A 56,557-nucleotide genomic window follows, 5' to 3' on the forward strand; every position below is an offset into this window, starting at 1 on the left:
ATCACCCGGTTCCATTCGCCCCGGCGGGTACTGGCATCGGCGCGGGGAATGTCGCGCAACAGCGCCAGCAGCAGGGCGAGGGTGTGGTCGGCGACCGCTTCGGCATTGGCCCCGGCGCCGTTGGTGACAGTGATGCCGCGCGCAGCGGCCGCGGCCAGGTCAACCTGTTCGTAGCCAGCACCGATCACGCAGATGATCTGCAGTTTGGACAGCGTGTCGATTTCGCTGGCAGTCAGGCCCAGCGGGCCGCGGGTGAGCACAGCATCTACTTCATGGGCATGGCGCTGGATGGCCTCGGCCCGCAGTTGCGGCGAAGGGGCACGGATCAAACGGTAGCCGGCCTGCTCCAGCATGGGCAGGTAATCATCGACGGTTTCCACCAGCACCAGGACTGTCTTGTGCATGCCACCTCCGGGTCAGTTCGAGGCGACATTATGCGGAGTCACCGGCCAGTACAGTCAACCGAAATAAAGAGGTGAAACTGCACTGTTCTGCTTAGCTCTGCTCTGCTCTGCTCTGCTCTGCTCTGCTCTTGCTCTTGATCTTGATCTTGATCTTGATCTTCGCGACTTCAGGAGGCCGAGCAGAGGTCTTGCGGAGGGAGGTGACGGGCATGGATGCCCGTCAAGCGCTGAGGCCCCATGGATGGGGCCTGCAGCGCGTACTCCCGGGAGCAAGACCGGCGCGAGGGAACCCCGGAGCGCAGCGGAGGGGCCGGATGATGGGAGCGCAGCGTTTTTTGGTTACTTTTTGCCGCGTTTGGCAAAAAGTGACTCGCCGTAAGGGCGAAAAGGTGAGTATGCGTCGCCATCGTAAATGGACTATGCGCGAGATCAAGACCAGTACTTTTCCGCTCTTCGCTCTTCGCTCGCCGCTTTCAAGCGTGGGCATCAACAACAAGGTTAACATTCATTTTCGAAGGTGGCGCTTATTCACCTTTCCGCCCTTACGGCGGGTCACTTTTTGTCAAACGCGACAAAAAGTAACCAAAAAACGCTGGCTCCTATCATCCGGCCCCTACGCTGCGCTCCGGGGTTCCCTCGCTACGGGCCTGCTCCCGGGAGTACGCGCTGCAGGCCCCATCCATGGGGCCTCAGCGCTTGACGGGCATCCATGCCCGTCACCTCCCTCCGCAGTCCCTTCGCTCGGCCTCCTGAAGTCGCAATCGGTGGCGCCTGGACTACCGCGCGCTTAAAAGCAAAAGCAAAAGCAACGGCAACGGCAACGGCAACGGCAACGGCAACCTTGCAATTATTGGGCGAACGCACGCCCCAGACCACCCGGCACACCGCTGCTGTCAGTCTCCTGCCACGGCCCATCCGGGCTCAGCGACCAGCTCCAGCCGTTGTTGAAGCGGTAGTAGGTCCGCTGGCGGTAGAAGGTATTGGGCTTCTTCTCCAGCACATACACACCCAGCTTCGGGTCCCAATGGCTCGCCCCGCCAGGCGGCGGCGCGAAGCTGGCCGAGGTGCGAGGCATCGGCTTGGGCGTGGCCGCAGGCTTGCTCGGCGCGGGGGCCGGCTGCCTGTCCGGCAAGGGCTTGACCGCCGGCCCCGGCGGCGGCAGGCGCTCGATCGGTGGTTCGGGCTGCTCGTACGGCTCATGCACCGTACACGCAGACAAACCCAGGGCCAGGGTGATCAGGGTCAGGCGGACGATGCTGTGCATGGCATTGCTCTCTTACGGGTCGGGGCTGTCGATGGTCAGGTGCTGGATGGCCTGGGTGGCGCTGGGCAATGGCGTGCCCTGGCCAATCCACTCGCCATGGGTTGGCTGGCCAGCGCGTGATACACGTGCAACGAGTTGGACTTCGGCAAAGTCCGACAGTTTCATCTGCGGCATCATGGCGTCAGCATCGGACAGTTCCACCTCGATCGGCAACTGCGCCACAGTCACCCGCTTGGCCGCCAGCGGCATGGGTGGGCCATTGCTGGCGCGGGCGAAGATGAATACCGTGTCGTCCGGCTTGACCTTGTCCTTCAACGCCGCAGCCAGTTCCACGCGCACCTTCAAGCGAGCCGCCACGGGCGCCGCAGCCTGCCCCGGCGAACCGCCCAGGCGCTCGGCAGCGCGGTCGATACCGCCCTGTAGCGCCGCACGCGAGGTATCACCTTCCGGCAGTTGCGCCAGCAGGCGCTTCCAGTAATCGATGGCTTCCTGGTAACGCTCGCCCTCGAAGGCAGCGATACCACGCAGGCCCAGGCTGGTCACTTCGTTGGGGTCGGCTTTCAGCGCCTCGTCAGTCAGCGCCTGCAGCTGCGGGCTCCATTTCTTGTCGGCAGCGAAGTACAGCGCCTGTGCCCATTGCCCGAGCAATTCGGGCTGGCGACCGGCCAGGGCCACGGCGCGCTCGAATGTACGCGCGGCATCGGCGGGGCGCTGCTCGGCCATGTAGGCTCGGCCCAGGAAGTACACGGCCTCGGCCGAATCCGGCTGGGCCTGCACCACCCGCTCCAGGCGGGCAGTCATTTCTTCCATCGATTTGGGCGCTTCGGCAAACTCCTGGGTCAGCTCAACCTTGTCGGCCGCGCCGAAATGCAGGTACAGCCCCAATGCCAGCAGCGGCACCAGCAGCGCCGCCAGCAACGGCAGGGCCTTGCCCAAGTGGCCCTGACGCGGGGCCTCGGCACCTTCGGTATCCGCCAGCAGCTCACGGGCGGCCTCGTCACGGCCTTTGGCCATTTGCGCCTCATCGAGCACGCCGGCGGCCTGCTGGGCAGCCAGTTCGGCGACGCGTTCCTGGTACAGGGCCACGTTCAGGGCGGTGCGGTCTTCTTCCTGCTGGCGGCCACGGCCACGCAGGATCGGGATCAGCAGGAAGCTGAGGGCAGCGAGCAGCAGCAGGCCCGCGCTAAGCCAGAATTCAATCATGGGTCTGTTCTTTTTCCAGCAATTTGGCGAGACGCTCGCGTTCTTCGGCGGACAACTCGTTGGCGCCCTGCACGGCCGCACTGCGGCGCCGGCGCACGATCAGCGCCAGCACCACGAAACCACCAGCCAGCAAAATCCCCGGGCCGAACCACAGCAGCCAGGTACGCCCGCTGAGCGCCGGCTTGTAGCGCACGAAGTCGCCATAGCGGTCGACCATGAAGTCGACGATCTGCTGGTTGCTCTTGCCCTCGCCGAGCATGCGGAAGATTTCCCGACGCAGGTCGGCGGCAATCGGCGCGTTGGAGTCGGCGATGTCCTGGTTCTGGCACTTGGGGCAGCGCAGCTCTTTGGTCAGCTGCTGGTAGCGCTCACGCTCGGCATCGTCGCGGAACTGGTAGGTGTCGATGGCCGCCTTGGCCACGCCTGCCAGGCTCAACCCCATGAAGAGCCCCAGCACGGCAGCTGCCAGCCCCCTCTTCATGGCCTGGCCTCGTCGACCAGGCCCTGGTACAGCGGCGCCAGCTGCTCACGCCAGACCGTGGCATCGACCACGCCCACGTGCTTGTAGCGGATGATGCCCTTGGCATCGATCAGGAAGGTTTCCGGCGCGCCATACACGCCCAGGTCCAGGCCCAGGCTGCCCTGCTCGTCACGAATGTCCAACTGGTACGGGTTGTGGAACTCGGCCAGCCACTTCAGGGCCGCCGCATTGTCGTCCTTGTAGTTGACGCCGTGGATCACCACGCCCTGCTGGGCCAGCTGGTTCAGGTACGGGTGCTCGACCTTGCACGACGGGCACCAGGTGGCCCACACGTTGACCAGTGCCGGGCGGCCACGCAAGTCGGCCTCGGTCAGGGTACGGTCGCCCTGGGTCGAGGCCAGGGAAAACGCCGGGAACGGCTTGCCGATCATTGCCGAGGGCAGCTCGTCGGGCTTGAGGAACAGCCCTTTGTAGAGGAACACCGCCACCAGCAGGAATACCGCCAGGGGGACTACCATGATCCAACGCTTCATGCAGCTGCTCCAGACACGCCCAGGGCATCACGCACCCGGGTCTTGACCTTGACGCGATAGCGCCGGTCGAGGGCCGCCAGCAACCCGCCCAGGCCGGTCAGCAGACCGCCCAGCCAGATCCAGCGGACGTAAGGCTTGATATGCACGCGTACTGCCCAGGCGCCGTTCTCCAGCGGCTCGCCGAGGGCGACGTACAGGTCGCGGGTAAAGCCGGCGTCGATGCCGGCTTCGGTCATCATCGACTGCTGCACGGTGTACAGGCGCTTCTCCGGGTGCAGGGTGGTCACTTCACGGCCATCGCGGCTGACCACCACGGTGCCCTTGTCGGAGATGAAGTTCGGCCCTTCGAAGTGCCGGGCCCCCTGGAACAGGAAGTGGTAACCGCCCAGCTCCACGCTCTCGCCCGGTGCCATGCGCAGGTCGCGTTCAGCGCTGTTGTTGCTCGACAGCACCACGCCCAGCGCGCACACCGCCAGGCCCAGGTGCGCCAGCTGCATGCCCCAGTAGCTGCGACCCAGGCCAGGCAGGCCCTTGAGCAGGCCTTTGTGACGGGTCTTGTCGAGAATGTCGCGCAGCCCGCCAAGCACCACCCAGGCGGCCAGGGCGAAGGCGGTCAGGGTCGGCCAGTCGAAGTCGTCGACGATAAAGCCTGCCACCGGCGCGAGGATGGCGCTGCCGAGCAGCACCGGGGTCATCATGCTGGCCAGCCATTTACCGGGGGTGTCTTTCCAGCGCACCACCACGCCCACGCCCAGCACCACCATCAGCAGTGCCATCAGCGGCAGGAACAAGGCGTCGAAATACGGTGGGCCGACCGACAGCTTGGCACCGGTCAACGCATCGAGCACCAGCGGGTAGAGGGTGCCGAGCAGAATCATCGAGGCCGCCACTACCAGCACCAGGTTGTTGGCCAGCAGCAGCGTCTCGCGCGACCACAGGGCAAAGCCGACCTGGCTCTTGACCACCGGTGCGCGCAGGGCGAACAGAGTGAGCGAACCACCGACCACGAACAGCAGGAAGATCAGGATGAAAATGCCCCGCGACGGGTCGGCGGCAAACGCATGCACCGAGGTCAGGACACCGGAGCGCACCAGGAAGGTACCCAGCAGGCTCAGCGAGAACGCGGCAATCGCCAGCAGCACGGTCCAGCTCTTGAATACCCCGCGCTTTTCGGTCACCGCCAGCGAGTGGATCAGCGCCGTACCCACCAGCCAAGGCATGAACGAGGCGTTTTCCACCGGGTCCCAGAACCACCAGCCACCCCAGCCAAGTTCATAGTAGGCCCACCACGAACCCAGGGTAATGCCGACACCGAGGAAGGCCCAGGCAACGATGGTCCAGGGCCGCGACCAGCGCGCCCAGGCGGCGTCCAGGCGGCCACCGAGCAAGGCGGCGATGGCGAAGGCGAAGGCCACCGAGAACCCGACGTAGCCCATGTACAGCATCGGCGGGTGGACGATCAGGCCAAAGTCCTGCAACAGCGGGTTGAGGTCGCGGCCATCGGTCGGCACCTGCGGCAGCAGGCGCTGGAAGGGGTTGGAAGTGATGATCAGGAAGCTCAGGAAGCCCACGCTGATCATGCCCATTACCGCAAGCACGCGGGCCAGCATCACCTGCGGCAACTGCCGCGAGAACACCGACACGGCGAAGGTCCAGCCGCCGAGGATCAGCGCCCACAGCAGCAGCGAACCTTCGTGCGCCCCCCACACGGCACTGAACTTGTAGTACCAGGGCAAGGCGCTGTTGGAGTTGCTGGCCACATAGGCGACCGAGAAGTTGTCGGTCATGAAGGCATGGGTCAGGCAGGCGAAGGCAAAGGCCAGAAAGGCGAACTGCCCCCAGGCAGCCGGTCGCGCCAGGCTCATCCACAGGCTGTCGCCACGCCAGGCGCCGAGCAGCGGCACGCTGGCCTGCACGGCAGCAAAGCAGATGGCCAGGATCATCGCCAGCTGGCCGAGTTCGGGGATCACCAGCGCCGCGTTCATGGCCTGGCCTCCCCGCCGGTGGCGGCCTGGCCGCTTTCCTTCAGGGCCTTGGTAACCTCGGGCGGCATGTACTTCTCGTCGTGCTTGGCCAGTACTTCATCGGCCACCACCACGCCATCGGCGTTGAGCTTGCCGAGGGCGACGATGCCCTGCCCTTCGCGGAACAGGTCGGGGAGGATGCCACGGTAGGTGATCGGCACCGACTTGTTGAAGTCGGTGACCACGAAGCGCACGTCCAGCGAATCGGACGAACGCTGTACCGAACCTTTCTCGACCATGCCGCCGGCGCGGATGCGGGTGTCCAGCGGCGCTTCGCCGTTGGCGATCTGGGTCGGTGTGTAGAACAGGTTGATGTTCTGCTGCAATGCGCTCAAGGCAAAGCCGACGGCAACCCCGACGCCGACCAGCAGGCCGACGATGAGCAACAGGCGTTTCTTGCGCTGCGGATTCACTGGTTGTTCTCCCGGCGCAAACGGCGCGCCTCATCTTGCAGGTAGCGACGGCGGGCCAGCACGGGCGTGGCGACATTCAGCGCCAGCACCGCCAGGCAGATGCCATAGGCCGTCCACACGTACAGGCCATGGTGGCCCATGGCGAGAAAGTCACCGAAGGTGGCAAAACTCATTGTGCGGCCCTCCGCCCCAGGCTGTTCAATACTTCATCCTTGACCCAACTGGCGCGCGCTTCGCGCTTGAGTACTTCAAGGCGCATGCGCAGCAACAGCACCGCGCCGAAGAAGCAGTAGAAGCCCAGCGCCGTGCACAGCAGCGGCAACCACATTTCTGCGGGCATCGCCGGCTTTTCGGTGAGGGTGAAGGTGGCGCCCTGGTGCAGGGTGTTCCACCACTCCACCGAGTACTTGATGATCGGGATGTTCACCACGCCGACGATCGCCAGTACCGCACAGGCCTTGGCTGCACTGTCACGATTACTGATTGCCTGGCCCAGCGCAATAATGCCGAAGTACAGGAACAACAGGATGAGCATGGACGTCAGCCGGGCATCCCAGACCCACCAGCTTCCCCAGGTGGGCTTGCCCCAGATGGCCCCGGTGACCAGCGCCACGGCGGTCATCCAGGCGCCAATGGGGGCGGCGCATTGCAAGGCGACGTCGGCCAGTTTCATCTTCCACACCAGCCCCACCACCCCGGCCACTGCCAGCAGCACGTAGCAGGACTGCGCCAGCATCGCCGCCGGTACGTGGATGTAGATGATGCGGAAGCTGTTGCCTTGCTGGTAGTCCTGGGGGGCGAAGGCCAGGCCCCAGGTGATGCCGACCAGCAGCAGGAGCACGGCAGCGCCGGCAAGCCACGGCAGCATGCGGCCGCTGATGGCATAGAACCATTTGGGGGAGCCCAGCTTGTGGAACCACGTCCAGCTTATTTTCATCAGGGTACATCCAGGGTATTGGCCGGGCTTGAAAGCCCGGGACTCGTTATTCGCCGACGCTGATCTTCAGGCCGGCCGCTATCGCAAAGGGTGCCAGGGTCACGGCCAGGGCCGTCAGGCTGGCGAGCCAGAGCAGGTGGCCGGTTGCCGGCATATTCTGCAACGCCGCTTGCAACGCACCACTGCCCAGGATCAATACAGGGATATACAACGGCAGAATCAGCAATGCCAGCAGCAAACCGCCGCGTTTCAGACCGACTGTCAGCGCCGCGCCCACCGCGCCCAAAAGGCTCAGCACCGGCGTACCCAGCAGCAGCGAGCCGAGCAGCACCGGCAGGCAATGGCTAGGCAGCCCCAGCATCAGCGCCAGCAGCGGCGCCAACAATACCAGCGCCAGCCCGGAAAAGATCCAGTGTGCCAGCACCTTGGCCAGCACCAGCAGCGCCAACGGGTGCGGCGACAGCACCCACTGTTCCAGCGAGCCGTCCTCGAAATCGCTGCGGAACAGGCCGTCCAGCGACAACAGCACCGCCAGCAGTGCCGCCACCCAGACCAAGCCTGGCGACAAGGTTTGCAACAATTGGCTTTCCGGGCCGACTGCCAGCGGGAACAGCGCAACCACGATGGCGAAGAATACCAACGGGTTGGCCAGCTCGGCCGGGCGGCGGAACAGCAGGCGCGCTTCGCGGCGCAACAACAGGATGAATACGCTCATGCCGCCCATTGCCCCAGGTTCAGTTCACGGTAACCGGAGGGCTTGCGTTCCAGCGTGTGGTGGGTGGTCAGCACTACCGTGCCGCCCTGCTCGCAGTGGGCCGCCAGGTGCGCCTCGAGCTGCGCCACGCCCTGCTTGTCGAGGGCGGTGAAGGGTTCGTCGAGGATCCACAGCGGCGGGCTGGCCAGGTACAGCCGGGCCAGGGCCACGCGGCGCTGCTGGCCGGCAGACAGGGTGTGGCAGGGCACGTCTTCGAAACCACGCAGGCCGACGGCCGCCAGTGCCGCCCAGATCGCCTCGCGGCTGGCCGGCTGGTGCAGGGCGCACAGCCAGGTGAGGTTCTCCTCGGCGGTGAGCAGGTCCTTGATGCCCGCTGCATGGCCGATCCACAACAGGATGCTGGCCAGGGCGTGGCGCTGCTCGGCCAGTGGCTTGCCACCCAGCAGGATCTGCCCGGCCGTCGGCTGCATCAGGCCGGCCAGCAAGCGCAGCAGGCTGGTCTTGCCGCTGCCGTTGGGGCCGCTGATCTGCAACATGTCGCCGGGCCGCAGCTCGAAAGCGAGGTGCTCGAACAGCAGGCGCCAGTCGCGCTCGCAGGCCAGGCCCGCGGCTTGGAGGTGAAGGGTCACGGTTTCGCCTTATCTTTGTAGGGCTCCGGAGCGGTGTCGCCTGCTTCGCGGGCACGCCCGCTCCCACAAGGTTTCACGCAAGGCTTGAAAGCTGCGCAACCCCTTGTAGGAGCGGGTTCACCCGCGAAGCAGGCGACACGGCCCTGGAGCCCTGTATCTCAAGTCGCCCCCCTCGCTGCCGTTATACTGGCAACGACGGACGGCCGGCATTATTACACGCGCCGCCACGCTGCCAAGAGGGCGGGTTCGACAGGTTGTATACAATCATGACTGAAATCAATAGTCTCGGCGCACAAACCGCAATCAGCCCCCAGGCCATCAAGGCGGGCATGACCGGCGAACTGCTGCGCCTGACACAACCGCAACCCGGCTTGATGGCCCCCGGCGAGACCGCCCAGGCCGAAGTCATGTCGTTGCGCCAGGTGGGCCAGGATTTTCAGCTGGTGCTGCGGCTGATGCAGGCCAACGGCACCCAGACCCAGCTGCAAGCCAGCGCCAGCGAGCCCCTGCCCCAGGGCAGCCAGGTCACGGTCAGCCAGACCGAAAGCAACCGCCTGGCGATCATGTTGCAGCAGGCCAGCGCCAGCCAGGTCGCCACCCTCACCCGCCTGGACACCAGCAAAGTGTCGGTCGGCACCCTGCTGCAGGGCAAGGTCCTGACCAACCAGGCGCTGGCCCAGGCGCCCGGCCAGCCAGCCGTCTACCGGGCGCTGGTCAGCCTGCTCAACAGCGCCCAGGCCGGCGCTACCCTGAGCGTGGACAGCCCGCGCCCGCTGGCCGTTGGCAGCCTGCTCAGCGCGCTGGTGCAAGGCGACCAGTCGCTGCGTTTCGTACCGCTCAGCGGCCGCCAGGACCAGCTCAGCATTGCCCAGCAGCTGCTGACCCAACAAAACCGCCAGGCTTCGCTGCCCGGCCTGCTCAATGCCCTGCAACAGGTGGCCCGCGCCCCGGGCGCCGATGGCGAATTGCGAGCCAGCGCCGAACGCCTGCTGGCGAGCCTGCCAGAAGCCCGGCAACTGGGTGATGCCAAGGCAGTGGCGCAGGCCCTGAACAACAGCGGTGCCTTTCTCGAAGCCAAACTGCTGGGCGGTTTCCCGGCCAGCGTCGCCACCGACCTCAAGGCCCACTTGCTGCGGCTGATCACCATCACGCCGGCAAGCGTACCCGGGGCGCCCAACCTGGCGCCCGCCAGCCTGGCCGTTACCATGCCGGTCCTGGCCCGCAGCGCGCTGGGCATGCTCGAACGGGTCAGCCCCAAGCCGCAGCCGGGCGCATTCCCGCTGCCGTCGCGCCTGCTCAAGGCCATGGAGGACGAAGGCGACCTGCAACAATTGCTACGCCTGGCCGCCGCTGCCGTATCGCGCCTGCAAAGCCATGCCATGAGCAGCCTGCAACAAACCGGTACCCTGGAAAACGGCAACCTGCAGACCACCTGGCAAACCGAAGTGCCGATCCGTCACGGCCAGGAGTTCATCCCGTTGCAGGTCAAGCTGCAGCGCGAGGAAACGCCACAACAGCAGGCCGACCGCCAGCAGGAGTCAGCCGACCCGCTGCAAGCCCTGTGGCGTATCGAGCTGGCTTTCGACCTCTCGCCCCTTGGCCCGGTGCAGGTCCAGGCACAACTGAGCCAAGGCCGCCTGGGTGGCCAGCTTTGGGCGGAACGCGAGGCGACAGCCCGGCTGATCGACAGCCAGCTCGGCAGCTTGCGCGAACGCCTGTTGGCGCGGGGCCTGGATGTGGGTGATCTGGAATGCCATCCTGGTATCCCACCACAAGGCCCGCGTACGCGGGTAGAACAACGTTGGGTGGATGAGAACGCATGACGCACCAACCTGCACGCCAGGCGATTGCCCTGTTCTACGACGGGCAGCAAGCTCCGACCCTCACCGCCAAGGGTGACGATGCGCTGGCCGAGGCCATCCTGGCATTGGCCCGGGAACACGAGGTGCCGATCTACGAAAATGCCGAGCTGGTGCGTCTGCTGGCGCGCCTGGAGCTGGGGGACCAGATACCGGAGGCGCTGTATCTGACCATCGCCGAAATCATCGCCTTTGCCTGGCACCTGCGGGGCAAGGTGCCCGCGGGCTTCGATGACGAACCTGCCGCCCCAGGGCCTGTGCCACCGCTCCTGGGAAGGCTGCTGCCAGAAGGCGAAGGCACCTGACCACCTGGTATTCATGCAAATTGCCTTTTTGCGCCATATTGGTAACGTGCCGCTCAAGGTCAGGCGCTTGGCGATGTAAGGAATACTGTAATGCGTACCATCTGGTTCTTGCTGCTTCCGGGCACCCACATCCTTGATCTCGGCGGCCCGTTACAAATCATGGCGAGCCTTGAAGAACTCCAGCTGGCTCCGGTCAACGTACGTTGCATAGCCGCCAGACAACAAGTCAGCAGTTTTCAGGGCGTGACACTGAGTGGCCTGCACCAGTTGCCTGACCGGCTGGCACCGCAGGACTTGCTGTTCGTGGTGGGCAACAAGCTCTCTGCGACACCCGCCGATACCGCGATATTGACCGCCACAGCCCGGTGGCTGGCGCAGGTGGTCAGGCAAACGCCGGATATACAACTGTGCTCCATATGCACCGGTGCGTTTCTGCTGGGCGAAGCTGGCTTGCTGGATGGCCGGCAATGCACCACGCACCATCGTTACGTCGACTTGCTGCGAACGCGCTACCCAGCAGCCAAGGTGCTGGAGAACCGCCTGTTCGTCGAGGATGATGGCGTGTTCACCTCGGCAGGCGTGTCCAGCGGAACCGACCTGGCGCTGCACATCGTCAGCCTGCAATTTGGCAAGGTAGTAGCCAACCAGGTGGCGCAGGAACTGGTCATCTACCGTCGCCGCGCCGGCGAAGATGTGCAACTGCGCGCGGCAGACCTGGCGCGCAACCACATCCACCCGTTGGTGCATGCAGCCCAGGACTACATGGATGCACACCTGGGTACCAACTTCAGCTTCGAACAACTGGCCAGCCAGTTCAATGTGAGCTACCGGCACCTGGCGCGGCTGTTCCGCGATAATACCGGCCAAACGCTGCAGAACTACCTGCGCGCCCAACGCATCGACCTGGCCCGTGAGCTTTTGCGCGGCAGCCATCTCAACGTGGAACAGATCGCCGAGCGTTGCGGCTACGGCAGCAGCCATGCCTTTCGCCTGGCATGGCGCCAGGAAATGCCGCAGCCGCCACTGCAGTTTCGCCATGCTCTGGCTAACGAGGGCGCCTAGATCTTTGTGCTGCTACCGCTCGCTTATCGCAGTCGGGGCGAAGCTTTCGGTGAAGAACTCCACCACGGCCCGGCGCGAAGCGTCGCGCGCTGCCGGGTCAGGTGCCGAACGCCCCACGCCTCCCTGGCCACGGTGCAGGAACGGGTCCTGATACTCCTGTGCAGCCTCCAACCCATTGAAGCCGTGCTCTGCGCCGGGGTACACCAGCACCTGCGCCCGCGCCTGGTCTTCGCTGGGCAGGTTTGAAATCAACGACGAACAGGCACGCGGGTCATCGTCGTACTGGTCGTTTTCGCCCACCAGCACCAGCAAGCGCGCCGGGGCCAGATGCTTGAAGGTATAACCTGGCACACGGTTGTAACCCCAACACACGGGGTAGAACGCGGCCATCGAGATGGGACGAACACCTGAGGCTTTCTCCAGTTCGTCATTGATGGGAGCAGAGGCGGCGAGCATGGCCTGTACGCCACCCCAGGAAAACCCGAGCACGCCCACGCGTTTGTCATCGACACCGGGTTGCTTGGCCAGGTAAGCCAGGGCGCCTGCCAGGTCCGGCAGGGTATCGTGCACACGTGGTGGCCGCCCTTGTGCACCGCCCGCAAGCCTGCGCGCGCCCCACATATCCAACTCCAGCGTAGCGATGCCGCGGGCATTGAGGTCGCCGCCATGCAACGGGCCGCGCGAATCCATGCCCGCCGAGCCATGCAGGATGATCACCGCCGGTACCGGGCCCGCACCGTTGGCCGGCAGCGACAATACAGCCGGAACCCGAATTGGTATCGCCTTGCCGGCGGATGGCAGGGGCTGACTATAGAAAGAAACCAATCGTTTGCTGACAGTGGCAACGGTGCCGCTATCGGTGGCGGCGACCTCAGCCCGGGCCGTTGCGAACGGAAGCGCACAGCCCAGCACCAAGCTGATGGCCATTACTTTGAACATCTGGTTACCCCTGAACGTCATGAGCGGGTGTTGAACCGGCACCCGTTATCGAAAATTGGCGGCGCCTGGCATCAGCCGCACATCGTCATTACTGCCAGGCCATCGACATGCCATTGGGTGAATGCCAACGGGTCGAGCATCGCCATGCCTGTCATCACGCAACTCGCCAGGACAAAAGCCACGGCATAAAAACGCACTTCCTTCGCGCAGGCCGTGCCATATACCGCGATCAATGCAAGGATCTGCACCCCCACGGCGAACACGCCGATGCCGAATCCTGAAGCGAGCAGTTCAGCCATTGAACACCGCGTTCCAGGGACGGCCGGCCGTCGCTGCCATGGACCTTTGCGAGGACACGGCCCGGAAGGCCTGTTGCAGGTCGGCCTTGATATCGTCAACACGCTCCAGGCCGACACACAACCTGATCAAACCATCCGTGATACCCGCCTGTTGGCGTGCCTGTGCGTCCAACCGCCCGTGTGTGGTTGTGGCCGGATGCGTGACCATGCTGCGGGTGTCGCCGATGTTGGTACAGCGCGCCACACAACGCAGTTCGTCAATCCATTGCCAGGCTGCGGCCTGGCCCCCGACGATCTCGAAAGCCAATAGCCCGCCATGGCCGTCCTGCTGGCGGCATGCCAATGCATGCTGGGGGTGGTGTTCAAGGCCGGTGTAATGGACTTCAGTCACCAGGTCCTGATCCATAAGCCAGCGTGCCAGCTCAAAGGCGCTCTCCTGCGCCCGCATCATTCTGACTTCGAGGGTTTCCAGGCTTTTGAGCAGCAGCCAGGCGTTGAACGGGCTGCAAGAAATGCCCAAGGTACGCAGAACACCCCGCAACACCTGCAGGAGGCTTTGCGAACCGGTCACGACGCCCGCCAATGCACGCCCCTGGCCATCCATGTACTTGCCAGCGGAGTGGATGACCAGGTCCGCTCCCAGTGTGTGTGGCCGCTGAAAAACAGGGGTCAGCAAGGTGTTGTCCACCACCAGCAATGCCCCTTTTTCATGTGCCAGCATGCTTATGGCGCGGATATCACCGATTTTCAGCAGCGGGTTGGATGGCGACTCCAACACCACCAGGCGGGTCCTGCCGTCAATTGCTGACTTCCACTGCGCCAGGTCTGTCAAATCGACGAATCGGGCCTCGATCCCGAAGCGGGCCATGTAGTAGCTGAAGGCATTGACCGTAGTGCCGAACACGTCCCGGCTGCAGACGATGTTGTCGCCTTGCTGGAGAAAGGCGTGACAAAGCGCGGTGAAAGCGCCCATACCAGAAGCGAACGCCACTGCGCTTTCAGCGCGTTCGAGCGCTGCCACACGGCTTTCAAACGCTTGGACGGTCGGGTTGGTGAACCGGCTGTATACATTGCCTTGCTGCTGGCCGCTGAAGCGCTCGCATGCCTCTTTGGCTGAAGCGAAGGTATAGGCGGACGTCATGGCCAACGGCTCACAGAACACATCGGACAGGTCGCTGGCCCGGTGAGCATGCAACGCCCTGGTTGCATTGAAATCAGTTGCGTTGAAATCATCCAGGCCAATCACGGTCGATTGCATGGTTATGCGCCTCCTTGTTTGCATTGAACAATGCGCAATTGATCGGTGGACTATTCAGGTTCGGCGAGTTGAGTGGCCAGGGTTTCGCTTGAAGGGCGAACCGCTACCAGCCACAAGGACGCCAGGGCAGCCACCGCCGTGGCCGTGGCCAGGCCGGCCAAGGTCAGCTGGTAGCTTTGATGCCGGTCGAAATCCAGTGCGCCCAGCTGCGTGGCTACCAAAGCGCCAAGTTGGTGTACCAGGAACAGCATCCCAAACACCTTGCCTTTGATTTCGGCGCCATACAGCGCGAAGCAGAAGGCAGACGTGAGCACCACCGTTCCGAGGTAACTGGCGCCAAACAGCACAGCGAACACGTACGTTCCGAGGGGCCCGGGCGTGGTCAGCAGCACGATGACCGCAGCGGTTCGCAGCAGGTAGAACATCATCAGCAGCAGGCCCTTGTTGTAGCGGGTGGCCAACCAACCCGCCAGCAGGCCGCTGACCAGTTCCAGCACACCCAGCAGGCTCAGGCCGCTGGCCTGCACCGAACTGGGCAGCGCCTCACCCTGCCAGAACGACACCAGATGAACATCGATGAACGCCATGGTGGCACCACAACTGGCGAAACTGAGCGCCAGCACGAAGAAGCGCGGGTCACGCAGCAGAAACATCACCGGATGCCTGACCTTTGCCGCCTGCGGGTCGGGCTTCAGCGGCACGGTGCGGGATACCCAATACAGCGCCAGGCTCAAAGGCACCAGGAAGATCAGGCCAACCCAAGAGAACACCGACTGCCAGGGCACGCTCTGCTGCAGCATGATCCACAACGGCGACAGCACGATGAAGCCGATGGACGTGCCGTTGGTGACGAATGCGAAAGCGAAGGCCTTGAACCGTTCGGCGACCAGGCGATCGACCAGAATACCCATGGGTACATAGGTCATCGCCGCAAGGGCAAAGGCTCCAAGCAGGCCATACACCAGGGTGAACACCAGCAGGTGCGTGCCGGCGAAGGTCACGCCCAGCAGCACCACCCCGCCGCTGAGACTGCCAAGGGCCACCGTGCTCAAGGGGCCAACCCGGTCGCTCAGCCACCCCACCACGGGCGACACCAGGCCAATGGTCAGGACGAACAGCGATCCTGCGGTGGCCAAGGCTGCGCGCCCCTCGCCAAAGTGCGAGGCCAGGTCGACGAAGTAGACTTGGTACAACCCTTTCAATGCGCTGGACAGAAACATCACCACGAAGCCGACTACCAGCACCGAGACGATCAAGGTAGAGCTGAATTTCTGTTTCATGGCCAATCCTTATCGTGTGGGCATTACACCGCCTCGGCTTGCGGAGCTCGGCAATAGGCTTGGTACATGTTTTCGTACATTGCGTAGAACAGCCGGCAGGTGTGGTCTACCGCCTGCAACGCCTCTTCCTGCATCTGCGCGGTGGTGCACAACTGCGAGACAAGGTCCAAGCCTTCATTGACGTGGCCCACGTCTTCCTTCTGGTGCACCGAGAAGAACAGCAGGTCCTGTTCGGTCAGGCCATAGGCTCGCCCCAGCAACACGTGCCGTGCATCTCCAGCGACGGTCTCGAGGTTCTGCCCCTCGCTGGCGATCATCACTGCTGCTGCACCAATGTGATAACGCGCCGGGTCCCGTACCGCCTGCAGGCGGAAATCGATCAACTCCCGGGTGGCTGGCAGCGGTTGCTCGGCATCACGCTCGGCATCGGTGATACCGAGCGCCCGCAGGAAGTTCTGCATGAGCACGACATGGTTATCGGTGCGCGAAAGCCGGCCGGTTTCTTCTTCGAAGCAATTGGTGATCAATGCCCGCTTGTGGGCGGGCAGCGGGCAATGAAAGAACAAGTGCTCGACATAAGTCAGGAAATACTTGGTGAGCTGGTAGCCTTGCAGCGCGACCTTGCGCAGCAGCAGCCGGTTGCCCTCAGGCGCAAGCAATTCCTCGAATATCGGGTGGGACAAGGTCAGATGGTGGTGCAGCTTCTGCTCCAACTGATCGCGAAAATCTGCAGTAGATAAGGCCATTGGGGCGTTCCTTGGGTGAATGAGCAGTTGCCGTTGACGGGGATGACCGCAGGCGGGGTCAATGAAGGGCAATTCAGTGCAGGTTGAGTCGCAGCGCAAGGCTTTCCACGGTCTGGGCCATGTAATGGCCGCGATGCTTCACGCCATCGACCCGCGCGTAGTCGTCAAGCACGCCGTAGGTCTGAAACCCGAAGGATAGCCATAACCGGTGTGCACGAGTGCCCTCGCGCACATCCAGGGTCAACAGCTCGATACCTTGGGCCTGGCACAAGCGCACGACTTCGCAGAAAGCCCGTGCCACCAGGCCGGACCCGCGATAGGCCGGATGCACCACGCCCTTGCTAAGGTCGGCAATATGCCGGCAGTTCGGCATGCTGCTGCGCGAAAGGATGACCAGGCATGCCGGCCCTGCCATTGCCTGGCCGAGCAGGACGTGGGTATCGCCGCCACGGATGCGCTCTTGCAGCGAGGCCGTGAATTCGACGCTCTGCCCGGCAGACATCTCGTGCTCGTAACCCAGAACACCGCCATCGCCAACCGTGCTGTTGATGAGTTGCATGATGGCTGGCGCGGTATGGCTGTCAGCCTGGCGCAACCACTGCAACTGTGGTTCGCCGGGGGCCAACTGCTTTGAAGAGAGGGTGTTCATTGCGTAAATCCCTTGTGCGTACAGGCAGGGATTTAAACGTTTAAGTAAGACCCCGGGTAAGAAGGGAACCGGACAGGAAACGGAAGGATAGTGACATACATGCAAAATGCCATCAGCGACCGAGGCCAGGTGCGATGAGACCGGTCAGGTCCTGTACCGAAATATCTACCACCGTTTTCCCGCGCCCCTGTTTCAACCTTGCCGACCTCATCTCAGCGCAAGGTATACCCCCCATGCATTCGACCCGCATCAACGTGATGGGCACGCATTACGTTATAGACCACCTTGGCCATGTGCCCCGCCCCGATCGTGAGGCCAACCGCGCCATCCGCCAATGGCTTGCGCAGCAAGGCCATGACCTGGACCCGGACCAGCTCGACGTCATTACCCTCCACTACTGTTCGGATGGCGCAGGTGGCCAGCTGGCCGCGATCAGCCAGCGCACCAGCCTGACCCAGGCACTGCTGGGCAACTGGCAGGGCGAGTCGGCCAGTGACGTGTTCGGCAAGCTGCTGCAAGCACCATGGGCCGGTGCGTTACCCGCAGGTCCGATACGGTTGGTGGACACCCTCCCGGCCCCCGCCTTCAATCACTACGGGGCACCCTTCGAGGTATTCAACGGACTGTTCCGGCGCACTACCGCGCAACGCTACGACGCTTCCACCCATTTGCCGGTAAGCGCCGAAGCCTTCCAGCAGTTCATCAACAACCTGGACTTCCAGCAGCCTTTCAAGGCGGCGCTGGATGTCTACTGGCGTGACCATCTGCACAGTCACAGGCTGGCGCTGAAGCTCAACTTCATCGCAGCCTGCAACAGACAGGTCAGCGAGGGCAGCCTCAGCGAACCTGCACGGCAACTGGTCTGGCAAGCGGCCGGGCTGATGCCACGGCGCAACAGGCTGCGACGCAGCACGTTGAGCATCTACGGCTATGCAGCGACCGACCTGCTGTACCTGAACGACCCCGCCACCGACCTGACGGTGCTGTACGTACCTGGCAACAGCTCACCGTTGCTGACGTTCAGCAGCGAACGAGAATTGAAGGCCTGGGTCGGTGAACAATGCAAAGACCCGACCAGGCGCCAGGCCCTGAAACAGCACTTTCGCCTGGCAGATTGTCCGCAAGGCCTCGACTTCAGCGGCCTGGACACTGCCATGGAGGGGCTGGGCGCCTACCCTGAACGGCACCTGCTGCCGCCCGAACACGGCTATTTCAACGACGACGGCACCTGGCCGCCGCAGACCTATGTCAATTATCGACCAGCCAAGTACAACCCCAAAATCAAGGGCGACCTGTTCCAGGCACTGGCCGAGCGCCAGCGTCAGCGCAGCTACGACGATGCCGCGTTTCTGATCACGGCTGACAGCGAAGTCATCAAGGCCAGGTGGCGTGGCTACCTGGCCACTACGCTCAACCTGCTGGCGCCACTGTGCCTGGTAGTACCCGGCCTGGGGCCGCTGCTGGCCGTCGGCGGTATCGCCCAGCTTGGCCTGGGGCTCGACCAGGCAATCAACGGCAAGTCACTTCAGCAGCAGCAGGAAGGCATCGGCAACATCACCTGGGGCCTGTTCAACGCCTTGCCCCTGGCGGCAGGCGCTGCCGCAAGGGCCCAGGCGTTGTTCGAATTCAAGGTCGAAGGTTTCGCGCCGCCGACGCGGCTGAATGAACAGATCGGCTACCCCCTGAGCCCGCTCTCGCCACCGCGCTTCCCGGAGCCCGAGGGCGCAAGCTACTTCCATATCACCGACCCGATAGAGCCACTGGAGGACGCTGACCAGGCAGTTGCCGACGCCGTCATTCGTACACCCCAGTACGATGGTGAGCCAGACACCCTGGCAGCGAACATCGATGGCTACAACGCCAGGGTGATCTACGACATGGAGCGGGACGTATTCATTCGGGCCGAAGACCTGAACCAGGTCGACCCTGTCGGCTTCGTGGCGGTACCCGGCAGCCGGAACCTGCGCCCCGCGCCACAAGGGCGCGTGGTTACCCATGCGATGCGCAGTCGTACCCTGCGGGCGCTGGGCGTGGACCTGCCATTGCCGCTACAGGTGCCGGCCAGAGCGCCAGGCAGTTGGCCAATACCCAAGCACATCTCCTGCCTGTGGGTCGGTGACCAGATCATCGGCCCGGAGCTGCTGGCCAACTTGGGCCAGAACGCAGCGCGGTTGCAAGGTAGCGAATACAGCATGCGGTTGTTCCTTTCCAGCACTGCCCGGCAGGCCTATGCCGAAAACCTGGAGCTGCTGGCCAGTCATGCCCCGGGCTTGCAGGTGCTGCCCTTGGAAGAGCAGGCCTTCTTCAGGGCTTTCCGCCAAAGCAGGTACTACGCGCAGTACGACGCTGCCCTGGATGGCAACGGCGGCGTTGCCCGCAACTATGCATCGGCATGCGATGTGCTGCGCTACCCGATGCTGCACCACGAAGGTGGCCTGTACATGGATGTCGATGACACCTTGCTCGCGCCAGGCGAATACTCATTGATCATCGACGGCCAACCGGTAGGTGCCGCCGGTGAACCCATCGATCAGGTCGATTTGAGCACGGACGCCAATGGGCTGCTGCTGGTACCGCCCATGTCCAATGAAAAGATGGGCATGAACAGCCTCTACAACTCCAGCCTCATCGGCAGCCACCCCGGCAACCCCACCCTGGAGGCCATTTCCGAAGAGATGTACGCACGCTACCAGCTCAATCGCGACTTCTACGACAGCAAGCCCAGCCTGGCTGAAGACCCGGGGAATTTCTATGAGTATGCCAGCCGCCTGAGCTACCTCACCGGCCCTGCCCTGCTCAGCGACGTGGTCGATCGGCAACTGCCGAGCCTGCGCATCCTGCGCCAGCTCACCAATCTCTATGGGATGCCGCGCATCAATGCCTACCGGTTCGTCGATCTGCCACGCATGCGCGATTCGGTGCGTACACTCCTGCCTCTGAACCGCTTCGCCACTGTCGGTGGCAACCATTCCTGGAGCCGAACATGAACCCGCGCCAACCTGTGGTCGGCGCAGCCGGCCAAGACTACGTCAAGGCAATGCTGGGTTCCGTGCCTCGCCCTGACTGCAGTGCCAGTGCAGCCATCCGCGAATGGGCCAGCCAGCAGCGGCTGGACGTGGAACCCGACAACACGCTTGCAGTGACCTTGCATTGCAAATTCGTTCCCAAGCGGGGCTGGCTGGCCAAGATCGTCCAACAAATGAGCCTGACCGAAGCGCTGCTTGGCAACTGGCAGCAAAGCGGCTACTCCAAGGTTGCCGAGCAAACCGCGCAGCTGCTGCTAAGAGGCGGGACGGCCACCGTCGACCTGCTAGGTGTACTGCCAGAGCTTTCCCTGCCACACGGTCGAGCGCCCTGGGCCCAGGCCTTCAGCAATGGTCAGGTGACGATCGTCGATGAATTGCCAGGAAGTGGCCTGGACCACGACATCGATGTGCACACCGAATTCCATGGCCTTTTCCGCCAGACCGCACCCATGCGCTACGACGCCAGCACTTATGTGCAGTTCGACGCCACGACCTTCCAGTCCTTCATCTGGCAACTCGACTTCCAGGGCGTATTCAAACGCCAGCTCGATGACTTCTGGGCCCATGCCGCCAGCCAGTACAGCGTCAGCGCGTGCATCGCATTCCTCGCTGCCTGCAACAGGCAGGCATTGCGGGGCAACCTCAGTGAACAGGGGCGCAGCCTGGCGTGGCGGGCGGCAGGCGTGGAACGCTGGCACCACGGCGCCAACCTCAGTGACAACGGGGTAGAGGCCAGGCTGCTGAACATCAATGGCTACCCATCGAGCGACATCCTCTGCCTGAGCGATATGCGCAGCCGCCTGACCTTGCTGTACATACCGGGCAATGCGGCGCCGTTGCATGAGTTCGCCAACCCAGGCGCCATGCGTGCGTGGCTTGCCAGGCAGTGCCGCGACGCCGACAAACGGGCAGCCCTGCTTGCCCACTTCAGGGCCTGCGATATTCCGGACAGGATTGGCCGCTCGGGGTTGCGTCGGGTACTTCAGGGCATGGCCGATTTCCCGCCCCGCCAGATCATCCTGCCTGCAACCAGCGTGTATCGCCTGGCCAGGGTTTGGAACCCGCACACCCTGATCAACTACAAGGCAGACACCTCCAGCCCACGCATCGAATACAACCTGTTCGAGGCATTGACGGTGGCACAACGTCAACGCAGCCAATCCGACGCCGACTTCCTGATCACGCGCGACAGTGAAGTGACCAAGGCCGCATGGCGCAGCTATTTCTACCTGACCATGAACCTGGCCACACCGTTTCTGCTGGTGGTTCCCGGACTGCTACCCCTGGCTGCCGTGGCCGGGGTGGCCCAATTTACAGTAGGCCTGGACCAGGCGCTGCACGGCAAGGATGTGAACCAACAGCTCGAAGGCGCGGAGCAGGCCGTGTTCGGCCTGCTGAACGCAGCCCCGGGGCTGGCGCGCGGGGTCAAGGCGAGCAAGGCGCTGTTCGGCCAACGCCCCATTGGCTTCATCAAACCGGTGAGGCTCAATGGCCGCATAGGCTACCCGCTGAGCCCGGTCTCGCCGCCACGCTGGCCCGGGCCTGCGATGACACCCTATTTCCAGGACTTGGCAGTAGCGGGTGACCAAGTAGCCACCACCTTGCCCGGCGCAGACTCACACGTTGCCCGCTGCGTAACGCGGCGCAAGGCATTCGGCACAGGTGACGAACTGATCGGCGATGCGGGGAATGGCCCACACCCGCTGTACTACGACGCCCGACAGGACAGTTTCGTGCTCAAGTACCCCAACGGCACACGCGGCGCCCAGCACTATGTGGCCAGCGCCGATCCGCTGCAGCCCTCGATCAGCCGACTGCTGCCCGATACGGACCCGTTGCGGGAAATCAGCCCGGCATCGCGCTCGCGCACGCTGCGGGCACTGGGTATCGATCTGCAGCTGCCCATCGACCTCGATGCGCTGGGGACTGCACCAGGCATACCCGTCCCCAGGCAGGTATTTCACATCTGGCTGGGTGACAGGACGATCGCCGGTGATTACCTGGCCGCGCTCGACAACAACGTGCAGGCACTACGCAACAGCGATTTCACGCTCAAACTCTACCTCTCCAACGCCAACCCTCAGGCATTCGAACGTAACATGACCCTGCTGCAGCCCCGCATCGACAGGGGATTGAAGGTTGCAGTACTGGAGCAGCAGACTTTCTATCATCAATTCGCGGCAAGTGAATACTTCGACCAGTACCAGGCTGCGCTGGAAGGAAATGGCGGTGTGGCCAGCAACTTCTCCTCGGCCTCCGATATTTTGCGCTACCGCATCCTGCATAGCGAAGGCGGCATCTACCTGGATATTGACGACCATCTGTTGGTCGAGCCGGACGCAACCGGGCAGTTACGGGCAAAGATCGACAGCGTACCGCTCACCACGCCCCTCGACGGGCTGCTGTTGAGGAGCCCGGTGTGCAATGCGCAATTGGGCATGTATACCAGCTACAACACCAGCATGATTGGCAGCCGTGCTGGCAATCCGGTGCTGAACGCCATTTCGGACGAGATCCTGGGCCGTTACCTCACCCCGGAGGGCCAGGCGTTCTACGAGGCTCCCAAACCGCCGCGGCAGCATGCGGCGGCATTCCAGGCCTATACCGAAAGGCTCAACACGCTGACCGGGCCCGCGGTGCTCAACCATGTAATCGACCAACGTCTACCTGAGCTCTACACCTTCAGGCAGGTGGCGGACCTGGCAAACATGCACACCCTGAACTACGACGCGCTGCTGGATGAAGCAGCACAACGGCGTGCAGAGCTGCGGTTGCTACCCCTGGAAGAGGTCGCAATGGCAGGGAACGCTCAGGGTTACTGACGGCCGGTCGGGCTTGCGCGGCCGCTGTGCCTGGGGCCGCACAAGACTCATGGCAATCAGTTGCCGCGATGCAGCTTGCTCATCAGTTCTGCCTCGGCCTGGGTCAGGCCGCAGCTTTCGGTCAGCTCGGCCACGCTGGCGCCCATGCCCACCAGCTTGGCCGCTTGGGTGAAGGTGACGTTGTGCGGGTCGCGCTGCTCCAGTTGCTGGATCTTGTCGGGCAGCGGCGCAACCGCCACGCGCAAGTCATGCAGCGCCTCGCCCATGCGCACGGTACCGTTCTGGTAATCGTCCAGGCGCTTGGCCAGGTCCTTGATGCGCTGGTCACGCAGCGCGTCACCCGCTGCCTGCTGCGCAGCCAGCTCGCGCTGGCGCTTGCTGTAGTTGAGGAAAAACCACAGGCTCAGCGCCCAGACCAGCGCCAGGAAGATGACAGCAACCTCTAGGATCAACTCAGATGTTCTCCAGCTCGGACCACTCTTCCTCGGTCATCATCTTGTCCAGTTCGACCAGGATCAGCAGTTCGCCGTTCTTGTTGCACACGCCCTGGATGAACTTGGCCGACTCTTCGTTACCCACGTTCGGTGCAGTCTCGATCTCGGACTGGCGCAGGTAGACCACCTCGGCCACGCTGTCGACCAGGATACCGACCACTTGCTTGTCGGCCTCGATGATGACGATACGGGTGTTGTCGGTGACTTCAGTCGGCATAAGGCCAAAGCGCTGGCGAGTGTCGATCACGGTCACCACGTTGCCGCGCAGGTTGATGATGCCCAGCACGTAGCTTGGTGCACCCGGCACCGGGGCGATCTCGGTGTAGCGCAACACTTCCTGCACCTGCATCACGTTGATGCCGTAGGACTCATTGTCCAGACGGAAGGTAACCCATTGCAGGATCGGATCTTCGGAACCTTGTGCAGACGACTTTTTCATTCCCCTACCCTCAAAATCCGCCACAGGCGGTGTGTTCGGTGTCATTTCTGTTTGGCGTGCATCTGCTTGACCGCACCACTGGCGATCAGCTCGGCCAGTGCAGCGACGTCGAGCAGCGCACACATGTGTTCAATAACCGTGCCGGCCAGCCACGGGCGCTGGCCACGCTGGCTGCGCCACTTGATCTCGGACGGGTCCAGGCGCAGCGAGCGGCTGACCTGGTGTACGGCCAGCCCCCATTCGTAGCCCTGCACGGAAATCACGTACTGCAGGCCCTGGCGAAAATCATCGCGGTAGCGATCGGGCATCACCCAGCGCGCGGTGTCCAACACCTTCAGGTTGCCGGCCTGGCAGGTCAGGATGCCGAGAAACCAATCCGGCTGGCCGAATAGTGGTGTCAGTTCCTGGCCGGCCAGGGTGTAGATCGAGCCCAGGCACACCAGCGGCACCGCCAGGGTCAGGCCCGCCACGTCGAACAGCAGGCATTCGAACGGCTCGGCGGCCCAGGCCGGGCGGCCATCGACCGTGGCCGGGGGCACGGGTACCTGCGGCGCCGGCAGGTGTACGTCCACCAGCGGCACTGCCGGCTCCACGGTCTGCTCCTCGACCAGCACCGGGATGCTGGCCTCGGCCACCACCGCCCGCTCGACCACCGTCACTACCGGTGCCTCCACCGGCATCACCTGTGGCAGCACCGCCAGCCTGGGCTCGGCGAACGGCCGTGGTGCGGGGCTGACGGTTGCTTCGGCTGACGCCGGCCTGGCTTGCTGCAAGGCATCACGCACCTGCTCTTCGCGCACCGCTTCGGCGAACTCGTCCGCCGCCGCTGGCGCCTCGAACAGGTCTTCGGCTTCGGTGGCGTCCTGCAGCAGGCCGTCGAGGTACGACTGCAGGGCCATCTGTGGCCGGGTACTGGTTTGCCGGGTCTGGGTCATCAGGCCACCTGCGCCGCAGTCTTGTAGGTCAGCAGGTGCTTGAGCAGCGCCCTGTAGGCAACCAGCCCGCGGCTCTTGCTGTCGAATTGCGAGGGCGTGACGCCCTTGCGGCTGGCATCGCGCAGGCGCGTATCCACCGGGATGTAGCCCTGCCACACATGCTGGCCGTAGGTGTCACGCAGCAGCTTGAGCGTGGCCAGCGAGGCCTGGGTGCGGCGGTCGAACAAGGTCGGCACGATCTGGTACGGCAGCGCCTGCTTGCGCGAGCGGTTGACCATGGCCAGGGTCCCGACCATGCGCTCCAGGCCCTTTACCGCGAGAAATTCGGTTTGCACCGGAATCACCAGCTGCTGGCTGGCTGCCAGGGCATTGACCATCAGCACACCGAGCAAGGGTGGGCTGTCGATCAGGGCATAGTCGAAATCCTGCCACAGCTGCGCCAGACTCTTGGCGATCACCAGGCCCAGGCCGTTCTGCCCCGGTGACTGGCGCTCCAGCACCGCCAGCGCGGTACTCGACGGCAACAGCGAGATGCGTTCGTCACTGGTGGGCAGCAGCAGTTGCCCGGGCAGGCCCTCGGGCACCGCGCCCTTGTGCAGGAACAGGTCGTAGCAGCTGTGCTCCAGGGCATCGGGGTTGTGCCCGAAATAGCTGGTCATCGAGCCGTGCGGGTCGAGGTCGACGACGACCACACGCTTGCCGGCCTCGGCCAGCAGGCCGGCCAGGGCGATGGTAGTGGTGGTCTTGCCGACGCCACCTTTTTGATTGGCTACTGCCCAGACTCTCATCAAGCAAACTCTATCTATTGATTTGGCAGGGACACTGCTGGGGCAACTGTCTTGCTCAACATCGGAAAGCTGGCGCGATCCCTGTGGGAGCGGGTTTACCCGCGAACACCGGCGCAGCCGGTGCCATGCACCGTGTCACCTTCTTCGCGGGTGAACCCGCTCCCACAGAGGACCGCGCTACATTCAACTACTTGGCAGCGTCGGGGAATTGACGAATCACTGCCCCGCCACCGTTGCTGGCGTTGCCGGTGCACTTTGTGTGCCAGCCCGGCGCAATGCAGCATCCGGCGTGGCATTGGCACTGCCCGAGCCAGTCAGGCTGCGGCGCACTTCGAGGTTGCGCGAAATCACCAGCACCACGCGGCGATTGCGCGCACGGCCTTCGGCAGTGTCGTTGCTGGCAACCGGCTGGTACTCGCCATAGCCGACCGAGGCCATGCGTGCCGGGTTGACCCCCTCCATGGCCAGCAGGCGCACGATGCTTGCCGCCCGAGCCGAAGACAGCTCCCAGTTGGTCGGGTACTGCGCAGTGCGGATTGGCAGGTTGTCGGTAAAGCCTTCGACGTGCACCGGGTTGGCGAACGGCTTGAGAATGCCGGCCACCTTCTCGATGATCGCAAATGCCTTGTCGCTGGGCATGGCATCGCCACTGCCGAACAGCAACGAGGAATTGAGCTCGATCTCGATCCACAGCTCATTGCCGCGCACAGTCATCTGGTCGCTTTTGATCAGGTCGCCAAAGGCATCGCGCACGTCATCGCTGATGGTTTTCAGTGGGTCGATACTGGTCGCCCCAAGGCCCGCATCGGTCTGCTCGCTGTCCTTCACCAACGGCTCGGCCGGGCGCACGCTCAGCGGCCGCTCTTCACCGATGGGGATCGGCTTCATGCTGCGCTCGGGGTCGTTGAACACCCCGAGCAAGGCCTGGGAAATGACCTTGTACTTGCCCTCGTTGATCGAGGAAATCGAGTACATCACCACGAAAAAGGCGAACAGCAGGGTAATGAAGTCGGCGTACGACACCAGCCAGCGTTCGTGGTTTTCGTGCTCCTCGGTATGACGACGGCGACGCATGGGTTACTCCATGAAGCCTTGCAGCTTCAGCTCGATCGAGCGCGGGTTCTCACCCTCGGCAATCGACAGCAGGCCCTCTAGCAGCATCTCGCGGTAGCGCGACTGGCGCATGACGATGGCCTTGAGCTTGTTGGCGACCGGCAGCAGCACCAGGTTGGCGCTGGCCACCCCGTAGATGGTCGCGACGAAGGCCACGGCAATGCCGTTGCCCAACTGCGACGGGTCGGCCAGGTTGCCCATCACGTGAATCAGGCCCATCACCGCACCGATGATGCCGATGGTCGGCGCGTAGCCGCCCATGCTCTCGAACACCTTGGCGGCCTGGATATCACGGCTTTCCTGGGTCAGGAAGTCGACTTCGAGGATGCTGCGGATGGCCTCCGGCTCGGCACCATCCACCAGCAGTTGCAGGCCCTTGCGCGCATAAGGGTCTGGCTCGCTGTCGGCCACCCCTTCCAGGCCCAGCAGGCCTTCCTTGCGCGCGGTCAGGCTCCAGTTGACGACGCGGTCTACCCCGCCCGCCAGGTCGACCCGTGGCGGAAACAGGATCCAGCGCAAAATCTGCAAGGCACGCTTGAACGACGACAGCGGCGACTGCAGCAAGGCCGCCGCCAGGGTGCCGCCCAGCACGATCAGTGCCGCCGGGCCATTGACCAGGGCGCCGACATGGCCGCCTTCGAGGAAGTTGCCACCGACGATGGCGACAAACGCGAGGATCAGGCCGATCAGGCTGAGCACGTCCATCAGACGCACGCCTCCACCAGGTGCTTGCCGATTTCGTCCAGGCTGTACACCGCGTCGGCCAGGTTGGCCTTGACGATAGCCATGGGCATGCCATAGATCACGCAGCTGGCTTCATCCTGGGCCCAGACCGTGCTGCCGCCCTGCTTGAGCAGGCGCGCCCCTTCACGACCATCGGCGCCCATGCCGGTAAGCACCACCGACAGCACCTTGTCGCCATACGACTTGGCCGCCGAGCCGAAGGTGATGTCCACGCACGGCTTGTAGTTCAGGCGCTCGTCACCGGGCAGGATCTTCACTGTGCCACGGCCGTCGATCATCATCTGCTTGCCACCTGGGGCCAGCAGGGCCAGGCCCGGGCGCAGCATGTCGCCGTCCTCGGCTTCCTTGACGCTGATGCGGCACAGCTTGTCCAGGCGCTCGGCAAAGGCCTTGGTGAATGCCGCCGGCATGTGCTGGATCAGTACGATCGGCGCCGGGAAGTTGGCCGGCAGCTGGGTCAGCACCCGCTGCAGGGCGACCGGGCCGCCCGTGGAGGTACCGATGGCCACCAGTTTGTATGGCTTGCGCTTGGGTGCCGGCGAATGCGCTGGCGCCGCTGCCGGGGCCGCTGCACGGGCAGGCGCAGGCGTGCGCACCGCTGCCAGGCTGGCGAAACTGCTGGCAGCAGCGTGACCGCTGCCTGCCGGCGCGGGTACGGGTGCGGCAACCGGCGCATGGCTGGCGTAGCTGCCAAAACGGCGGTTGCTGCGGGAAATGGTATGCACCTTCTCGCACAGCAGTTGCTTGACCTTGTCGGGGTTGCGCGAGATGTCCTCGAAGTTCTTCGGCAGGTAATCCACCGCACCGGCATCCAGCGCATCGAGGGTGACACGGGCGCCTTCATGGGTCAGCGACGAGAACATCAACACCGGCGTCGGGCAGCGCTGCATGATGTGCCGCACCGCGGTGATGCCGTCCATCATGGGCATTTCGTAGTCCATGGTGATGACATCGGGCTTCAGCGCCAGCGCCTGGTCGATTGCTTCCTTGCCGTTGGTCGCGGTACCCACTACCTGGATCGTCGGATCCGCCGAGAGGATTTCCGAGACGCGGCGGCGGAAGAAACCGGAATCATCCACCACCAGGACCTTGACTGCCATAAACACTCCATTAGGCGGCGCAACCCGCCAGGGTGCGCCACCGAAATCAAATACGCCGCGCGGCGTAACGCTTGAGCATGCTCGGGACGTCGAGAATCAACGCGATGCGACCGTCGCCGGTGATGGTGGCCCCGGACATGCCCGGGGTGCCCTGCAGCATCTTGCCCAGCGGCTTGATTACCACTTCTTCCTGGCCAACCAGTTGATCGACGACAAAGCCGATGCGCTGGGTGCCGACCGACAGGATCACCACGTGGCCCTCGTGCTGCTCTTCGTGCACCTGGCCCTGGACCAGCCAGCGCTTGAGGTAGAACAACGGCAGCGCCTTGTCGCGTACGATCACCACTTCCTGGCCGTCGACCACGTTGGTGCGCGACAGGTCGAGGTGGAAGATCTCGTTGACGTTGACCAGCGGGAAGGCAAACGCCTGGTTGCCCAGCATCACCATCAAGGTGGGCATGATCGCCAGGGTCAGCGGCACCTTGATGACGATCTTCGAACCCTGGCCCTTGGCCGAGAAGATGTTGATCGAGCCGTTGAGCTGGGAGATCTTGGTCTTCACCACGTCCATGCCCACACCGCGGCCGGACACGTCGGAAATCTCGGTCTTGGTCGAGAAGCCTGGGGCGAAGATCAGGTTGTAGCAGTCCGACTCGCTCAGGCGATCGGCGGCATCCTTGTCCATCAGGCCCTTTTCCACGGCCTTGGCGCGCAGGATGTTGGGGTCCATGCCCTTGCCGTCGTCGGAGATCGACAGCAGGATGTGGTCGCCTTCCTGCTCGGCCGACAGCACCACGCGGCCGGTACGCGCCTTGCCGGAGGCTTCACGCTCCTCGGGCATCTCCACGCCATGGTCGACGGCGTTGCGCACCAGGTGCACCAACGGGTCGGCCAGGGCCTCGACCAGGTTCTTGTCGAGGTCGGTCTCTTCGCCGACCAGCTCCAGGTTGATTTCTTTCTTGAGCTGGCGGGCCAGGTCACGCACCAGGCGCGGGAAGCGGCCGAAGACTTTCTTGATCGGCTGCATGCGGGTTTTCATCACCGCGGTCTGCAGGTCGGCGGTAACCACGTCGAGGTTGGACACGGCCTTGGACATGGCCTCGTCACCGCTGTTAAGGCCCAGGCGCACCAGACGGTTACGCACCAGCACCAGCTCGCCGACCATGTTCATGATCTCGTCCAGGCGCGCGGTATCGACCCGCACGGTGGTTTCCGCTTCGCTGGCGCCATGCTTGTCGGCGGCCGGGGCCGGGGCGCGGGGTGCTGCGGCAGGTTTGCTGGCAGGCGCCGGCGCCGGTGCCGGAGTAGTAGCTGCTGCTGGCTTGGCCACAGGCTGGCTGTCGGCCTTGGCCGCAGCTGGCGCTTGCACCTTGGTTGCAGCCGGGGCTTCGACGGCGGCCACGTCGCCGCCGAACTTGCCTTTGCCGTGCAACTGGTCCAGCAGCGCCTCGAACTCGTGCTCGCTGATTTCATCGCTGGCTGCACTGGTGTCAGTTGCAGCAGGCGCCAGCGCCTTGGCAGCGGGCAAGGCATCGGCCTGGAAGGTGCCCTTGCCATGCAACTGGTCCAGCAGCGATTCGAATTCGGCGTCGGTAATTTCGTCGCTGGCCGGTTCCGGCGCGCCGGCAACCGGCTGCGCGGCAACTTCGGCGCTGAACTGGCCTTTGCCGTGCAACTGGTCGAGCAGCGACTCGAACTCGGCGTCGGTGATTTCGTCACCTTCACCGCTCACGGTCTCGCCCTGCATCTGCTCGTCGGCCGCAGCTTGCGCCTTGACCGCATCGAGCGAATCGAGCAGCTGTTCGAACTCGCTGTCGGTGATGTCCTGCTCCTCGGCAGGCGCTTCGGCAACCGGTGCCGGTGCCGCGGCGGCAGGCGCTTCAACGGCCACGGCGCCCCCCGGCTCGGCCAGGCGCGACAGCGCCGCCAAAAGCTCGGGGGTAGCCGGGGTCACTTCGGCGCGCTCGCGCACCTGGCCAAACATGCTGTTGACCGTGTCCAGTGCCTCGAGCACCACATCCATCAGTTCCGCGTCGACCCGGCGCTCACCTTTGCGCAGGACGTCGAACACGTTCTCGGCGATATGGCAGCACTCCACCAGCTCGTTCAGCTGAAGGAAGCCGGCGCCCCCTTTTACAGTGTGGAAACCGCGAAAGATCGCATTGAGCAGGTCGGCATCGTCGGGCCGGCTTTCCAGCTCGACCAGTTGCTCGGACAGTTGCTCAAGAATTTCGCCGGCTTCTACCAGGAAATCCTGGAGGATTTCTTCATCGGCGCCGAAGCTCATCAAACGTGCTCCTTAAAAACCCAGGCTGGACAGCAGATCATCGACATCGTCCTGACCGGACACGACGTCTTCACGCTTATCGGCATGAATCTGCGGACCTTCACCCCGAGTCGGATGTTTTTCTCGATCTTTTTCTGCACGCAGTTGATCGTGGTCATGCTGGATGCCCGCAAAGCGGTCGACCTGGCTGGCCATCAGCACCAGTTTGAGCAGGTTGCTTTCCACCTCGGTGACCAACGTGGTGACGCGCTTGATCACCTGGCCGGTCAGGTCCTGATAGTCCTGGGCCAGCAGAATGTCGTTGAGGTGGCCGGCGACCTTGCGGTTACCTTCGGCGCTGTGCGTCAGGAAACTGTCGACGCGCTTGACCAGGTCACGGAACTCCGGCGCAGCCACTTCGCGGCGCATGAAACGCTGCCAGTCGGTGCTCAGTGCCTGGGCCTCGCTGGCCAGGTCGTTGAGCACCGGGGTGCTTTCCTCGACCAGGTCCATGGTGCGATTGGCCGCGCCCTCGGTGAGCCTGACGACGTACGACAGGCGCTCGGTGGCGTCGGTTATCTGCGACACCTCCTCGGCCTGCGGCATGGTCGGGTCGATCTGGAAACTGACAATGGCACTGTGCAGCTCGCGGGTCAGCTTGCCGACTTCCTGGTACAGGCCGCGGTCGCGGGTCTGGTTTAGCTCGTGAATCAGCTGCACCGCCTCGCCGAAACGGCCCCGCTCCAGGCTTTCGACCAGCTCCTGGGCATGCTTCTTCAGGGTCGATTCGAACTCGCCCAAAGACGTTTGTGATGAATCCATGGCGCGCCCCCTGACGTGACTCAGCCGTTGACGCGTTCGAAGATCTTCTCGATCTTTTCTTTGAGCACCTGGGCGGTGAACGGCTTGACCACGTAGCCATTGACGCCGGCCTGGGCCGCTTCGATGATCTGGTCGCGCTTGGCTTCGGCGGTCACCATCAGCACCGGCATGGTTTTCAGGCGATCGTGGGCACGCACCTTGCGCAGCAGGTCGATGCCGGACATGCCAGGCATGTTCCAGTCGGTCACCAGGAAGTCGTAGTGGCCGTTCTCCAGCATCGGCAGCGCCGTGGTGCCGTCATCGGCTTCTTCGGTGTTGGTGAAGCCCAGGTCACGCAACAGGTTCTTGATGATCCGCCGCATCGTCGAAAAGTCGTCAACGATGAGGATTTTCATGTCTTTGTTCAAGTAGACCTCCAAGCAGTCTCAAACGCGCTCGGCCCCGAGCGCGCATTCACAATTCGGTACAACGTAGAAAACGACTGCAACGACAGCGGGCTCAACGCGCCCGCCATTCCCCCAGGCGGCTGCGCAGGCGCGCGGCACACTGGCTGTGCAACTGGCTGACCCGCGACTCGCTGACCCCCAGCACCTCACCGATTTCCTTGAGGTTCAGCTCTTCGTCGTAGTACAGCGCCAGCACCAGGCGCTCACGCTCCGGCAGGTTGGAGATGGCCTCGGTCAGGGCGGCCTGGAAGCGCTCGTCCTCCAGGCCGCGCGCAGGTTCTACCTGGCCACTGGCGCCATCCTCATGCAGCCCTTCGTGCTCGCCGTCCTGCAACAGGTCGTCGAAGCTGAACAGGCGGCTGCCCAGGGTATCGTTCAAGATCCCGTAGTAATCATCGAGACTCAATTGGAGTTCGGCAGCAACTTCATGATCTTTAGCGTCACGGCCGGTTCTGGCTTCAACCGCACGCATCGCGTCGCTGACCATGCGGGTGTTGCGGTGCACCGAACGCGGTGCCCAGTCGCCCTTGCGCACTTCGTCCAGCATGGCCCCGCGGATGCGGATGCCGGCGTAGGTTTCAAAGCTGGCGCCCTTGCTGGCGTCGTACTTGTTGGCCACTTCCAGCAGGCCGATCATGCCGGCCTGGATCAGGTCCTCGACCTGCACGTTGGCCGGCAGCCGCGCCAGCAGGTGGTAGGCGATGCGCTTGACCAGCGGGGCGTAGCGTTCGATCAGCTCGTACTGGGCGTCTTTCGACGCTCGGCTGTACATCTTGAAACCGCTGGCGTTCATAGCACTGGACCCGCGCTGGTGGGTTGCACCAGACGCTCGACAAAGAACTCCAGATGGCCACGCGGGTTGGCCGGCAGCGGCCAGCTGTCGACCTTCTGGGCTATCGCCTTGAAGGCCAGCGCGCATTTGGAGCGTGGGAAGGCTTCGTACACGGCACGCTGCTTCTGCACCGCCTTGCGCACACACTCGTCATACGGCACAGCGCCCACATACTGCAGGGCAACGTCGAGGAAACGGTCGGTGACCTTGGTCAGCTTGGCGAACAGGTTACGGCCTTCCTGCGGGCTCTGCGCCATGTTGGCCAGCACGCGGAAACGGTTCATGCCGTAGTCGCGATTGAGCAGCTTGATCAGGGCGTAGGCATCGGTGATCGAGGTGGGTTCATCGCATACCACCAGCAGCACTTCCTGGGCGGCGCGGACGAAGCTGACCACCGAATCACCGATACCGGCCGCAGTGTCGATCACCAGCACGTCGAGGTTGTCGCCGATTTCGCTGAACGCCTGGATCAGCCCGGCATGCTGGGCCGGGGCCAGGTGCACCATGCTCTGCGTGCCCGAGGCAGCCGGCACGATGCGCACACCACCGGGGCCCTGCAACATCACGTCGCGCAGCTCGCAGCGCCCTTCGATGACATCGGCCAGGGTCCGCTTGGGGGTAAGGCCCAGCAGCACGTCGACATTGGCCAGGCCCAGGTCGGCGTCGAGCAGCATGACCCTGCGGCCAAGCTCGGCCAGCGCCAGGGACAGGTTCACTGAAACGTTAGTCTTGCCGACGCCACCTTTGCCACCGGTCACGGCGATCACCTGTACGGGATGCATGCTACCCATGTCTGTTCTTTACCTTGTCTCGCTGGGACTCAGGCCACACGTAGGGCAATTCTGCGTACCCCTTGGCATAGCTACCTTGCACACATTTCATCATCAACCCGCTCGCCGTGGGTTGTGATAGAGATCAGCGAACATATCGGCCATGGCCTCTTCGCTGGGCTCGTCCTGCTGCTGCACATTGACCGCGCGGGAGACCAACTGGTGCCCCCGAGGCAGGTGCAGGTCGTCAGGAATGCGCGGCCCGTCGGTCAGGTAGGCCACTGGCAGTTCATGACTGATGGCAAGGCTCAGCACATCGCCAAGGCTCGCCGTTTCATCGAGTTTGGTCAGGATGCAACCGGCCAGGCCGCAGCGCTTGTAGCTGTGGTAGGCGGCGGTCAGCACCTGCTTCTGGCTGGTGGTGGCCAGCACCAGGTAGTTCTTCGCGGCAATGCCACGCCCGGCCAGGGTATCCAGTTGCATGCGCAGGGCCGGGTCGCTGGCCTGCAGGCCGGCGGTATCGATCAGCACCACGCGCTTGCGCAGCAGCGGCTCCAGCGCCGCAGCAAGCGACTGGCCCGGGTCGACGTAGGTCACCGGCACGTTGAGGATGCGGCCCAGGGTCTTGAGCTGCTCCTGGGCGCCAATGCGGAAGCTGTCCATGCTCACCAGCGCCAGGTTCTGCGCGCCGTACTTGAGCACGTAGCGGGCGGCCAGCTTGGCCAGGGTGGTGGTCTTGCCCATGCCGGCCGGGCCGACCATGGCAATCACCCCACCCTCTTCGATCGGCTCGACCTCGGGGATTTCGATCATCCGCGCCAGATGCGCAAGCAACATGCGCCAGGCCTGGCGTGGCTCGTCGATCTCGGCAGTCAGGTCCAGCAGCTCACGGGCGATCGGCCCGGACAGGCCGATACGCTGCAGCCGGCGCCAGACGGTGGCCTGCTGCGGCTTGCTGCCTTGCAGCTGGTTCCAGGCCAGCGAGCCGAGCTGCACTTCCAGCAGCTCGCGCAGGCCCGACAGCTCGGAGCGCATGGCATCGAACAGGCGCGGGTCGACCGGCGCCGACGCAGGCGCTGCAGCAGCCTCGGGAACATCGACATGCGGTTCGATCAACGGCTCGGCGGCGGTCAGCGACTGCCCGGCGAACAATTGGCGGTTGTTGTCGCTGCTATCCTGGCGGTGGCCCAGCTCGGCCTGGGCAGTGGCGATGCGCGTATGGGTCTTGCGCAGCTCTTCTTCCAGTTCGGCGTTGGGCACACGGGGGGCCAGGGCGGACAGCTTGTAGTCCAGCGCGGCCGTCAGCTCGACACCGCCGGCGATGCGACGGTTGCCGATGATGGCGGCATCGGCGCCCAGCTCATCACGGACCAGTTTCATGGCCTGACGCATATCGGCGGCGAAAAATCGCTTAACTTGCATTATCCCCTACCTCAGCCGTTAGGGCCCACGGTGGCAATGATGGTGACTTGCTTGTTGTCCGGTATTTCCTGATACGCCAGAACATGCAAATTCGGTACAGCCAGGCGGCCGAAACGCGACAGCATGGCGCGGATCGGGCCGGCGACCAGGAGGATGGCCGGCTGGCCCTGCATTTCCTGGCGCTGGGCCGCCTCGATCAGCGAACGCTGCAGCTTCTCGGCCATGCTCGGCTCCAGAAGAACACCGTCTTCCTGACCTTGCCCGGCCCTTTGCAGACTATTGAGCAAAATCTGTTCCAACCTTGGCTCCAGGGTAATCACTGGCAGCTCCGACTCAACGCCGACAATGCTTTGCACGATGGCGCGACACAATCCGACGCGCACCGCCGCCACCAGCGCGGCGGTATCTTGACTCTTGCCGGCGTTGTTCGCGATCGCCTCGGCGATACTGCGGATATCGCGTACGGGTACCTGTTCCGATAACAGCGCCTGCAGCACCTTGAGCAGGCCCGACAACGAAATGACACCCGGCACCAGCTCTTCTGCAAGTTTAGGCGATGCCTTGGCCAACACCTGCAGCAGTTGCTGGACCTCTTCATGGCCGATCAGCTCGTGGCAGTGCTTCTGCAGAATCTGGTTCAGGTGGGTGGCCACCACGGTACTGGCGTCGACCACGGTGTAGCCCAGCGACTGCGCCTGGGAGCGCTGGCCGACATCGATCCACACGGCTTCAAGGCCAAACGCCGGGTCACGCGCGGCAATGCCGTTGAGGGTACCGAACACCTGCCCCGGGTTGATTGCCAGTTCGCGATCCGGGTAGATCTCGGCTTCGGCCAGGATCACCCCCATCAGGGTCAGGCGATAGGCGCTGGGCTGCAGGTCAAGGTTGTCGCGGATGTGCACGGTGGGCATGAGGAAGCCCAGGTCTTGCGACAGCTTCTTGCGCACACCCTTGATCCGCGCCAGCAACTGGCCACCCTGGTTGCGATCGACCAGCGGGATCAGCCGGTAGCCGACCTCCAGGCCAATCATGTCGATCGGTGTGACGTCGTCCCAGCCCAGCTCCTTGGTTTCCAGCGCGCGTTGTGGCGATGGCAGCAGGTCCTGCTGGCGCTGCGCTTCCTGCAGCGCCTGCGCTTTGGCCTTCTGCTGTTTCTTCCACACCAGGTACGCGCCACCCCCGGCCAGCAGGCCAAGGCTGAGGAAGGCCACGTGCGGCATGCCCGGCACCAGGCCCATAACGATCATCAGCGCGCCGGACACCGCCAGGGCCTTGGGCGAATCGAACATCTGCCGGTTGATCAGCTTGCCCATGTCCTCGGAGCCCGAGGCGCGGGTAACCATGATCGCGGCAGCGGTCGACAGCAGCAGTGATGGCAATTGCGCCACCAAACCGTCACCGATGGTCAGCAAGGCGTACACCTTGCCGGCATCGCCAAAGCTCATGCCGTGCTGCAGCATGCCGATCAGCATGCCGCCGATCAGGTTGATGAACAGGATCAGCAGGCCGGCGATGGCGTCACCGCGGACGAACTTGCTGGCACCGTCCATCGAACCGTAGAACTCCGCCTCCTGCGCCACTTCGGCACGACGGTGCTTGGCCTGGGCCTGGTCGATCAGGCCGGCGTTGAGGTCGGCGTCGATGGCCATCTGCTTGCCGGGCATGGCGTCGAGGGTGAAACGCGCGCTCACTTCCGAGATACGCCCGGCACCCTTGGTCACCACCACGAAGTTGATGATCATGAGGATGGCGAACACCACGGCACCGACCACGTAGTTACCGCCGATCACCACCTCGCCGAAGGCCTGGATCACCTTGCCGGCGGCGCCGTGCCCCTCCTGGCCATGCAGCATCACAACCCGGGTGGAGGCCACGTTCAGGGCCAGGCGCAACAGCGTGGCCACCAGCAGGATGGTGGGGAACGCGGCGAAGTCGAGCGGGCGCAGGGCGTAGACGCAGACCAGCAGGACCACGATCGACAGGGCGATGTTGAAAGTGAAGAACACATCGAGCAGGAACGGCGGTATCGGCAACATCATCATTGCCAACATCACCAGCAGCAACAGCGGCACACCCAGGTTGCCCCGACCGAGCCCGGCCAGGTTGTTACGGGCGTTGCTGATTAACTGAGTGCGATCCACCGCGAGTCCTCTTGATGCAAAACTTTGACGCACAGGGGGCGCCTGGCGCTGGCATTGCAAGAAGCTTTCCAACTTTGCTCGATGGTGTTCACCCTGAGGGTTTTATCGCCTGCGAGATCGAGCGCCGCCCGCGCGGCGCTTCGCGGGTGTTCGCCTTGACGCTTTCTGCGCCTATGAAATCGAGCGCCGCCCGCGCGGCGCTTCGCGGGACAAGCCCGCTCCCACATTTGTTGCAACGTGGCCATGCCTGTGGGAGAGGTGTTGTCAGCCGGGGTGCAGGGCTTGAGATAGGTGATGCAGCAGCAATGCCAACTCAGAAATCCAGTCATCCCACCAAGGCAGGCAACCATGGCCTGACAGGTTTGGCACGTTGCAACAAATGTGGGAGCGGGCTTGCCCCGCGAAGCGCCGCGTGGGCGGCGCTCGATTTCACAGGCGCTGAAATGGCATGGCGAACACCGGTCAACTATCGCGACGCAGGTCCGGCGGAATCGGCAGGTCGTCCTTCAGCGGCTCTGGCCGCTTGCCCTTGCCAGCCCTGTACTGGCGGATCTGGAACACATAGGCCAGCACCTGCGCCACCGCCAGGTAAAGCCCGGCAGGGATTTCCTGCTCGAGCTCGGTGGAGTAGTAGATCGCCCGCGCCAACGCCGGCGATTCGAGGATCTGGACCTTGTGCTCCACCCCAATCTCGCGAATCTTAAGGGCAATGAAATCCGTCCCCTTGGCCAGCAGCAACGGCGCTGCCCCGCCTTTCTCAGGGTCGTATTGCAAGGCCACCGCATAATGCGTCGGGTTGGTGATGATCACGTCGGCTTCGGGGACAGCCGCCATCATGCGCCGCTGCGAAGCCTCACGCTGAAGCTGGCGGATACGCTGCTTGACCTCGGGCTTGCCTTCGCTGTCCTTGTATTCGTCCTTGATTTCCTGCTTGGTCATCTTCAGCTTGTTGTGCGTCTGCCACAGCTGGAACGGCACGTCCGCCGCCGCAATCAACAGCAGCCCGGCCGACATCCACAACGCGCTCCAGCCCACCACCTGCAGGCTATGGATGATCGCCTGCTCCAACGGCTCATTGGCGATCGCAAGCAGCGCCTGGCGGTCGTTGACCAGCACCACCACCGCCACGACCAGGATCACGAAAAACTTGGCGAGCGCCTTCAATAGCTCGGTCAAGGCGTTCATCGAGAACATGCGCTTGATCCCCGACAGGGGATTCATGCGGCTGAATTTCGGCTGCAGCAGGCTACCGGAGAACAGGAAACCGCCCAGGACTATCGGCGCGACGAAGGAAATCACGAACAACAGGATCAAGATCGGCTGCACCGCCCAGATGGCCATCTTGCCCGAGGCCAGCAGGAAGGCACCCATGGCACGTTCATCGACGATGAAGTCGCGGGTCAGGCTGAAGTTCATGCGCATGATCGCCAGCAGTGTCTCGGCCAGGTGGCCGCCGAACGCCAGCAGGCCACCGGCGCCGGCCAAGGTCACCGCCACCGTGTTCAGCTCCTTGGAACGCGCGATCTCGCCTTTCTCGCGGGCATCGCGCTTGCGCTTGTCGGTGGGTTCTTCTGTCTTGTCCTGACCGCTTTCGCTTTCCGCCATGCTCAGCGCGCCCTTGCCAGATCACGCAGCCATTGCAGCGCTTCGCTGGCCAATGCCTGGTAATGGGAAAGTATGTCGGCCAGGCCGACCCAGAAAATGAACATGCCCATGACCAGGGTCAGCGGAAAACCGATGGAGAAAATGTTCAACTGCGGCGCGGCACGCGTCATTACGCCAAAAGCGATGTTCACCACCAGCAGCGCGGCGATAGCCGGCAGGATCAGCAGCAGGCCGGCACCGAACACCCAACCCAGGCGCCCCGCCAGCTCCCAGAACTGATTGACCACCAGCGCGTTGCCTACCGGCAAGGTGGTGAAGCTTTCGGTCAGTACCTCGAACGCCACCAGATGGCCGTTCATCAGCAGGAACAGCACACTCACCAGCATGGTCATGAACTGGCTGATCACCGCGACGTTGACGCCGTTGGCCGGGTCGACCATCGATGCGAAGGCCATACCCATCTGCACCGCGACGATCTGGCCTGCGATCACGAAAGCCTGGAACAGCAACTGCAACGACAACCCGAACAACGCCCCGACGATGACCTGCTCGGCACACAGCAGCAGGCCGCGCAGGCTCAACGGGTCGAACTCGGGCAAGGGCGGCAGGGCCGGGACGATCACCACCGTGATGGCCACTGCCACGTACAGGCGCACCCGCGCCGGCAGCATACGGGTGCCGAAGATCGGCATGGTCATCAGCACCGCCGTCACCCGGAACAACGGCAGGATGAAGGTCGCGACCCAGGTGCCGATCTGCGTGTCGGTCAGCTCCAGCATCGGCGCGTCAACCGATCAGCTGAGGAATGTTGGTATAGAGACTGGTGAAGTACTCCATGAACTTCTGCACCAGCCACGGCCCGGCGATGATCAGCGTGACCAGCATTACAAGCAGGCGCGGCAGGAAACTCAAGGTCTGTTCGTTGATCTGGGTGGCGGCCTGGAACATGGCCACCACCAGGCCCACCAGCAGGCTGGGCACCACCAGTATGGCGACCATCAGGGTGGTCAGCCACAAGGCATCACGGAACAGGTCGACAGCGACTTCAGGTGTCATCGGCGGCTCTCCTTGACGGCGTCAGACGCCGCCGAAACTGCTGGCCAGGGTACCCATGATCAGCGCCCAGCCATCGACCAGCACGAACAGCATGATCTTGAACGGCAGCGAGATGATCAGCGGCGACAGCATCATCATGCCCATGGCCATCAGCACGCTGGCTACCACCATGTCGATGATCAGGAACGGGATGAAGATCATGAAACCGATCTGGAACGCGGTCTTCAGCTCGGATGTCACGAACGCCGGCACCAGGATCGTCAGCGGCACCTGGTCCGGGCCGGCGATGTCGGTACGCTTGGACAGGCGCATGAACAGGTCGAGGTCGCTTTGCCGGGTTTGTGCCAGCATGAAGTCCTTGAGCGGCCCTTGGGCCTTGTCGATGGCCTGCTGGGCGGTCATCTGCTCCTTCAAGTACGGCTGCAGGGCGTCCTGGTTCACCCGGTCGAACACCGGCGCCATGATGAACATGGTCAGGAACAGCGCCATGCCGGTCAGCAGCTGGTTCGACGGCGTCTGCTGCAGGCCCAGGGCCTGACGCAGGATCGAGAACACGATGATGATGCGGGTGAAGCTGGTCATCAGGATGACGAACGCCGGGATGAAGCTGAGCGCTGTCATGATCAGCAGGATCTGCAGGCTGACCGAATACTCCTGCTGCCCGTCCGCGGTATTGGACAGGGTAATGGCCGGGATCGACAGCGGGTCGGCACCCAGGGCCAGCGGCGCAGCCAGCAGCAGCGCCAGAGTCAACAACACACGCAGCGCGCCACTCATCACTTCTTGTCCTTAGGGTCCTTGCCCATCAGCTCCATCAGCCGCTGGGCAAACTCCGGCGTCGCCTGGCGGGCGTTTTCAGGCACTTCCACGGGTTCGGCCAGCACATGCAGGGCCTCGATGCTGCCAGGGGTATGGCCAATCAGGATCTGCTCCTTGCCCACTTGCACCAGCAGCAGCCGATCACGCGGGCCGATGGCCCGGCTGCCGACGATCTCGATCACCTGCCCGCCCTTTACCGCCGTGCTTTGCATGCGCCGCAGCAACCAGGCCAGGAAGAAGATCAGGCCGACCACCAGCAGCAGGCCGAAGACCATCTGCGCCAGCTGCCCACCCAGGCTGCCAGGCGCGGTTGCCGGGGTTGCCGCCGGCGTGGCCGCTGCCAGGCAAGCCTGGCTGGCGAGCAGCGCGGCAGCCGCCGCGATGGCGCGCATCGTGCCCTTCACTCAGCGCAGCTTCTTGATACGTTCGCTGGGGCTGATCACGTCGGTCAGGCGGATGCCGAACTTCTCGTTGACCACCACCACCTCGCCATGGGCGATCAGCGTGCCGTTGACCAGCACGTCAAGCGGTTCGCCGGCCAGGCGGTCGAGCTCGATCACCGAGCCCTGGTTGAGCTGCAGCAGGTTGCGGATGTTGATCTCGGTGCTGCCCACTTCCATGGAAATGTTCACCGGGATATCCAGGATCACGTCCAGGTTAGGGCCTTCGAGGCTGACGTTTTCGTTCGGCTTCGGCGAGCTGGCGAACTCCTCCATCGGCAGGCGGCCCGCGCCGCCGGTGCTGCTTCCGGTGTCACCACCCAGCAGTGCATCGATATCGGCCTGGCCGGCCGCACCGGTTTCTTCCAGTGCCGCAGCCCATTCATCGGCCAGTGCCTGGTCCTCTGCGGAGGTGATCTCGTTTTCGTTAGCCATGGTTTCCTCGACAGGCATTCAATTCGTTATGTGCGACCGGCACGCCGTCAGCGGCGTTCGATCGGGTCGATGATCTGCAGCGCCAGGTTGCCCTTGTGCGAACCCAGGCGCGCCTTGAACGACGGCACGCCGTTGGCACGCAGCACCAGGTGCTCGGGCAGCTCCACCGGGATCACGTCGCCAGGCTGCATATGCAGGATGTCGCGCAGCTTCAGCTGGCGCCGGGCTACGGTGGCGGTCAGCGGCACGGCCACGTCCAGCACGTCCTCGCGCAGGGCCTTGACCCAGCGCTCGTCCTGGTCGTCCAGGTCGGACTGGAAACCGGCGTCGAGCATTTCCCGCACCGGCTCGATCATCGAGTACGGCATGGTCACGTGCAGGTCGCCGCCACCGCCGTCCAGCTCGATGTGGAAGGTGGACACCACCACCGCCTCGCTGGGGCCGACGATGTTGGCCATGGCCGGGTTGACCTCGGAGTTCATGTACTCGAAGGTGACCGGCATGATTGCCTGCCAGGCTTCCTTGAGGTCGACGAAGCACTGGTCCAGCACCATGCGCACCACGCGCAATTCAGTGGGGGTGAACTCGCGGCCTTCGATCTTGGCATGGCGGCCATCGCCGCCGAAGAAGTTGTCCACCAGCTTGAACACCAGCTTGGCATCGAGGATGAACAGCGAAGTGCCGCGCAGCGGCTTGATCTTGACCAGGTTGAGGCTGGTCGGCACGTACAGCGAGTGCACGTATTCACCGAACTTCATCACCTGCACGCCACCCACCGCCACGTCGGCGGAGCGGCGCAGCAGGTTGAACATGCTGATACGGGTGTAACGGGCGAAGCGCTCGTTGATCATTTCCAGGGTCGGCATGCGACCCCGCACGATACGGTCCTGACTGGTCAGGTCGTAGCTTTTGATGCTGCCAGGCTCGGATGCACTCTCGGTCTGCACCAGCCCGTCGTCGACGCCATGCAACAGGGCATCGATTTCATCCTGGGACAGCAGGTCCTGTACGGCCATTGCGGACTCCTACTGCAATACGAAATTGGTGAACAGCAACTGGTCGACGACCGGCTTGCCGACTTCCTTCTGCGCCACTTCCTGGACCACTGCAGTGGCCTTCTGGCGCAGCATTTCCTGTCCCACCGGGCTACCGGCCAGGGTGTCGAAGCCTTGCCCGGAGAACATCATCACCAGGTTGTTGCGGATGACCGGCATGTGCACCTTGAGCGCATCCAGGTCGGCCTGGTTGCGCGCTTGCAGGGTGATGCTCACCTGCATGTAGCGCTGGCGACCGTTCTGGTTGAAGTTGACCACGAAGGCCGGGGCCAATGCTTCGTAGATGGCCGCTGGCTTGACGTTGCTGGCTGCAGGGTCGGCGGCTGGGGCTGGCTCGCTCTTGTGCATGATGAACCAGGTAGCGCCCACCGAAAGGCCGATCGCCAGCAACAGGCCCACTACTGCCAGCAGGATCAGCTTGAGTTTGCCTTTAGTGGCGGGGTCTTTGACTGCTTCGCTCTTCGCCATGCCAATAATCCGTCGTCCATCGGGGGTTCAAGGGAGGATGGCTTGGCTTTAGCAAGTGTTATGCCAGAATGGAACTGGAATGCCTGAACCGACCTCTTCGCAGCACAAGGCTGCTCCTACAGGGAACGCATTCCTTTGTAGGAGCAGCCTTGTGCTGCGAAGAGGTCGGTTCGGAAAAAAGAAACATCAGGCGTAATAATCGACCGCACTGTCGCCAACAACCACCTGCTGCTCCACAGGCCGGGCGCTATCGACTGCCTCTGCCCCGCCCTGCTCGGCCCGGCGCGCCGCCACCCCGGACAGGTTGCTGCCCTGCGCCTGCCCCTGCTGCTGTTGCTGCTGCCCGCGCGACTGGTCGGCCACGTTGACATCCGGCTGTGCCAGCCCCTGCTGGGCGAACAGCTCGCGCAGCCGGTGCACCTGGCTGTCGAGGGCGTCACGCACGCCGGCGTGGCCGCTGATGAAGGTGACCTGGGTCGACTGGTCCGTCGCAACATTGACGCGAATGTCCAGACGGCCCAGTTCCGCTGGCTCCAGCTGGATATCCGCCGACTTGAGGTTCTGGCTGGACAGGTACATGACCCGGTTGACCAGGCCCTCGGCCCAAGCGTTCTGGTTCATCGGCAGCGGTTGGTGCAACGGGCTGGCGTTGGCCGGCACGGCATTGGCGGTCTTGGCCGTCGCGGCCTGGGTCAGGCTGGCCAGGCGGTTGGCGAAATCGTCGATGCGCGTATCGCTGCCGGCGCCCTTGGTGTCCTTCAGACCATCTTCGAGCAAGGCAGCAAAGGCCTTGTCGCCAGGCTCGCCCGTTTCACCCTCGGCATTCTCGACCAGATTCGCCAAGGTATTGACGGCGGCCTGACCCTCCTCGCCCTGAGCCTGCGAAGGATCCAGGGCATGTGCCGAGGTCGCCCCCTTGGCCTGGGCACTTTGCTCCAGCGCCAGGCGCAAGGTCGGCAGGTTGGCCAGAGGGTCGGCGTCGGGATCGAAGGCTTCCTCGGCGGCCGGCTCCTCGGGCAGCTCGGCGGTGACCTGCGCTGCGGCGGCCTGCAACACCGGCGCCACCGCCTCGGCCTGCGCCTGGATCAGCTGAGCGCCAGGCTGGGCGTCGGTTACCTGGCCGGCCACCAGGCTGGCATCGCGCAAGCCGGTGTCGGCCTGGGCCTGGTCGTCGGCTGGCAATTGTTTGCCGTCATCGGCAACCGCGGGTTTGTCGGCAGCGCCTTTCTTGCCGCCCTGTGCCGCTTCAAGCTTGTCCTTGGGCTTGGCCTGAGCGACCTTGTCGTCCTGCCCCGCGGCCTTGTCGCGGCCCTGCCGGGCCATCACCTGGCCAAAGCCGTCGCCCTTGTCGCCCGGCGCCTGCAGCGGCTTGTCGGCCTGTGCGGCGGCAGAACGCGAGGTGTTGGCAATGGCGTTGCCTTGCAACAATGGGTTGGGTGCGACAGGCATCGAGCGGTCTCCGCGCCAGAAACAAAAAAATCATCCAGCCAGAGACAGGCAAGACTCGCGCCAAGTCGTGTATCAACCCGCCGAAATGCGTTGCTGCTCACCTCGGTAGAAGCGCTGCACCTCGACGAACTCCAGGTCGATGCGGTTGATCAGGTCCTCGATGCCATACAGCGGAGGCCGCCGCGCGCGCTCCTCCAGTTGCTGACACAGGCTGGCCAATGCAATCGCGCCCATGTTGCTGCTGCTGCCCTTGAAACTGTGGGCCGCAGAACCGAGCTCTTCGGCACTTTTGGCCGCATGCAGCTGGCCCAGGCGCCGTTCGGAGTCGTCAAGAAAGGTTTGCACCAACTGCAGGTAGCCATCTTCCATGACCTCACGCAGGTCGCTGAGTACCTTATGGTCAATATGCATGTCAGTCACTTGTTCACTCCTTGATCAAGCCAGATTATGCCCGAGCCAACCCGTGGCTCACCAGACGAACTCCACATGCGCGCAACGCCCGCCCTCACTCCAGCAAGCGCTGCTGGCCAGCCGCCTTACCAAATTCAGGCCACGCCCACTCAGCCCCTGCTCCAGCGTGGGCCGCGACAGCACGCGCTGCACATCGAACCCGGCACCACTGTCACGGACCTCGATCATCAGACGCCCGCCGTCGGCATGCGGTTCAACCTTGAAATCGATGCGCACGTAACCGTCGGTCAGCACCCCAAGGCGCCGGGCGCGTTCCTGATAATAGTCGGCAAAGCCTTGTCTATCGCGCTTGAGCTGCGAGTCCAGACCCAGCACGCCATGCTCCAGGGCGTTTGAATACAGCTCGCTGAGCACACTGTGCAGGTTGCCGGTGCGCGCACGCAGGCCGTGAATCTCTTGCAACAACTGCACCAGATACGGCACCGGGTTGAAGCGCTTGAGGCTCTCGCCCCGCACTTCGAACCCCAGCGACCAGTCCAGCGGGCTGGAACGACCGCTATCAGAGTAGATCATCGGCGCCGGCACCCGCTCCTCGGCACTGAACATACGAATGTCGCACAGACTGATGTCATCGCGCGGGCGCCCGCCAAAGCGCTCCAGAGCCTGCATCACTTCGTCGAACAGCCGCGCCGGGTCACGGTTGTCGGCCAGCACCCTGTGCAGGCGCTGCACACCGAACAGGCGCTCCTGGTCGTCGGCCGTGTCGAGCACGCCGTCCGACAGCAGCAGCAGGCGTTCACCCGGCGCCATCGGCAACACTTCGGTACTGTCATCGAAACGCTCGGCGTTCAGGATGCCCAGCGGCAGGTGCCGCGAACCCAGCGCCGACAGCACCTGGCCATCTACTGCCAGGCGATAGCCATCAGGCATGCCGCCATTCCACACCTCCACCGAACCGCGCTGCATGCTCAGGTTGAGCAGCAGCGCACAACAGAACATGTCCACCGGCAGGATGCGCTTGAGCTTGGCGTTCATCTCGCGCAGGACCTGCGCCATGCCGTAGCCCTTGGCAGTCATGCCGTAGAACACTTCAGCCAGCGGCATCGCCCCTACCGCCGCTGGCAGGCCGTGGCCGGTAAAATCGCCGAGAAGCACTCGCATGTCACCGGACGGAGTGAACGCGGCCAGCATCAGGTCGCCATTGAACAGCGCATACGGCGATTGCAGGTAGCGGATGTTGGGCGCGGCAAGGCAGCCGGAATGGGCCACCTTGTCGAACACCGCCTTGGCAACCCGCTGCTCGTTGAGCAGGTGGTGGTGGTGCCGGGCAATCTGGTCACGCTGCTCCATCACGGTGGCCTGCAGCCGGCGCAGGCGGTCCATGGCGCGGATCTTGGCGCCGAGAATCACCGCACTGTAGGGCTTGGCCATGAAGTCGTCGCCCCCTGCCTCCAGGCAGCGCACCAGGCCTTCCTCCTCGTTCAATGAAGTCAGGAAAATGATCGGCACCAGCGCTTCGCCGGCCAGGGCCTTGATCTGCCGCGCCGCCTCGAAGCCGTCCATCACCGGCATCAGCGCATCCAGCAGCACCAGTTGCGGGCGCCGCTCGACGAACAACGCCACCGCCTGCTCGCCGTTTTCCGCGGTAAGTACCTGATGACCTTGACGGCGCACGATCTGCGCCAGCAGCAGGAGGTCGGCGGCACCGTCTTCAGCCACCAGCACGGTCAACGCCTGTTCGGCCGGCATGTCGGCGCTCAACTGATATCGAAGAGCTTTTCGAAATTGGAGATGGCGAGGATCTTGCGCACGTCGGAGCTGGCATGCACCACACGCACATCCGACTCATCGCCGCCCGCATGGTCACGTAGCAACAGCAGCATGCCGAGCGCGGAACTGTCGAGGTAGGTAGTGTCCTTCAGGTCGACGACCACCGAATCTGGCCGGTTGGGCTGGCGTTCGTAGGCGTCGCGAAATTCCTGGTGCTTGCCGAAATCGAAGCGCCCCTTGATCTTTATTGTCAGCTTTTTCCCGTCCTGCGAAAAATCCGTCTCGACTGCCATGCTAGCGATTCCTTCGATGATGGCGGATGCAACTCCTTAAAGGTTTAGCAGGCGATGCCGGGGGTGGCAAGCATGCCATTCCCATATGCGGTGCACCCAGTGTAGGAGCGGCCTTGTGTCGCGAAAGGGCCGCAGAGCGGCCCCGGCGATATTTGCTGCGAAGCTGAAATCCTGGGGCCGCTGCGCGCCCCTTTCGCGACACAAGGCCGCTCCTACAGGGTACCGCGCAAGCCCAATGGGCAGCTTAAAGGTGATTCTGCCGCGGCAGGCGTTGTGACAGCTCGTCAAGCAAGCGCTGCTCGCGCTTGTCTTCGGCCCGCCGGGCTTCCTCCAGATAGCGCTGTACCAGCTTGCGCAGGCCTTCCACCCGGGCATAGGCCTGCTGCCAGGTGCCTCGGGCGTTGTTGAGGTTGTTCTGGTGCCAGACCAGGCTCTGGCGCTGCTGGGTCATGGCCGTTTCCAGCTGCCCGAGGAAGCGCTGGTAATTGACCAGCCAGCTACCGTTTACCCCCTGCCCGCCGCGGTTGATCCACTGCAACTGGTAATCCTCGCGAAACCGCTCGAGCTCGGCAAGCTTGGCCTGGGCCGCGGCCACCTGCTGCTGGAACTGCCCAAGGCGCTGGGCCGCCTGGCGCTCGGCCTCTTCGGCCATGTCCACCACCGGCGCCAGGCGCGCGGCACGTCCGGGCAGCGCCATGGCCTATCAACCGCCCGCCGGGGGCGCAAAGATCGCCCCCAACTGTTCGCGGCTTTGCGCCATGCCCACGCTCTCGCGCAGGCCCTGGCGCAAAAACTCCACCAGCTTCGACTGCAGGGCAATGGCCAGATCGGTTTCCGGGTCGCCACCCGCCACGTAGGCCCCCACACTGATCAGGTCACGGCTTTGCGACAGGCGCGACCACAGCTGCTTGAACTTTTGCGCCTGGCGCAAATGGTCGGCATCGACCACCTGAGGCATGACCCGACTGATCGAGGCTTCGATGTCGATAGCCGGGTAATGGCCTTCCTCGGCCAACCGCCGCGACAGCACGAAGTGGCCATCGAGCACACCACGCGCCGCGTCGGCAATCGGGTCCTGCTGGTCGTCGCCCTCGGACAACACGGTATAGAACGCGGTGATCGAACCACCACCTGGCTCGCCGTTGCCGGCCCGCTCCACCAGCTTGGGCAGCTTGGCGAACACCGACGGCGGGTAACCCCGGGTGGCCGGCGGCTCGCCGATGGCCAGGGCGATTTCACGCTGGGCCTGGGCGAAACGGGTCAGCGAGTCCATCAGCAACAGCACGTTCTTGCCCTTGTCGCGGAAGTACTCAGCAATACGTGTGCAGTACATGGCGGCGCGCAGACGCATCAGCGGCGCATCGTCGGCGGGCGAAGCGACCACCACCGAGCGCTTGAGGCCTTCCTCACCCAGGATATGCTCGATGAATTCCTTGACCTCGCGACCCCGCTCGCCGATCAGGCCGACGACGATGATTTCGGCTTCGGTGAAGCGGGTCATCATGCCCAGCAACACCGACTTGCCCACACCGGTACCGGCGAACAGGCCCAAGCGCTGGCCGCGACCGACCGTGAGCAGGCCATTGATGCTGCGAATTCCCACGTCCAGCGGCTTGCTGATGGGGTCGCGGTTCAACGGGTTGATCACCGGGCCGTCCATCGGCACCCAGTCCTCGGCCTTCATCCCGCCCTTGCCATCCAGCGCGCGACCGGCGCCGTCGAGCACCCTGCCGAGCATGCTCATGCCCATGGGCAGGCGGCCGCTGTCATCCAGCGGCACCACCCGCGCGCCGGGGGCGATGCCGACAATGCTGCCGACCGGCATGAGGAATACCTTGGGCCCGGCAAAGCCCATGACTTCGGCCTCCACCTGCACCGGGTGGTAGCTGTCGTCGTTGATTACCAGGCAGCGGCTGCCGACTGCAGCGCGCAGGCCTTCGGCTTCCAGGGTGAGGCCAACCATGCGCAGCAGGCGGCCTTCGACGATGGGCTGGGCCGGCAGTTCGATGGCCTCGGCATAACTGCCCAGGCGTTTGCCGAAGCTGGTGCGTTCAAGATGCATCCGGGCTACCCACGGCACGCTCTGGCAGGCTGTCCAGGTCTACCGACATGTCCGGCGCTGCCGGGTGCAGCGAATGGTCGTGCAACTGATCGAACAGTTGCGCCACGGCTTTCTCGATGCGGGTTTCCATGGTCGCGTCGATGCGGCTGTGCGCGGTCTCGATACGGCAGCCGCCCGGCAGCAGCGCGCTGTCTTCTAGCAGCCGCCAGCTTTCCTCATGGCGCTCGCGCAGGGCCTTGGCCAGCTCGAAATCCTGCGGGTTGAGATGGATGCGGATATTGTCAGCGCCCATGGGCAGCAGCTTGAGCGCTTCGCGCAGTACCTGGGTGATCTGGCTGGAATCACTCCGCAGTTCGCGACCGATTACCTGGCGGGTCATGTGAGCGACCAGGTGGACCAGTGCCTTCTCGATCTGCGTGTCCTGCTCGGCGATCGGTTCCATCAGGTTGGTCATCAGCCGGTCGAGGCTTTCCAGCTTGGTCTTCAGGGCCTCTTCGGCTTCCTGGCGGACCTTGAGCTGGGTGCTATGGAAGCCCTCGCGCTCACCGGTGGCAAAGCCTTCGTTGTAGGCTTCCTGGCGGATGGCCTCGAGTTCTTCCAGGGTCAGCGGCTGGACTTCTTCCAGCGGCACTTCCTCGACTTCTTCCTCGACTACCTCGGGTTCCGGCTCCGGTTCGGGCTCAGGCTCGGGTTCCGGGTCGAAGCTGGGCAGCGCCCATACGTCCACGCCCTCGAGGTCGCGGGCGCGGATCAGGTCGCTGGGGTGATGTTCTTTGGTGGGCATGCTGTCATGTTCTCAAACCATGTTCAGCCGACACGGTCCTTATGGAAGCGGGTTTACCCGCTCCCACAAGGGGCGGCGTCGGCCTTCAGATCGCGAATACCTCAGATCATTTCCTCGGCGCCCTTGCCGCCGAGCACGATCTCGCCGGCCTCGGCCATGCGGCGGGCGATGGTGAGGATTTCCTTCTGCGCCGTTTCCACATCGCTGACCCGTACCGGCCCCTTGGCCTCCAGGTCGTCGCGCAACAGCTCCGAGGCACGTTTGGACATGTTCTTGAAGATCTTGTCCTTGACCCGCTCGTCGGCGCCCTTGAGCGACACCACCAGCACATCGGACGAGACTTCGCGCAGCAGTGCCTGGATGCCACGGTCGTCGACATCGGCCAGGTTGTTGAAGACGAACATCAGGTCTTCGATCTGCTCCGACAGGTCGCTGTCGATTTCGCGGATCGCGTCCATCAGTGCACCTTCCACCGAGCTGTCGAGGAAGTTCATGATGTCGGCGGCGCGCTTGATGCCACCCAAGGTGGTACGCGCCGCGTTGGAGTTGCCCGAGAACTGCTTCTCGAGGATCTGGTTCAGCTCCTTCAGCGCCGCCGGCTGCACGGTGTTCAGCGACGACACGCGCAGGACGATGTCCAGGCGCACCTTATGGTCGAAGTTGCTCAGCACTTCGCCAGCCTGGTCGGGGTCGAGGTAGGCAACCACGATGGCCTGGATCTGCGGGTGCTCGTAGCGGATCACGTCGGCAACGGCGCGCGGCTCCATCCACTTCAGGCTGTCCAGGCCGCTGGTGTTGCCACCGAGCAGGATGCGGTCGACCAGGCCGTTGGCCTTGTCCTCGCCCAGGGCCTGATTGAGCATCTTGCGGATATAGGCATCGGAGCCCACGCCCAGGCTGGTCTGGTCGCCGACGATTTCGACGAACTCGCTCATCACCTGTTCGACCTGTTCACGGTGCACATTGCCCATCTGCGCCATGGCCACACCCACACGCTGCACTTCCTTGGGCCCCATGTGCCGCAGCACCTGGGCGGCATCGGTCTCGCCCAGCGAAAGCAGGAGGATCGCCGCCTTGTCGACGCGGCTCAGCTTGGCGGTAACGGCTCGGTTATCACTCATCGGCGTTGATCCACTCTTTCACGACCTGGGCAACGCGGCCCGGGTCTTCGGCCACCAGGCCTTTGATTGCGTTGAGCTGTGCCTCGTAACCCTCGTTCGGGCTAGGCAGCAGAATGCTTGTCGGGCCACCCAGAGTGACGCGGTCGTTGGCCAGTTCGCCATCCAGACCCATCATGCCGCCCAGCTCCATGTCGCTATCCGAGGCAGCCTGCTTGCCGCCCCCTGTAATGTTGTTCAGCACCGGGCGCAGCACACCGAACACCAGCACCAGGATGAACACCACGCCCAGCACTTGCTTGACGATGTCCCAGAACCACGGCTGCTGGTAGAAGGCGATATCGGCGATCTCTTCGCCACGGTCGGCGGCGAACGGCACGTTGATCACCGTCACACTGTCGCCACGGCTGGCATCGAAGCCGACCGCGTCCTGTACCAGGCGAGTGAAGCGTGCCAGGTCCTCGGCGCCCCATGGCGCACGGGTGGCGTCGCCGGTGGCCGGGTCGATCTTGACCTGGTCGTCCACCACCACCGCCACCGACAGGCGGGTCATGCGCCCCTGCTGCTGGCGGGTGTGGCTGATGGAGCGGTCCAGCTCGAAGTTCTTGGTACTTTGCTGGCGCTTGTCCGACGGGTACGGCGCGAGCATCGGCTGGCCGGTGGCCGGGTCCATGATCTGCTGGCCGTTGGCATCCACCAGCGGCTGGCCAGGCTGGATGGCCGCGGCCGGGGTAGCGGCACCACCGGTGGTCTGCGGTGCCGAGGCCGGGCCTGGCGGCTGGTTGCTCAGTGCGCCGGGGACACCTTGCGGCCCCTGGCTGCTGGCACGCTGTTCGTCGACCGACTGCTCGCTGCGCAGTGCCGGCTGGTCGGGGTTGAACTGCTCGGAGGTGGACTCGACCGCACTGAAGTCGAGGTCGGCAGACACTTCGGCCTTGTAGCGGTCATTGCCCAGCACCGGCTGCAGGATGTTGTGTACCCGCTGGGTGAGCATGCTTTCTACCCGGCGGCTGTAGTCGAACTGCTTGCCTGCCTGGGTCAGGGCGGTGTCCTGGATCTGCTCGGACAGCAGGTTGCCCTTCTGATCGACCACGGTGACCTGGGACTTGTCCAGTTCCGGCACGCTGGTGGCGACCAGGTTGACGATGGCCATCACCTGCCCGGCTTCCAGGGCACGGCCCGGGTACAACTCGACCAGTACCGAGGCGCTGGGCTTGCGTTCGTCACGCACGAACACCGAGCTTTTCGGGATGGCCAGGTGCACGCGCGCGCCCTTGACGTTGTTCAGGCTGGACACGGTACGCGCCAGCTCGCCTTCCAGGCTGCGACGGTAACGGGTGGCTTCCATGAACTGGCTGGTGCCCAGGCCCTGCTCCTTGTCGAGCAATTCGAAACCGACGTTGCCATCGCTTGGCGCCACGCCGGCGGCCGCCAGTTTCAGGCGCGCACGGGAGAGGTCGTCGGCCTTGACCAGCAGAGCCCCGGAGTTGGGCTCGACGTTGTAGGGGATGTCGGCAGCGGCCAGGGTATCCATGACCTGCTTGGTGTCCATGCCCGCCAGGCTGCCGTACAGCGGACGGTAATCAGGTTGTTGCGACCACAGTACCACGGCAAAGCCGATCGCCACGCTGGCGGCCAGGCCGACCAGAAGGCCGATCTGACGCAGCATGGGCATCTGCGCGATATTTTCCAGAAACGCCATGCCGAACAGCGGCGGCTTGGCCGCGGGCGGGCCGCTCTTGGCAGGGGCGTTGTCGACGACTGCTTCAGCCATGGTTTACGTCCGTCCTCAAACCGGCATCTGCATGATGTCCTGGTACGCCTGGACCAGCTTGTTGCGTACCTGGGTCAGGGCCTGCATCGACACGCTGGCCTTTTGCGAAGCGATCATCACATCGGTCAGGTCGACACCACTCTTGCCGATCTCGAAGGCGTTGGCCAGCTGGGTCGAAGCCTGCTGAGTCTCATGCACCTTGCCGATGGCCTGGCCGAGCATGTCGGCAAAGGTACTCTGCCCCGGTGCCAGCTCGGGAGCGGCGGCCACCTTGGGCAGCGACATGGCATCGGCCTGCATGGCCCGCATGTCCAGCATCAGACGATTGAATTCAACACCTTGGCTCATGACCCTTCTCTCTCCTGCGGCCGCATTTTTTTGACAGTGATGCGGCGGATAGCCAACCTAAAGCAACAAAGGTGCCAGCCTTGGCACGCGCACCTTGGTTCACTGTAGGAGCAGCCTTGTGCTGCGAAAGGGGCCTTTGATGCAACAGACCACCTTCTGCCTTGCTGGCCTCTTCGCAGCACAAGGCTGCTCCTACAAAGGCTGCGCAAGCTCTGAGGTTTTTGTCAGCCGAACAGGCTGGCCTCGACGTCAAACCCGGCATCGCGCATCTGCGCCAGCTTGTAGCGCAAGGTACGCGGGCTGATCCCCAGGCGTTCGGCCGCCTCTTTGCGGCGGCCGCGCTCGGCGCGCAGGGTGTCGATGATCATCTGGTACTCATGACGACGCATGTCATCGCCCAGCCCGCCAGGCTCGGCCACCACCTCGGGTGATGGCTCGATGCCGGCTGACAATGGAATGGCGCCTGCCAGACAAAAATCCGCCGCCTCGATCACCCCGCCCTGCTGCAGGATCAGCGCCCGCTGCAGGGCGTTGTCCAGTTCGCGTACGTTGCCCGGCCAGGCATACGCCTGCAGGCAGGCCCGGGCCTGGGGCGACAGGTGCACCGGGGCGTGCTTCATCTTGGCCACGTGACGCGCCAACAGGCGCTCGGCCAGTTGCAGGATGTCACCCGGGCGTTCGCGCAGTGGGCGCCAGGCCAGGGGGAACACCGAAAGGCGGTAGTAGAGGTCTTCACGGAAACGCCCGGCCGCCACTTCGCCAGCCAGGTCACGGTTGGTAGTAGCCAGCACACGGATATCCAGGCTGATCGGCTTGCGCCCACCCACCCGCTCCACCTCGCGCTCCTGCAACACCCGCAGCAGCTTGGCCTGCAAGGCCATCGGCATCTCCGAGATCTCATCAAGCAGCAAGGTGCCACCCTCGGCCTGCTCGAACTTGCCGGCCTGGGCGGCAATGGCGCCAGTGAAGGCACCCTTTTCGTGGCCGAACAGCGTGGCCTCGAGCATGTTGTCGGGGATGGCAGCACAATTGATCGCCACGAAGGGCTGCGCCGCCCGCGACGATTGCTGATGAATGAAGCGCGCCAGCACTTCCTTGCCGGTGCCGGACTCGCCCGAAATCAGCACGGTCGAGTCACTGCGCGCCACCCGCGCGGCCAGCTCCAGCAACTGTCGACTGGCTGGTTCGCAGGCCACCGGGCCTTCTTCTTCAGCCACGCGCCCGGCGGCATGCCGCTCGACCAGGCTGAGCAACGCCTTGGGCTCGAACGGCTTGACCAGATAGTCGGCGGCGCCTTGGCGCATCGCCTCGACGGCACGCTCCACCGCGGCATGCGCAGTCATCAGCAACACGGGCAGTTGCGGTTGCTGGCGGCGCAGCTGGGCCAGCAGTTGGTGCCCATCCATGCCTGGCATGTTCACATCGCTGACTACCAGGCTGAAGGCCTCCTCCAGCACCGCTTCCAGCGCTTCTTCGGCACTGCCCACCGCCTGATAGGCGAAGCCGCCGATTTCCAGGGTATCGCCCAGCGCCTGGCGCAATACGCGGTCGTCCTCGACCAGCAGCACCTTGATCGTCATTACATGCCCTCCGCCAGCTGCCCGTCGATCAACGGCAGCTCCACCCGCACACAGGTGCCACGGCCAACCCTGGAGCGCAGGCGCAGCGCACCTTGGTGCGCGCGCACCACGGCCTTGACCACGGCCAGGCCCAGGCCGGTGCCAGTGGCCTTGGTGGTCAGGAACGGCTCGCCCAGGCGGCCGAGCAGGTCGCCATCGATGCCACTGCCGGCGTCGCTTACACACAGGTGCAGGCTGCGCTCGCGACGGAACAGGTGCACCTTCAGTCGCGCCGGGCCGTCGCTGGCTTGCAGCGCATTTTCGATCAGGTTGAGCAATGCACCAACCAGGGTGTCGCGGTTGCACAGCAGCTCACCCAGGTGGCTGTCGCACTGCCAGCGCACGGCGTGCCCTTGCACATGCGCCTGGGCAGCCTGCTGCAGGGCCTGGAACAAGGCTTTTGGCGTGACTCGATCATTCAGCGGCAGCTCGCCCCGAGCGAATACCAGCATGTCGCGCACCTGGTGTTCCAATTCGTGCAGGCGCTCTTTCAGGGTCCCGGCAAAGCGCTGGCGGGTTTCCGCGCTCAGGTCTTGTTCGGGATCAGCCAGGTGGCTGGCGTAGAGCATCGCCGCCGACAGTGGCGTGCGGATCTGGTGCGCCAGCGAGGCGACCATGCGCCCCAGCGAAGACAGGCGCTCGTGGCGAGCCAGCTGGTCTTGCAGGCGACGGGTTTCGGTCAGGTCGTTGAGCAACACCAACTGGCCAGGTTCGGCATCCAGCGAGCGAGTGGCAATGGACAGACGGCGGCCGTCGCGCAGCGAGACTTCGTGACCGTCATCCTTGCGCGGGGCAAAGCTGCGAGCGATCACCTGGCGCCACAGCTGGCCGACCAGCGGCTCGCCGAGCAATTCGCAGGCGGCCGGGTTGGCTTCGCGTACCAGGCCCTGGCCATCGATCACGATCACCCCGCCGGGCAGCAGGTCCAGCAGGTTCTGCAGGCGGTTGGCCAGGCGTTCCTTTTCGCTCAGTTCATCGATGCGCTGGGCGCTGACCACCGCCAGCTCGCCCTTGAGTTCGCTGACCCGGGCTTCCAGCAGGCTATAGGACTGGCTCAGCTGGCTCGAGACCTGATTGAACAGGGCGAAGGCCTGCTCGACACCCTGGCGGCTGTCCTGCTCGATCGGGGGCTGCCCCTGCGGATCGGGGGCTAGGGTTATGTGGGCGGCCTGGGGCATGTTGCTCTCTCGCATGGCTGACCGTCATAAAAACGGTGTGTTGCCAGCGGTGTAGCAATAGCCGTGCCGGAGATGGGGTTTAATGCAGGGTTTGAGATTTTGGTGGGGCGCATATCGTGCGCCGCCGCGGGTATATACGCCTTGACACTTTCTGCGCCTGTGAAATCGAGCGCCGCCCGCGCGGCGCTTCGCGGGTATTCGCCTTGACACTTTCTGCGCCTGTGAGACCGAGCGCCGCCCGCGCGGCGCTTCGCGGGACAAGCCCGCTCCCACATTTGTTGCAACGTGGCCATGCCTGTGGGAGAGGCGTTGCCCGCTTTGGCGGAGAGTTTGAGACTGGAGAGACGGCGGTAGCGCCAGCCGGGAAACCGCGTCAAGGCAACAAGGCTGACAACCATGGCCTGACAGGTTCGGCACGTTGCAACAAATGTGGGAGCGGGCTTGTCCCGCGAAGCGCCGCGCGGGCGGCGCTCGACCTAACAGACACCATCAACGCCAAGCCGAACACCCCGCCCCAGCCGTCAATCCTCCGCCTGTTCCTCGCCGCCCTGGCGGCTCATGCCATACTTGCGCATCTTCTCGACCAAGGTGGTGCGGCGAATGCGCAAACGTTCAGCCGCACGCGCAACGATACCGTTGGCATCGTCCAGCGCCTGCTGGATCAGGCCCTGCTCCAGGCTGCCCAGATAGTCCTTCAGGTCCAGGCCTTCAGG

General features: G+C 63.9%; 57 protein-coding genes (2 of these 57 cut by a window edge). 5 read left to right on the plus strand and 52 right to left on the minus strand.

The features are described from left to right. The 11 genes from ACK56M_RS20420 to ccmA form a co-directional block, all read right to left on the minus strand. On the minus strand, window positions 1–404 hold the beginning of the coding sequence (locus tag ACK56M_RS20420; RefSeq protein ID WP_015271183.1) for a 2-hydroxyacid dehydrogenase. Its footprint begins 535 nt before the window's first position; the window shows 404 of its 939 coding nt (coding positions 1–404); it begins with the start codon at window positions 402–404; the stop codon falls past the left edge of the window. A gap of 847 nt (window positions 405–1,251) precedes the next feature. Further along, a complete protein-coding gene (locus ACK56M_RS20425; RefSeq protein WP_013973557.1) occupies window positions 1,252–1,668 on the minus strand; it encodes a hypothetical protein in 417 nt (138 codons plus the stop codon). A gap of 12 nt (window positions 1,669–1,680) precedes the next feature. Then, complete coding sequence (ccmI, locus tag ACK56M_RS20430) at window positions 1,681–2,871, minus strand: c-type cytochrome biogenesis protein CcmI (protein WP_015271184.1); 1,191 nt, start codon at window positions 2,869–2,871, stop codon at window positions 1,681–1,683. After that, entirely contained in the window at window positions 2,864–3,352 is a 489-nt protein-coding gene (locus ACK56M_RS20435; protein ID WP_003257333.1) for a cytochrome c-type biogenesis protein, read from the minus strand. The genes ccmI and ACK56M_RS20435 overlap by 8 nt, the downstream gene beginning before the upstream one ends. After that, window positions 3,349–3,885, minus strand: coding sequence for a DsbE family thiol:disulfide interchange protein (locus tag ACK56M_RS20440; protein WP_015271185.1), 537 nt, complete (start codon window positions 3,883–3,885; stop codon window positions 3,349–3,351). Before ACK56M_RS20440 ends, ACK56M_RS20435 begins: the two co-directional genes overlap by 4 nt. Continuing rightward, complete coding sequence (locus tag ACK56M_RS20445) at window positions 3,882–5,855, minus strand: heme lyase CcmF/NrfE family subunit (RefSeq protein ID WP_015271186.1); 1,974 nt, start codon at window positions 5,853–5,855, stop codon at window positions 3,882–3,884. Before ACK56M_RS20445 ends, ACK56M_RS20440 begins: the two co-directional genes overlap by 4 nt. 11 nt (window positions 5,856–5,866) lie before the next feature. Continuing rightward, a complete protein-coding gene (gene ccmE, locus ACK56M_RS20450; protein WP_015271187.1) occupies window positions 5,867–6,322 on the minus strand; it encodes a cytochrome c maturation protein CcmE in 456 nt (151 codons plus the stop codon). Further along, the gene (gene ccmD / locus ACK56M_RS20455) at window positions 6,319–6,495 is read right to left on the minus strand and encodes a heme exporter protein CcmD (RefSeq protein ID WP_003257324.1); all 177 of its coding nucleotides are present in this window, start codon (window positions 6,493–6,495) and stop codon (window positions 6,319–6,321) included. The genes ccmE and ccmD overlap by 4 nt, the downstream gene beginning before the upstream one ends. Next, window positions 6,492–7,259 carry a heme ABC transporter permease gene (locus ACK56M_RS20460; RefSeq protein ID WP_012273476.1) on the minus strand — a complete coding sequence of 256 codons (768 nt, stop codon included), beginning with the start codon at window positions 7,257–7,259 and terminating at the stop codon, window positions 6,492–6,494. The genes ccmD and ACK56M_RS20460 overlap by 4 nt, the downstream gene beginning before the upstream one ends. Before the next feature lie 46 nt (window positions 7,260–7,305). Further along, window positions 7,306–7,983: a heme exporter protein CcmB gene (ccmB, locus tag ACK56M_RS20465; protein WP_013973563.1), complete on the minus strand. Its 678-nt coding sequence runs from the start codon at window positions 7,981–7,983 to the stop codon at window positions 7,306–7,308. Continuing rightward, window positions 7,971–8,603: a cytochrome c biogenesis heme-transporting ATPase CcmA gene (gene ccmA, locus ACK56M_RS20470; protein WP_013973564.1), complete on the minus strand. Its 633-nt coding sequence runs from the start codon at window positions 8,601–8,603 to the stop codon at window positions 7,971–7,973. Before ccmA ends, ccmB begins: the two co-directional genes overlap by 13 nt. 266 nt (window positions 8,604–8,869) lie before the next feature. Between ccmA and ACK56M_RS20475 the strand changes: the two genes are divergently transcribed. The 3 genes from ACK56M_RS20475 to ACK56M_RS20485 all read left to right on the plus strand — a co-directional run bounded on the left by ACK56M_RS20475 (window position 8,870) and on the right by ACK56M_RS20485 (window position 11,829). Further along, the gene (locus ACK56M_RS20475) at window positions 8,870–10,426 is read left to right on the plus strand and encodes a flagellar hook-length control protein FliK (protein ID WP_100412952.1); all 1,557 of its coding nucleotides are present in this window, start codon (window positions 8,870–8,872) and stop codon (window positions 10,424–10,426) included. Continuing rightward, a complete protein-coding gene (locus ACK56M_RS20480) occupies window positions 10,423–10,767 on the plus strand; it encodes an EscU/YscU/HrcU family type III secretion system export apparatus switch protein (protein ID WP_015271189.1) in 345 nt (114 codons plus the stop codon). The genes ACK56M_RS20475 and ACK56M_RS20480 overlap by 4 nt, the downstream gene beginning before the upstream one ends. A 90-nt stretch (window positions 10,768–10,857) precedes the next feature. Continuing rightward, window positions 10,858–11,829: a GlxA family transcriptional regulator gene (locus ACK56M_RS20485; RefSeq protein ID WP_015271190.1), complete on the plus strand. Its 972-nt coding sequence runs from the start codon at window positions 10,858–10,860 to the stop codon at window positions 11,827–11,829. 12 nt (window positions 11,830–11,841) lie between these two features. Here ACK56M_RS20485 and ACK56M_RS20490 read toward each other — a convergent pair whose 3' ends face one another. The 6 genes from ACK56M_RS20490 to ACK56M_RS20515 form a co-directional block, all read right to left on the minus strand. Further along, a complete protein-coding gene (locus ACK56M_RS20490) occupies window positions 11,842–12,768 on the minus strand; it encodes a dienelactone hydrolase family protein (protein WP_015271191.1) in 927 nt (308 codons plus the stop codon). 71 nt (window positions 12,769–12,839) lie between these two features. Beyond that, window positions 12,840–13,067 (minus strand): hypothetical protein, encoded by a 228-nt coding sequence (locus ACK56M_RS20495; RefSeq protein ID WP_015271192.1) that lies wholly within the window; start codon window positions 13,065–13,067, stop codon window positions 12,840–12,842. After that, window positions 13,060–14,325, minus strand: coding sequence for an aminotransferase class I/II-fold pyridoxal phosphate-dependent enzyme (locus ACK56M_RS20500; RefSeq protein ID WP_054573513.1), 1,266 nt, complete (start codon window positions 14,323–14,325; stop codon window positions 13,060–13,062). Before ACK56M_RS20500 ends, ACK56M_RS20495 begins: the two co-directional genes overlap by 8 nt. 50 nt (window positions 14,326–14,375) lie before the next feature. Further along, window positions 14,376–15,605, minus strand: coding sequence for an MFS transporter (locus ACK56M_RS20505; protein WP_003257315.1), 1,230 nt, complete (start codon window positions 15,603–15,605; stop codon window positions 14,376–14,378). 23 nt (window positions 15,606–15,628) lie between these two features. Beyond that, a complete protein-coding gene (locus ACK56M_RS20510) occupies window positions 15,629–16,351 on the minus strand; it encodes a TenA family transcriptional regulator (protein ID WP_015271195.1) in 723 nt (240 codons plus the stop codon). A 73-nt stretch (window positions 16,352–16,424) separates the two neighbouring features. Continuing rightward, window positions 16,425–17,000: a GNAT family N-acetyltransferase gene (locus tag ACK56M_RS20515; RefSeq protein ID WP_411958961.1), complete on the minus strand. Its 576-nt coding sequence runs from the start codon at window positions 16,998–17,000 to the stop codon at window positions 16,425–16,427. Between the two features lie 233 nt (window positions 17,001–17,233). Between ACK56M_RS20515 and ACK56M_RS20520 the strand changes: the two genes are divergently transcribed. Next, on the plus strand, window positions 17,234–19,987 hold the full coding sequence (locus ACK56M_RS20520; protein ID WP_411958962.1) for a dermonecrotic toxin domain-containing protein: 2,754 nt from the start codon (window positions 17,234–17,236) through the stop codon (window positions 19,985–19,987). After that, on the plus strand, window positions 19,984–22,848 hold the full coding sequence (locus tag ACK56M_RS20525) for a dermonecrotic toxin domain-containing protein (RefSeq protein WP_411958963.1): 2,865 nt from the start codon (window positions 19,984–19,986) through the stop codon (window positions 22,846–22,848). The genes ACK56M_RS20520 and ACK56M_RS20525 overlap by 4 nt, the downstream gene beginning before the upstream one ends. Before the next feature lie 56 nt (window positions 22,849–22,904). Here the strand turns inward: ACK56M_RS20525 and ACK56M_RS20530 are convergent, their stop codons facing one another. From ACK56M_RS20530 to fleQ, 35 genes are all read right to left on the minus strand, one after another. Next, complete coding sequence (locus ACK56M_RS20530) at window positions 22,905–23,300, minus strand: DUF2802 domain-containing protein (RefSeq protein WP_015271199.1); 396 nt, start codon at window positions 23,298–23,300, stop codon at window positions 22,905–22,907. Window position 23,301: 1 nt separating this feature from the next. Further along, window positions 23,302–23,781, minus strand: a complete 480-nt coding sequence (locus ACK56M_RS20535; protein ID WP_003254393.1) for a chemotaxis protein CheW — start codon at window positions 23,779–23,781, stop codon at window positions 23,302–23,304. 41 nt (window positions 23,782–23,822) lie between these two features. Then, window positions 23,823–24,716, minus strand: coding sequence for a CheW domain-containing protein (locus ACK56M_RS20540; protein ID WP_015271200.1), 894 nt, complete (start codon window positions 24,714–24,716; stop codon window positions 23,823–23,825). Further along, entirely contained in the window at window positions 24,716–25,504 is a 789-nt protein-coding gene (locus ACK56M_RS20545; protein WP_013973578.1) for a ParA family protein, read from the minus strand. The genes ACK56M_RS20540 and ACK56M_RS20545 overlap by 1 nt, the downstream gene beginning before the upstream one ends. A 216-nt stretch (window positions 25,505–25,720) precedes the next feature. Beyond that, a complete protein-coding gene (gene motD, locus ACK56M_RS20550) occupies window positions 25,721–26,578 on the minus strand; it encodes a flagellar motor protein MotD (RefSeq protein ID WP_013973579.1) in 858 nt (285 codons plus the stop codon). A 3-nt stretch (window positions 26,579–26,581) separates the two neighbouring features. Then, the gene (locus tag ACK56M_RS20555) at window positions 26,582–27,322 is read right to left on the minus strand and encodes a flagellar motor protein (protein WP_054573508.1); all 741 of its coding nucleotides are present in this window, start codon (window positions 27,320–27,322) and stop codon (window positions 26,582–26,584) included. Continuing rightward, complete coding sequence (locus tag ACK56M_RS20560) at window positions 27,322–28,461, minus strand: protein-glutamate methylesterase/protein-glutamine glutaminase (protein ID WP_411958964.1); 1,140 nt, start codon at window positions 28,459–28,461, stop codon at window positions 27,322–27,324. Before ACK56M_RS20560 ends, ACK56M_RS20555 begins: the two co-directional genes overlap by 1 nt. A gap of 46 nt (window positions 28,462–28,507) precedes the next feature. Next, the gene (locus tag ACK56M_RS20565) at window positions 28,508–30,748 is read right to left on the minus strand and encodes a chemotaxis protein CheA (protein WP_054573506.1); all 2,241 of its coding nucleotides are present in this window, start codon (window positions 30,746–30,748) and stop codon (window positions 28,508–28,510) included. 12 nt (window positions 30,749–30,760) lie between these two features. Beyond that, window positions 30,761–31,549, minus strand: coding sequence for a protein phosphatase CheZ (locus tag ACK56M_RS20570; RefSeq protein ID WP_015271204.1), 789 nt, complete (start codon window positions 31,547–31,549; stop codon window positions 30,761–30,763). Window positions 31,550–31,569: 20 nt separating this feature from the next. After that, window positions 31,570–31,944 (minus strand): chemotaxis response regulator CheY, encoded by a 375-nt coding sequence (locus ACK56M_RS20575; RefSeq protein ID WP_161551427.1) that lies wholly within the window; start codon window positions 31,942–31,944, stop codon window positions 31,570–31,572. Window positions 31,945–32,047: 103 nt separating this feature from the next. After that, complete coding sequence (gene fliA / locus ACK56M_RS20580; protein WP_003257298.1) at window positions 32,048–32,788, minus strand: RNA polymerase sigma factor FliA; 741 nt, start codon at window positions 32,786–32,788, stop codon at window positions 32,048–32,050. Continuing rightward, a complete protein-coding gene (fleN, locus tag ACK56M_RS20585; protein WP_003254408.1) occupies window positions 32,785–33,618 on the minus strand; it encodes a flagellar synthesis regulator FleN in 834 nt (277 codons plus the stop codon). The genes fliA and fleN overlap by 4 nt, the downstream gene beginning before the upstream one ends. Before the next feature lie 93 nt (window positions 33,619–33,711). Then, window positions 33,712–35,019 carry a flagellar biosynthesis protein FlhF gene (gene flhF, locus ACK56M_RS20590; protein WP_015271206.1) on the minus strand — a complete coding sequence of 436 codons (1,308 nt, stop codon included), beginning with the start codon at window positions 35,017–35,019 and terminating at the stop codon, window positions 33,712–33,714. An 11-nt stretch (window positions 35,020–35,030) separates the two neighbouring features. Continuing rightward, window positions 35,031–37,160 carry a flagellar biosynthesis protein FlhA gene (gene flhA, locus ACK56M_RS20595; RefSeq protein WP_015271207.1) on the minus strand — a complete coding sequence of 710 codons (2,130 nt, stop codon included), beginning with the start codon at window positions 37,158–37,160 and terminating at the stop codon, window positions 35,031–35,033. 462 nt (window positions 37,161–37,622) lie between these two features. Further along, window positions 37,623–38,765 carry a flagellar biosynthesis protein FlhB gene (gene flhB / locus ACK56M_RS20600; RefSeq protein WP_015271208.1) on the minus strand — a complete coding sequence of 381 codons (1,143 nt, stop codon included), beginning with the start codon at window positions 38,763–38,765 and terminating at the stop codon, window positions 37,623–37,625. 2 nt (window positions 38,766–38,767) lie between these two features. Next, entirely contained in the window at window positions 38,768–39,544 is a 777-nt protein-coding gene (fliR, locus tag ACK56M_RS20605; protein ID WP_015271209.1) for a flagellar biosynthetic protein FliR, read from the minus strand. 7 nt (window positions 39,545–39,551) lie between these two features. Continuing rightward, entirely contained in the window at window positions 39,552–39,821 is a 270-nt protein-coding gene (fliQ, locus tag ACK56M_RS20610) for a flagellar biosynthesis protein FliQ (protein ID WP_003257294.1), read from the minus strand. A gap of 21 nt (window positions 39,822–39,842) precedes the next feature. Beyond that, window positions 39,843–40,598, minus strand: a complete 756-nt coding sequence (gene fliP, locus ACK56M_RS20615; RefSeq protein ID WP_003257293.1) for a flagellar type III secretion system pore protein FliP — start codon at window positions 40,596–40,598, stop codon at window positions 39,843–39,845. Then, a complete protein-coding gene (fliO, locus tag ACK56M_RS20620; RefSeq protein ID WP_043936227.1) occupies window positions 40,598–41,032 on the minus strand; it encodes a flagellar biosynthetic protein FliO in 435 nt (144 codons plus the stop codon). Before fliO ends, fliP begins: the two co-directional genes overlap by 1 nt. A 12-nt stretch (window positions 41,033–41,044) precedes the next feature. Beyond that, window positions 41,045–41,515 (minus strand): flagellar motor switch protein FliN, encoded by a 471-nt coding sequence (gene fliN, locus ACK56M_RS20625; protein ID WP_003257291.1) that lies wholly within the window; start codon window positions 41,513–41,515, stop codon window positions 41,045–41,047. 47 nt (window positions 41,516–41,562) lie between these two features. Continuing rightward, window positions 41,563–42,531 carry a flagellar motor switch protein FliM gene (gene fliM / locus ACK56M_RS20630; protein ID WP_013973595.1) on the minus strand — a complete coding sequence of 323 codons (969 nt, stop codon included), beginning with the start codon at window positions 42,529–42,531 and terminating at the stop codon, window positions 41,563–41,565. Between the two features lie 9 nt (window positions 42,532–42,540). Next, entirely contained in the window at window positions 42,541–43,038 is a 498-nt protein-coding gene (fliL, locus tag ACK56M_RS20635; RefSeq protein WP_015271211.1) for a flagellar basal body-associated protein FliL, read from the minus strand. 186 nt (window positions 43,039–43,224) lie between these two features. After that, a complete protein-coding gene (locus tag ACK56M_RS20640) occupies window positions 43,225–44,487 on the minus strand; it encodes a flagellar hook-length control protein FliK (RefSeq protein WP_137137638.1) in 1,263 nt (420 codons plus the stop codon). A 72-nt stretch (window positions 44,488–44,559) separates the two neighbouring features. Next, the gene (locus ACK56M_RS20645) at window positions 44,560–44,907 is read right to left on the minus strand and encodes an Hpt domain-containing protein (RefSeq protein ID WP_043935791.1); all 348 of its coding nucleotides are present in this window, start codon (window positions 44,905–44,907) and stop codon (window positions 44,560–44,562) included. Between the two features lie 48 nt (window positions 44,908–44,955). Then, the gene (locus ACK56M_RS20650; RefSeq protein WP_015271214.1) at window positions 44,956–46,647 is read right to left on the minus strand and encodes a fused response regulator/phosphatase; all 1,692 of its coding nucleotides are present in this window, start codon (window positions 46,645–46,647) and stop codon (window positions 44,956–44,958) included. An 8-nt stretch (window positions 46,648–46,655) separates the two neighbouring features. Continuing rightward, window positions 46,656–46,961 (minus strand): STAS domain-containing protein, encoded by a 306-nt coding sequence (locus tag ACK56M_RS20655; protein ID WP_015271215.1) that lies wholly within the window; start codon window positions 46,959–46,961, stop codon window positions 46,656–46,658. 244 nt (window positions 46,962–47,205) lie between these two features. Then, complete coding sequence (gene fliJ / locus ACK56M_RS20660; RefSeq protein WP_015271216.1) at window positions 47,206–47,658, minus strand: flagellar export protein FliJ; 453 nt, start codon at window positions 47,656–47,658, stop codon at window positions 47,206–47,208. Between the two features lie 6 nt (window positions 47,659–47,664). Next, window positions 47,665–49,023, minus strand: a complete 1,359-nt coding sequence (gene fliI, locus ACK56M_RS20665; protein ID WP_015271217.1) for a flagellar protein export ATPase FliI — start codon at window positions 49,021–49,023, stop codon at window positions 47,665–47,667. Continuing rightward, the gene (gene fliH / locus ACK56M_RS20670) at window positions 49,013–49,807 is read right to left on the minus strand and encodes a flagellar assembly protein FliH (protein ID WP_015271218.1); all 795 of its coding nucleotides are present in this window, start codon (window positions 49,805–49,807) and stop codon (window positions 49,013–49,015) included. Before fliH ends, fliI begins: the two co-directional genes overlap by 11 nt. Before the next feature lie 101 nt (window positions 49,808–49,908). Beyond that, window positions 49,909–50,928, minus strand: a complete 1,020-nt coding sequence (fliG, locus tag ACK56M_RS20675) for a flagellar motor switch protein FliG (RefSeq protein WP_003257289.1) — start codon at window positions 50,926–50,928, stop codon at window positions 49,909–49,911. After that, entirely contained in the window at window positions 50,921–52,699 is a 1,779-nt protein-coding gene (gene fliF / locus ACK56M_RS20680; protein ID WP_015271219.1) for a flagellar basal-body MS-ring/collar protein FliF, read from the minus strand. Before fliF ends, fliG begins: the two co-directional genes overlap by 8 nt. 15 nt (window positions 52,700–52,714) lie before the next feature. Then, on the minus strand, window positions 52,715–53,047 hold the full coding sequence (gene fliE, locus ACK56M_RS20685) for a flagellar hook-basal body complex protein FliE (RefSeq protein WP_013973606.1): 333 nt from the start codon (window positions 53,045–53,047) through the stop codon (window positions 52,715–52,717). Between the two features lie 224 nt (window positions 53,048–53,271). After that, window positions 53,272–54,627, minus strand: coding sequence for a sigma-54-dependent transcriptional regulator (locus tag ACK56M_RS20690; protein WP_047595711.1), 1,356 nt, complete (start codon window positions 54,625–54,627; stop codon window positions 53,272–53,274). Next, entirely contained in the window at window positions 54,627–55,844 is a 1,218-nt protein-coding gene (locus ACK56M_RS20695) for a sensor histidine kinase (RefSeq protein WP_225903922.1), read from the minus strand. The genes ACK56M_RS20690 and ACK56M_RS20695 overlap by 1 nt, the downstream gene beginning before the upstream one ends. Window positions 55,845–56,365: 521 nt before the next feature. Beyond that, on the minus strand, window positions 56,366–56,557 hold the final stretch of the coding sequence (fleQ, locus tag ACK56M_RS20700) for a transcriptional regulator FleQ (RefSeq protein WP_411958965.1). It continues 1,284 nt past the right edge of the window; only the last 192 of its 1,476 coding nucleotides appear in the window; its start codon lies beyond the right edge, outside the window; it ends in the stop codon at window positions 56,366–56,368.

Origin of the sequence: Pseudomonas sp. s4, from assembly GCF_046764235.1 — a bacterium.
Classification (GTDB): Bacteria; Pseudomonadota; Gammaproteobacteria; order Pseudomonadales; family Pseudomonadaceae; genus Aquipseudomonas; species Aquipseudomonas asiatica.

Bases quoted from the DNA above. Each gene is read 5' to 3' on its own strand.
- fliF (WP_015271219.1), bottom strand. From the start codon at position 52,699: ATGGCTGAAGCAGTCGTCGACAACGCCCCTGCCAAGAGCGGCCCGCCC.
- ACK56M_RS20555 (WP_054573508.1), bottom strand. From the start codon at position 27,322: ATGGACGTGCTCAGCCTGATCGGCCTGATCCTCGCGTTTGTCGCCATC.
- ACK56M_RS20690 (WP_047595711.1), bottom strand. From the start codon at position 54,627: ATGACGATCAAGGTGCTGCTGGTCGAGGACGACCGCGTATTGCGCCAG.
- ACK56M_RS20490 (WP_015271191.1), bottom strand. From the start codon at position 12,768: ATGTTCAAAGTAATGGCCATCAGCTTGGTGCTGGGCTGTGCGCTTCCG.
- ACK56M_RS20560 (WP_411958964.1), bottom strand. From the start codon at position 28,461: ATGGCAGTCAAGGTCCTGGTGGTGGATGATTCCGGTTTCTTCCGCCGC.
- fliM (WP_013973595.1), bottom strand. From the start codon at position 42,531: ATGGCCGTACAGGACCTGCTGTCCCAGGATGAAATCGATGCCCTGTTG.
- fliI (WP_015271217.1), bottom strand. From the start codon at position 49,023: ATGCATCTTGAACGCACCAGCTTCGGCAAACGCCTGGGCAGTTATGCC.
- fliJ (WP_015271216.1), bottom strand. From the start codon at position 47,658: ATGGCGCTGCCCGGACGTGCCGCGCGCCTGGCGCCGGTGGTGGACATG.
- ACK56M_RS20535 (WP_003254393.1), bottom strand. From the start codon at position 23,781: ATGAAAAAGTCGTCTGCACAAGGTTCCGAAGATCCGATCCTGCAATGG.
- ACK56M_RS20435 (WP_003257333.1), bottom strand. From the start codon at position 3,352: ATGAAGAGGGGGCTGGCAGCTGCCGTGCTGGGGCTCTTCATGGGGTTG.
- ACK56M_RS20505 (WP_003257315.1), bottom strand. From the start codon at position 15,605: ATGAAACAGAAATTCAGCTCTACCTTGATCGTCTCGGTGCTGGTAGTC.
- ACK56M_RS20440 (WP_015271185.1), bottom strand. From the start codon at position 3,885: ATGAAGCGTTGGATCATGGTAGTCCCCCTGGCGGTATTCCTGCTGGTG.
- ACK56M_RS20655 (WP_015271215.1), bottom strand. From the start codon at position 46,961: ATGGCAGTCGAGACGGATTTTTCGCAGGACGGGAAAAAGCTGACAATA.
- ACK56M_RS20500 (WP_054573513.1), bottom strand. From the start codon at position 14,325: ATGCAATCGACCGTGATTGGCCTGGATGATTTCAACGCAACTGATTTC.
- fliQ (WP_003257294.1), bottom strand. From the start codon at position 39,821: ATGACACCTGAAGTCGCTGTCGACCTGTTCCGTGATGCCTTGTGGCTG.
- fliR (WP_015271209.1), bottom strand. From the start codon at position 39,544: ATGCTGGAGCTGACCGACACGCAGATCGGCACCTGGGTCGCGACCTTC.
- ACK56M_RS20485 (WP_015271190.1), top strand. From the start codon at position 10,858: ATGCGTACCATCTGGTTCTTGCTGCTTCCGGGCACCCACATCCTTGAT.
- ccmI (WP_015271184.1), bottom strand. From the start codon at position 2,871: ATGATTGAATTCTGGCTTAGCGCGGGCCTGCTGCTGCTCGCTGCCCTC.
- fliO (WP_043936227.1), bottom strand. From the start codon at position 41,032: ATGCGCGCCATCGCGGCGGCTGCCGCGCTGCTCGCCAGCCAGGCTTGC.
- ACK56M_RS20540 (WP_015271200.1), bottom strand. From the start codon at position 24,716: ATGACCCAGACCCGGCAAACCAGTACCCGGCCACAGATGGCCCTGCAG.
- ccmB (WP_013973563.1), bottom strand. From the start codon at position 7,983: ATGGGCGGCATGAGCGTATTCATCCTGTTGTTGCGCCGCGAAGCGCGC.
- ACK56M_RS20495 (WP_015271192.1), bottom strand. From the start codon at position 13,067: ATGGCTGAACTGCTCGCTTCAGGATTCGGCATCGGCGTGTTCGCCGTG.
- fliL (WP_015271211.1), bottom strand. From the start codon at position 43,038: ATGGCGAAGAGCGAAGCAGTCAAAGACCCCGCCACTAAAGGCAAACTC.
- fliH (WP_015271218.1), bottom strand. From the start codon at position 49,807: ATGCCCACCAAAGAACATCACCCCAGCGACCTGATCCGCGCCCGCGAC.
- ACK56M_RS20525 (WP_411958963.1), top strand. From the start codon at position 19,984: ATGAACCCGCGCCAACCTGTGGTCGGCGCAGCCGGCCAAGACTACGTC.
- fliP (WP_003257293.1), bottom strand. From the start codon at position 40,598: ATGAGTGGCGCGCTGCGTGTGTTGTTGACTCTGGCGCTGCTGCTGGCT.
- ACK56M_RS20515 (WP_411958961.1), bottom strand. From the start codon at position 17,000: ATGAACACCCTCTCTTCAAAGCAGTTGGCCCCCGGCGAACCACAGTTG.
- ACK56M_RS20695 (WP_225903922.1), bottom strand. From the start codon at position 55,844: ATGCCCCAGGCCGCCCACATAACCCTAGCCCCCGATCCGCAGGGGCAG.
- ACK56M_RS20520 (WP_411958962.1), top strand. From the start codon at position 17,234: ATGCATTCGACCCGCATCAACGTGATGGGCACGCATTACGTTATAGAC.
- ACK56M_RS20510 (WP_015271195.1), bottom strand. From the start codon at position 16,351: ATGGCCTTATCTACTGCAGATTTTCGCGATCAGTTGGAGCAGAAGCTG.
- ACK56M_RS20565 (WP_054573506.1), bottom strand. From the start codon at position 30,748: ATGAGCTTCGGCGCCGATGAAGAAATCCTCCAGGATTTCCTGGTAGAA.
- ACK56M_RS20650 (WP_015271214.1), bottom strand. From the start codon at position 46,647: ATGCCGGCCGAACAGGCGTTGACCGTGCTGGTGGCTGAAGACGGTGCC.
- ACK56M_RS20575 (WP_161551427.1), bottom strand. From the start codon at position 31,944: ATGAAAATCCTCATCGTTGACGACTTTTCGACGATGCGGCGGATCATC.
- ACK56M_RS20570 (WP_015271204.1), bottom strand. From the start codon at position 31,549: ATGGATTCATCACAAACGTCTTTGGGCGAGTTCGAATCGACCCTGAAG.
- flhB (WP_015271208.1), bottom strand. From the start codon at position 38,765: ATGGCGGAAAGCGAAAGCGGTCAGGACAAGACAGAAGAACCCACCGAC.
- ACK56M_RS20545 (WP_013973578.1), bottom strand. From the start codon at position 25,504: ATGAGAGTCTGGGCAGTAGCCAATCAAAAAGGTGGCGTCGGCAAGACC.
- ACK56M_RS20475 (WP_100412952.1), top strand. From the start codon at position 8,870: ATGACTGAAATCAATAGTCTCGGCGCACAAACCGCAATCAGCCCCCAG.
- fliN (WP_003257291.1), bottom strand. From the start codon at position 41,515: ATGGCTAACGAAAACGAGATCACCTCCGCAGAGGACCAGGCACTGGCC.
- ACK56M_RS20480 (WP_015271189.1), top strand. From the start codon at position 10,423: ATGACGCACCAACCTGCACGCCAGGCGATTGCCCTGTTCTACGACGGG.
- fliG (WP_003257289.1), bottom strand. From the start codon at position 50,928: ATGAGTGATAACCGAGCCGTTACCGCCAAGCTGAGCCGCGTCGACAAG.
- flhF (WP_015271206.1), bottom strand. From the start codon at position 35,019: ATGCAAGTTAAGCGATTTTTCGCCGCCGATATGCGTCAGGCCATGAAA.
- ACK56M_RS20640 (WP_137137638.1), bottom strand. From the start codon at position 44,487: ATGCCTGTCGCACCCAACCCATTGTTGCAAGGCAACGCCATTGCCAAC.
- fliA (WP_003257298.1), bottom strand. From the start codon at position 32,788: ATGAACGCCAGCGGTTTCAAGATGTACAGCCGAGCGTCGAAAGACGCC.
- fleN (WP_003254408.1), bottom strand. From the start codon at position 33,618: ATGGGTAGCATGCATCCCGTACAGGTGATCGCCGTGACCGGTGGCAAA.
- fliE (WP_013973606.1), bottom strand. From the start codon at position 53,047: ATGAGCCAAGGTGTTGAATTCAATCGTCTGATGCTGGACATGCGGGCC.
- ACK56M_RS20425 (WP_013973557.1), bottom strand. From the start codon at position 1,668: ATGCACAGCATCGTCCGCCTGACCCTGATCACCCTGGCCCTGGGTTTG.
- ACK56M_RS20460 (WP_012273476.1), bottom strand. From the start codon at position 7,259: ATGAAAATAAGCTGGACGTGGTTCCACAAGCTGGGCTCCCCCAAATGG.
- motD (WP_013973579.1), bottom strand. From the start codon at position 26,578: ATGCGTCGCCGTCGTCATACCGAGGAGCACGAAAACCACGAACGCTGG.
- ccmD (WP_003257324.1), bottom strand. From the start codon at position 6,495: ATGAGTTTTGCCACCTTCGGTGACTTTCTCGCCATGGGCCACCATGGC.